The sequence below is a fragment of the Natrinema zhouii genome (assembly GCF_013456555.2).
Classification (GTDB): Archaea; Halobacteriota; Halobacteria; order Halobacteriales; family Natrialbaceae; genus Natrinema; species Natrinema zhouii.
Window position 1 is genome coordinate 1,691,195 of the sequence record NZ_CP059154.1, and the last position, 56,181, is coordinate 1,747,375.

Here is a 56,181-nt window from a genome sequence, read left to right on the forward strand (position 1 = left end):
TCCGCGCGGTCCGATACCGCTATCGGTACACCACGCCCGAGGAGCGTGCCGAGAGCGGTCGGTGGTGGGCTCGCGAGCGCGTCGGGACGTACGTCCAGCCGATCTCGCTCGAGGAGGGACGGGGACGCCGGCGGCGATTGCGGTGATCGGCGGGCAGTATTCGGGACGCAGTTCAGCCGTCGCCGGACTCCCGACGCGCCGGCGGCGTCTTCGAGAGGTATCGCCCCCAGCGGTCGCGGTTGTTCGCGACCCACCGATAGCCGCGCTCACGCAAGCGCTCGTAGTCCTCGAACTGCCGGAGGAACTCGACGATGTTGTCGACGGGGCCGCCGACATCGGTGCGGGTGAGCGCCTCCTCGATCGACGCGCCACAGGAGTACACCGCGTCGTCGGTCACCAGATGCGAGCAGTCCTCGTAGTCGTCGGGGAGTCGCGCGCGCAACTCGTCGGTGAGGTCGCCGAAGCCGACGATGCGGAGGTCCGTCCGCTCGTCGAAGTAGTCGGCCCACCACGTACAGAAGCCGCAGTCGTCGTCGTAGACTAACGTCGCCTCGGTCATATTCGGACGAACGGGCTCGAGATACAAACGCTTGGCTCGAGTGCGAGCGCCGGATGGTCGGTAGCAGACGAGCACCGGGATACTTGGATCGGGACGGCGAAGCGGCCCCTATGGAGCGGTTCGTTCGGCTGATCGTCGCCGGCGGCGTCGTCCTCGTCGGCGCGTGCTGGCTCGTCGCGTTCGCCGACTACGGATCGGTTCCGTGGGCGAGCGGGGTCGTCCTCGCCCTGCTCGGAACGGCAGCCGTCTTCGCTGGAATTCTGGGTGAACTCGAGCCGGGTGCGTTCGCCGTCGAGGAGGAGTGACCCGGTTCGGTCGACCCGTCCGACTATCTGCACGCGCTCCACCCGTCGTTCACCGTCTATTGACGTCCGAACGCAGCCGTGCTCGATTCCGGGACTATCTCGAGCGGCCGGTACTCGTCGAACCCGATTACGGCGATTCGAACCCGTGTCGGTCCCGATGTGCCGCGAGGAACGTCGCATGCGGACGCAGGTCCTCGTCCGCGGGTAGCGTGAGCGACTCGTTCTCGAGGTGTGAGAACTCCTCGTAGCCCTCGAGATCGGGGCGATCGGCGACCAGGATTCGATAGTCGTCGGCCACCGCGAGCCAGCCGGTGTCGAACGCCCAGTGATGGAGCCGACAGAGGGCGAGGCCGTTCCGAACGTTGTCGCGGCCGTTCGCCCGCTTCGGGTAGATGTGGGCGGCCTCGATATCGATCGTACCGGCCGGTGATTCGCGCGAGTTTCCACAGATCGCACACCGGCCGTCGTAGGCGGACGTGACCGTCTTCGGGAACGCGCTCGAGCGGACCCGCCGCTGGACCTCGGTGAATTCCGCTTCGTCGTCGGTGAGCGCCGGTTCGTCGGTCTCGTCGTCCGAGATGTCGTCGGACACTGATTCCGAAAGCGCCTCGAACTCGGCCGGCTCGATCTCGAGTCGGTCCATCGTGAACCGGTAGACCATCCGCTCGTCCAGCGAGACGCGCTCGGCGCCGACGACGTCGACCAGCCCCTCGTATCTGAGTTCGTCGCTGTCCGCTGGCTGGTAGAAGAAGTACACCGGGACCGTCGACCGGTCGGCCTGCTCGAGGAGCGCGCTGTTGGCTCCGGTCAACCGCTGGTCTCCCTTCTCCGGAACGCCCTCGCCGATGTAGGTGAACCGCTCGCCGTCGATCTCGTCGCCGTAGGGCCCGCCCTCGCGGGCTTTCAGGATGATGTACGACAGCGCACCCTCGTCGTCCGTTCGCGGGCTGATCCCCTTGATATACGAGCCGAAACTGGTGTCGAACGCGTCCTCGAGTTCGGTTTGTGCGTAGAATTCGCCCCGCTCGAGCTGCGGGTGCTCGGACGACCGCCGTCGCGCCAGTTTCCGGCCGCTCTCAGTCAGCGAGTTTTCCGGCGCAGTTCGCTCGACGTAGCCGAGGCTCTGCAGCCACCCCCTGTGTTGGGCGGGGCCGGACGCGTCGTTCCAATCGAACTCGGAGTGCTCAGCTTTGATCGCATCTCCCAACTCGTCGTCCGTCTTCGGCCCATCGAGGAGAGCCTCGAGCACCGTGTCGAATCCGTACACGGCGCTCGAGAGCAGTTCGTAGAGGATTTCGGGATTCGTTTCCGACAGCCACTCGATCCCCCGCTGCGTGAGTCGAACCCGATCCGGCTCGAGTTCGAGCAGCCCGATCGACTCGAGAAAGGCGAGTCGGTCGCGGATTCCCTCGTCGCTCGTCGCCCGCGTATTCGCTTTGACCCACTCGAAAGCCCCCGCTTCGGTCGGGTTTTCAGTGAGGACGTACGTGCACAACTGCTCGAGGACGTCAGTGTAGTTCCCCGCACCGCCGAAGAACCGAACCGCGATATTGCGTTTTCCCCCTCCCATCGATGATAGTCAGTACTGCTGACGTTGTGCGGACGCGGGTATAAAACGAGTGGCAAGAGCGCGGCCGGCTCGAGACGACGCGGGCTTCCGTCCGAATCCTCACGTCGTTTTCCTATCCGAATCTTCACGTCGTTCCCGGTCGTAGTATCGTCCATGTCCGAACCAGCGCTCGCCGACCAGGAGTGCGAGGCCTGTACGAGCGAGGACGAGCCCCTCGAGTCCGACGAGTACGCCGACTACCTCGCGGAGATTCGCGACGACGTCTGGGACGTCGTCGACGACCACCACCTCGAGGGAACGTACGCGTTCGAGGACTTCCGGGACGCCCTCGAGTTCACGTACGAGGTAGGCGAGTTGGCGGAGGAAGAGTGGCACCATCCGGATATCCAGCTCGAGTGGGGCGAGGTGACGATCGAGATGTGGACGCACAAGATCGACGGCCTCCACAAGACCGATTTCGTGATGGCCGCGCGGATGGACCGCATCTACGCGGAGTACGAACCCGACGAGGACGCGTAGCGCTGGCGATTGGGGTGGTATCGTCCGGTAACGAGCGCTCACTCGAGTCGAGTTCATCGACGTGAACTCTCCAACCTGTACGCAGACACACCACTGTTTCATGTGAAGACGAGGCTACTATCAGTCGCTCGAGACCCTACGCTGAGCGAACGATTTCGGCCCGAAGCTGCGTCTCTCCCCGCGGAACCGCTCGAATTTCGTACGCGCCGGGGTCCTCGATCGCGACGGTGAACGACGCGTCGGTCTCGACGGTTTCGCGATGGATCGATTCGACGGTGTCGTCGGCGGTGACGACGCGGACGGTGGCGTTTCCCGCCCGTGCGGTGACCTCGAACCTGAGCACGTCCTTCGGTTCGGCATCGACGCTGTAGTTCGACGGAATGGCGATCGTTTCGTCGACGACCGTTTCCGGTTTCCCATCGGTACCGCCGGCACCGGCGTCTGTCTCGTTGCTCGAGCATCCGGCGAGCGTCGCTGTAAATGCGACACCGCTTCCACGGAGTACCATCCGCCTGTTCATGTAAATTAAATCGGACAGGTAGTTGATAAGAGTGTCCACTGAGAGGCGATAGGCTCGAGTTCGACGGCAACTGGGTCCGATTCGACAATCCGATCGACGAGGCGACCGACGGATGTTTCTCGGGTACGGATTGGGGCTGCGAGAGAAGTGGTATGCTGGCAAAGGCACGGCGCGGTGACTTTCAATGTCGCGTCTTGCCTCGCCATCGCGAGCAGGAGCGTAGCACGCGAAATTAAGTGACTTTCAATGTCGCGTCTTGCCCTGCTGTACTTCTGTATACCGGGGTACTGAACATAGTTCTGTTCCCAAATTACATTGGGTCTGACTGAACGAGGGGCTCGATCGGCGTGTTGAGTATCCGTCGAGAGTGGTTCTCTTGCGTGGACTGGTACTCCGAAATCGAAGAGACGCGTTCCGGTATCAGCGCACGGTCACTCCCGTCGCGGAACTTCGTGACGGCCGAAGCCGTACCGGAGTCGGTTCGCGAGTCGCCGCGAGAACCGGCCGTCGTCGGCCCGCGAGCCGAACCGTTCGGAAAGCGCCGTGTAGATGAGCGGGAGGGGAACCTCCTGCTCGAGGCTCTCCTGGACGGTCCAGGTCCCCGTCGATCCGCCCTCGATCCGGTCGGCCACGGTTCCCAGATCGGATCCCTCCTCGCGGAAGGCCTCTTCGCAGAGTTCGAGGAGCCAGGATCGAATTACCGCGCCGTTGTTCCAGACCGATGCGACGTTCTCGAGGTCGAGATCGTATCGGCCCTCGTGGAGCAACTCGAACCCCTCGCCGTAGGTCTGCATCAGCGCGTACTCGACGCCGTTGTGGACCATCTTGACGTAGTGACCCGAGCCCGCGGCTCCCATCCGCTCGTGGCCGTCGGGACCGGTCGCGACGGCGTCGAAGACCGGCTCAAGTTCGTCGTAGGCCCACTGGGGGCCGCCGACCATCAGCGAGAAGCCGAGTTCCGCGCCCGCGGGGCCGCCGGACGTGCCGCAGTCGAGATACGCCGCGGGACAGGACTCGGCGCGGCGGACGGAGTCCTCGAAGGAGGAGTTGCCGCCGTCGACGACGATATCGTCGCCGTCCAGGTGAGGTGTGAGTTCCTCGAGAGTGACGTCGACCGCCTCGCCGGCGGGGACCATCAACCAGATGCGCTTGTCGTCGGCGAGTTGGTCGACGAAGTCGTCGATCGAGTCGGCGGGGTCGGCACCGGCCTCGGCCGCCGCGGCGACTGCGTCCTCGTCCAGGTCGAAGGCGACGACCTCGTGACCCGCCGCGATGGTGCGCTCGACGACGATCTGTCCCATCCGTCCGAGTCCGATCAGGCCCAGTTGCATGGATAGGGGTCGGCCGGCCGGTGTGGTAGTGGTTGCGGTTCGATGGCGGTCGGGTAGTGATTGCAGTTCGTTGCCGTAGCGATTCCCCATCTGAAAAAGTCGAGAGGGTGACCGGTTTCAGGTACTCTCAGTCCACTGGATGGTGCTGGCAGGATATCGGTATAACTACCGACAAGAGCTGCGGAACAGCACCGCACCGCCGGGTGCGTCTACCGGATCGGATCCTCGAGGTGGGCCCATCCGATCGCATCGAGAACGACGATCCGATCGTTGTATCGAACGTAGACACCGTTGTACGAACCGGTGTCTGCGTTGTGGTAGGGCAGCGACTGACGGATGCGATCGACGACCGACCACGCACCGTCGCTCTCGAGCGTAATGTGTTCCCACTCGTCGCGCGCGCCGTTGCGAACCGCTCGGTCCAGCGCTTGCTGCGCGCCGGGGATCTCGCCGAGACGTCGTGCAGACGCATCAACGATCCTCGCATCGTCCGGAACGTCAGCCGGCCCGATGAGACGGGCTCCAAGATCTGCTTTCGACCGCGACGTGCCGGACGCTGTTCGTTCGGAACGGAGGACGTAGCTGGCCACAGCAGCCGTTCCCACAGCGAGGAGCGGAATAGCCATGTCTTTACCCCTGATCATTAGCGAGTACCTTACAGTAACTGACTAAGTATCTTTCGCAAGAACATTCATTTCTGAGATGTTTGCCACCGAAAAACGTCCGTCAGCGCCGCTGGCTAGAGAAGCCGTCCGACGTTCGCCGAAAGCAGGCCGGCGACGACGAGGAGTCCGATGGCCACGACGGCAGCCGCACGGAACACCGGCAGCGCCTCGCGGGCCGGCTCGCGGATCTTCTTTCCGGTGAGCCCGGCCTCGAAGCGCTTCGCCCCGATTTCGACGAGCGCGGTCAGGAGCAACCAGAGCGCGACCATTGCGAGCACCAGCCGCCCGTTAGTCGATCCAAAGAGACTGTCGGCCGTGTAGACCCTCCCTGCCAGGTGACTCCCCGAGAGAAAAAGCACGAGCGAGCTCACCCGCGAGACGGTCGTGAGCTTCCCCGAAATGACCTCGAGCGGATGGGTCGTGTTGAACGCGCCGTCACGTGCCAGCGGGAGGATTACGGCGGCGACGAAGCAGACGCTGCCGGTCCAGAGGGCAGCGAAGACCAGATGCGTCGTTCTGGCGGCGAGCACGTCGACCATACGGGCCGCTCGGCAAGCGGGCGTATCAGCGTTCCGACTTCGGATCGAAAGAGAGTCGCTGGACCTGAACGATCGCCGATGACTGGTTACTCGAGCCAGTCGGGCGTCCACGCGACCAGCCGCCGTCGGCAGAGCGCGTAGACGAGCGAGACGGTCACACCGCCGACGATGACGGCGGTGAACCGACCGTCGAAGACGAGCAGCGCCGGGATCGCGAGCGCAATCGCGAGGGCGGCGTCCTCGGGCGCACCGTCGTAGCGGATCCACCGGCGCGGACGGATCCACCGCCCGCGGACGTGATCGTAGACCGCGCGCTCGCTGCGGTCGTTCCACGGATCCATCTCGGGGCCGCCGCCGATCGAATCGCTGGCGGCGTGGAGCCAGGCCGCGACGGCGAACGCGGCCAGAGCGAGCGTGAGACTCGAGGGGGCGACCGTGGCGAGGACGACCGCGGGGACGGCGACCGCGAGCCCGGCAACGGGAAAGTGCAGCGTCCGCCGGTGCGCGAGGACGAGATCGAAATCGGGGGCGAGCCCGCCGAGGATCGAGCCGATCGCAAGCGTAGCGGCGAACTCCGGGACGAGATATGCGATCGGGGCGACGACCGCGAGTCCGGCAAACACGTGGGTGGTCGCCATCATCGGGGGTTACTCGAGCGTACGCACGGGAGTGGGAAAAACAATACGCGAATCGGCATCCGACGCGTTAATACGCGAACCGGTACCCGGCGAGCGTGATGACTGCTTCGGCGATCGTTACTCGAGGTTTTCGCCCTGGTAACTCCCCTCGTAAACGTCCTCGTGACCCGCTTCGGCGAAGACCAACTGGGCGATCCGGGCCCCGCGCTCGAGTTCGATGTCGTGGTGGACCTGCAACAGCCCCTCACCGCGACCCTCGTAGCCGGCGTCCCAGACCGCCGTATTGAGCATACAGGAGTTGCGCATGAGCGACGACCGCGGATAGACGAAGCCGACGTGACCCTCGGGAATCGCGATCCGTTCACCGTAGCGGACGACGTAGGTCCCCGTCGGCAGGTAGTAGGTGTCGGGAGCCTTCTCCTCGAGTTCCTCGAGCGGGCGGGCGACGCGGTCGCCGATCTGTTTCCCGTCCCGCCCGATGCGGCCCGGTTCCAACTGCTCGAAGACGACGTCGGCGGTGAGATCGACGCCGTTGGGCTGGATCTGCGCGTCGGTCGTCGGCGAGACGTGGTCGGCGACGAATGCACCGGAACGGAACATAGCTGTCATTCTCACGCCGCGGCGACGAGAAAAACGTATCCGTTCGACCCGGCTCACTAGTTCGGTAGCATTCGACACGTGAGTACGCCGTCAGAAGAGATCGAGCCGCCACAGCACGGCCATACAGCGTCTCTTTCACTGCTATCGACGAACGACTACACACATGGCAATACTTACTCGAAAACCTCCGCTTTAGATGCCCACACGGCGATCACTGCTCACAGAAACACGCTGGATTTATCAGGACGGAAAGCCGAGTTCTGGGTGCTATGGGACAGACTCTCACCGAGAAGATTCTCGACGATCACCTCGTCGAGGGCGAACTCGAGACCGGCGAGGAGATCGGTATCGAGATCGACCAGGTGCTTACTCAGGACACGACCGGGACCATGGTTTGGCTCCAGTTCGAAGCGATGGGGCTAGACGAGGTCCAGACCGAAATCGCAGCGCAGTACTGCGACCACCAGACATATCAGTTCGACTTTAAGAATACGGACGACCACCGCTTCCTGCGTTCTGCAGCCGGTACATACGGCGCTCACTTCTCCCGACCCGGTAACGGTATCTGCCACAACGTCCACCGCGAGAACTTCGCGGCCCCCGGCAAGACGCTGCTGGGTTCGGACAGTCACACGCCGACGCCCGGCGGTCTCGGCGAACTCGCCATCGGCTCCGGCGGGATCGACGTCACCGTCGCCATGGGCGGCGCACCGTACTACATCGAGATGCCCGAAGTCGTCAACGTCCGTCTCGAGGGCGAGCTCCCCGAGTGGGCCACCGCGAAGGACGTCATCTTGGAGATGCTCCGCCGGCTGAGCGTCAAGGGCGGCGTCGGCAAGATTCTCGAATACACCGGTCCCGGTGTCGAGACCCTGACCGCACCCGAGCGGATGACGATCACCAACATGGGGACGGAACTCGGCGCAACGACGTCGATCTTCCCGACCGACGAGCAGACGGAGGACTACCTCCAGCGCGTCAACCGCGGCGACGAGTACGTCGAGCTCCAGCCCGACGACGACGCCGACTACGACGACGAGATCGTCGTCGACCTCTCCGACCTCGAGCCGCTGATCGCACAGCCCTCGATGCCTGACAAGGTCGTTCCCGTCAGCGAAGTCGAAGGCGAGTCCGTCGAGCAGGTCATCGTCGGCTCCTGTACGAACGGTGGCTACGAGGACATCCTCCCCGTCGCCAAGATGCTCGAGGGACGCGAGACCTCGATGGAGACCGAGACGATCGTCGCGCCCGGCTCCAAGCAGGCCTCCGAGATGCTCGCCCGCGAGGGCTGGGTCGCGGAGATGATGGCCGCCGGCGTCAACTTCTCCGAGGCGACGTGCGGTGCCTGTATCGGCATCGGCCACGTCCCCTCCTCAGACTCCGTCTCGCTGCGAACCTTCAACCGCAACTTCGAGGGTCGCTCCGGGATCGAAGACGACAACGTCTACCTCTGCTCGCCGGAGGTCGCGGCCGCGGCGTCGCTCAAGGGCGAAATCGTCGATCCGCGCAACCTCGCCGACGAACTCGGCGACCTCGAGGCCCCCGGCGTCGAGCTCCCCGACGAGTACGACGGCTCCAAGACGGACCTCATCAGTCCCGACGAGGCCGTCGACGACGAGCTCATCAAGGGCCCGAACATCGGCGATGTCCCGCTGAAGGACCAGCTCGGCACCGACATTTCGGGTGAGGCGCTCCTGAAGATGGAGGACAACATCACGACCGACCACATCATCCCTGCGACGCAGGACATCCTGATGTACCGGTCGAACGTCCCCAAGCTCTCCGAGTTTACCCTGAGCCGCGTCGACGACACCTTCGCCGACCGCGCGCTCGAGGCCGACGGCGGCTTCCTCGTCGCCGGCGAGAACTACGGACAGGGCTCCTCTCGAGAGCACGCCGCGCTGTGTCCGATGTACCTCGGTATCGAGGGCGTCCTCGCACAGAGCTTCGCACGCATCCACCGCGCGAACCTCTTCAACTTCGGGATCATCCCGCTGACGATCGACGAGGACACCTACGAGAACATCGATCAGGGCGACCAGATCGAGATCGTCGACGACGTCTACGAGGCCGTCACCAGCGGACAGGAAGAGTTCACGGTCCGCGTCGGCGACGAGGAGTACACCGCAACGCTCGACGCCTCCGAACGCGAGCGCGCAATCCTCGCCGCCGGTGGCAAGCTCGCCTGGACGAAAGAGCAGGCCGAAGGCGGCAGCGGTGCCGCGCCCGCTGACGACTGATCGACTCGCTTCGGCGATCGAATTCCCGTTACGATTTTTTACCGTCGCTCGGTTCGCCCCTAGCCGATAGTATTTGTCCGTCGATCCGCCAGTACGGATATGAACGATTCGCCGCGCGATTTCCTCGTCGAACTGCTCGAGACGCCCTCTCCGTCGGGCTACGAAACGCGGGGACAGCGCGTGTGGCTCGACTACGTCGAACAGTTTGCAGACGACGTTCGGACGGACGCCTACGGGAACGCCATCGCCGTCCACGAGGGCGATCCCGACGCACCCGAAGTGGTCCTCACCGGTCACGCCGACGAGATCGGGTTCATCGTCAGATCGATCGACGAGAACGGGTTCGTCAGACCGGGACGCATCGGCGGCAGCGACCCGTCGGTCTCGCGGGGCCAACACGTGACGATCCACGCCGCGGACGGTCCCGTCGAGGGCGTCGTCGGACAGACGGCGATCCACCTCCGCGAGGAGGACGACGACGGCCCCGACGTATCGGACCTCTGGATCGACGTCGGGGCCGAGAGCGAGGAGGAGGCGAGCGAGCGCCTCGAGATCGGAGATCCCATCACGTTCTCGTCGACGGTCTCCTGGCTCTCGGAGACGCGGCTGGCCGCCCGCGGGATCGACAACCGCGTCGGGACGTGGGCCGCCGCCGAGGGATTCCGCGAAGCGGTCGAGGCCGGCACCGAGGCGACCGTCTACGCCGTCTCGACCGTCCAGGAGGAGGTCGGCGTCAAGGGGGCGCAGATGGTCGGCTTCGACCTCGAGCCCGACGCGGTCGTCGTGGTCGACGTCGGCCACGCGGTCGACTATCCCTCGGCGCCGAGCGACAAGACGAGCGGGATGGAACTCGGCGGCGGGCCGGCTCTCGGACGCGGGAGCACGAACCACCCGGTGCTGTTCGAGGCGCTGCGGTTGGTCGCCGACGATCGGGAACTCGACGTGCAACTCGAGGCGCTCGGACTCGGGACGGGGACGGACGCCGACGGCTTCTTCACCGCGGCCGGCGGGATCCCCTCGCAGGTCGTCAGCGTCCCCAACCGGTACATGCACACGCCCGTGGAGGTGATCGATACCGACGATCTCGAGTCCGTGGCGGCGCTGCTCGGCGCGTTCGCGAGTAGTGCACACGAGTTCGCCCCGTTCGCCGTCGATATCTGACTCCCGATCGGGTCGATCGGTGAGGACTACGGCGAGGCGTACCCCGTCCGGACTCGCGAACCGGTATCGACATCCGACCGGAGCCGATAGCTCGACCGAATGCCGACTCGTGGACACGAAAACGCTGGCTACCGACGACTGTTCGACAGCGACGGGCTGACCTTCGGCGCCGGCTTCCCGCTCACGGGGTCGAACCGCTCGCAGCCGAACGTCGCGGACGAACTCCACCTCGCGAAACACGCGGAGGCGGTCGGCTTCGACGGGCTCTGGGCGCGGGACGTCCCCACTTACTGGCCGAAGTTCGGCGACGCGGGCCAGACGTTCGACGCCTGGCCGTGGCTCTCGCACGTCGCAGCCCATACCGACGACATCGCGCTCGGCACCTCGAGCATCGTCCTCACGCTCCGCCATCCCATCCACGTCGCGAAGTCCGCGGCGACCGTCGACCAGCTTTCAGACGGGCGCCTCGTCCTCGGCGTCGCCTCCGGCGACCGCGACCCCGAGTACCCCGCCTTCGGCGTCGACCGCGAGGAGCGAGGCGACTTGTTCCGCGAGTCCGTCGAGGCCCTCCGGACGATCTGGCGCGAGGAGTTCCCCGAACTCGAGGGACGGTGGGGATCGCTCGAGGGGGACCTCGACGTCGTCCCGAAGCCGACGACGGAGACGCTGCCGCTCCTTCCGACCGGCCACGCGCGGCAGTCCCGGGAGTGGATCGCCGAGCACGGCGACGGCTGGTTGTTCTACCACCTCCCCGAGCGCACGCTCGAGGACTACCTCGCGGACTGGCACGAGGCCGCGGGGGAGAAGCCGTTCGCCATCGCGGTCCAGGTCGAGTTGACCGACGACCCGACGGCCGACCCGGAACACCTGCACCTCGGATTCCGGGCCGGCATCGAGTGGTTTCGGGAGTATTTCGGCCGACTCGAGGCGATGGGACTCGATCACGCGATCGTCGGCATCCGGAACGACAACCGCGAGGCGGCGCTGTCGAGGTTCGCCGACGAGATTATCGACGAACTGTAGTCGTCGCTGTCGTAACCGTCGCCGGATCCGTAGCGGTCACCTCGAGCGGGTACACCACAGGTCTGAGAAACGCACAACGGAGTGTTCGTTCACTCCGGTTCTCGGAGCTTTATGCGGGAGTCTCGCGTAGCACATCGTATGAAAGCGATCGAGGTAACCGAGTACGGCGACAGCGATCGGCTCGCGGTCATCGACGCGGATCGACCGGAGCCGGGGCCGGGCGAGGTTCGCATCGACATCGAGGCGGCGGGGATCAACTTCGCGGACATCATGCAACGGCGCGGCCACTATCCGGGCGGTCCCGAGCCGCCCTACGTGCCGGGGATGGAGGCCGCGGGAACGGTCGATACCGTCGGCGACGGCGTCGAGGACGTGTCGGCGGGCGACCGCGTCGTCGCGATGCTCGACACCGGCGGCTACGCCGAATCCACCACCGTCGACGCAGGGCTACTCTTTCCGATCCCCGAGGCGATGAGCTTCGAGGAGGCCGCCGGCTTCCCCGTCCAGTTCCTCACCGCCCACGCCTGTCTCTTCGAGTGGGGCGGCCTCGAGGAAGGCGAATCAGTGCTGATCCAGGCCGCCGCGGGCGGAGTCGGGACGGCCGCCGTCCAGCTGGCGTCGAACGCCGGCGCTGAGGTCTTCGGCACCGCGAGCACCGCGGAGAAGCTCGAGCTCGCCTCGGACCTCGGCTGCGACCATCCGATCAACTACACCGAGACGGACTTCCGCGAGGTAGTCGAGGCGGAAACCGACGGCGAGGGAGTCGATCTGGTCCTCGAGAGCGTCGGCGACGACGTCTTCGAGCGCAGCCTCGACGCGATGAGCCACTTCGGACGGATGGTCACCTACGGCGTCGCCAGCGGCGTCCCCGCTGAAGTCAGTAACCAGCGGCTGCTCTTCGAGAACAAGACCGTCAAAGGGTTCCACCTCGGGCAGGCCTCCATGCACGATCCGGGCAGGGTCATGAAAGCCGTCCCCGAGTTGACCGACGGACTCGCGAGCGGCGACCTCGAGATCATCCTCGGCGAATCGTTCGCACTCGAGGACGCGGCGGCGGCTCACCAGTACATCGAGGACCGGAAGAGTTCGGGGAAGGTCGTGCTGAAGCCATAATTCGGTAATAGAGTCACCGTATCGACTACAACGAAACGTCCCACTCGAGGTCGTGACCGACGAATTCGGCCTCGTCCAGCGGCTTTCCGCCCTCGAACCGAAACTCCCCGACCACCGTTTTCCCCTCGAGCACGCCGGGCAGCCACAGCCGGTCGTCTTCCCACATCTGATCATAGGGGACGTCCGCGACGGAAACCCACTCCGGGTAGGCCTCCTCGGACGAGGTCGGCTGCCCGTCGAACGAGCGCGTGCGGTAGACGTGACAGACGGTGTGGCCCTCGCCGTCGAGTAGAAAGGTGAGTTCGCCCGCCTTCTCGAGGTCCGTGACCTCGAGGCCGACTTCTTCGCGGGTTTCGCGGATGGCGCATGCTCGAGGGGACTCGCCGGGTTCGAACTTCCCGCCGGGGCCGTTGTACCAGCCCTCGCCCAATCCGCGGCGTTTCTCGATCAACAAGACCTCGGGACCGGTTTCGGCACCGCCATCTCGGAGCGGGAAACACAGCGTCGCCTCGATCATATCCGAGCGATTCGTTTGGAGGAGGAAAAGCATGCACTCTCGCAGAGAGAGGTGGCTCTGAAAAATGGCGTTCTGCTATCGCGACAACTAGGGGACCACACCCTCCCCAACCGATTCACTTGCTCGCTCCGCTCGCTCGTTCATCCCTCGCGTGCGTTTGAGCCACAGTTCGCTCACCGCTCACTGTGGCTCAGCACGCGCCACCGCACTTGGCTGACTGGGAACGAGGAGTCCGCTTCACCCGTCGGCATGCGAAAAGACGAACTCCCGAACCAGTTTCGCGGCCAGCGCGGCCGCCTGGCCGTCGTCGCGGTCGTTGACCTCGACTACGTCGAAGCCGTCGGCGTGGGGGGCGACGGTTCGGACGACGTCGCGGAGTTCGCGGGGCTCGAGGCCGAACGGCTCCATCGTCCCCGTTCCGGGCGCGTAGCCGGGATCGGCGGCGTCGATATCGACGCTCAGGTAGACCTCGCGGTCCGTGAGCCGGTCGTCGGGCCCCCACTCCGCTACGTCTTCGGGCGGGACGACGGTCACGTCGTCCGCGGCCGCACGGTCCCACTCGGAATCACTACCGGTGCGGACGCCCAGTAGAATGGCCTCCTCGACGGAGTCGACGTCCTCGAGGATCCGCCTCGTCACGGCGGCGTGCGAGAGCGGATTGTCGTCGTAGGCGTCGTACAGATCGAGATGCGCATCGAGACAGACGAACACCTCGGGTTCCACCGCGCGTGCACCGGCGAGCGAGACGGTGTGTTCGCCCCCCAGCGTCAGGGGGACGGCGTCGTTCCAGACGGACTCTCGCAGGCTGCTCGTGAGATACTCGAGGTACGCTTCGACGTCGTTCCACGCGCGAACGTCGCCGCGGTCGACGACGCCGAGCTCCGAAAACCGCCGGTCCGTCCGGTGGTCGTAATCGTCGAACGGTGTCGCAAAAGATCGGATCCGCTGGGGCCCGAATCGGGTCCCCGGCTGAAAGGTCGTCGTTGCGTCCAGGGGCGCACCGACGACCGCGAAGTTCGCGCCGACACGGTCGGGCTTGGGCCCTTGCGCGTCGGTATCACCGTCACGATCGGATCGATCCGCCGTGTCGGTCGCCTCGCGTTCGTCGGTCGCCCCGGGAAACATCAGACGATCTTTCGCTGGTCTTCCATCTCGAGGTATTCGATGTTCTCGTCGGGGGAGACGTCCTGATCCTCGGGAACGCGCATGGTGATGGTCTCGTAGGTCTCGAGGTCCATGATCTGCATGTCGTCGCCGTCGACCGAGACGACCTGTCCCTGTTTGCGCTCGATGATCGGCACCCAGATCTTCGCGTCGACCGGCTGTGAGAGCGACCGTTTTCGGCCGTCGAAGACGCCGACGGCCTCGACGCGGGCCTTGGCGCTCCCGTGTTTGCCTGGTTTCGCAGTCGAGTAAGCGTTGATCTTACACGGCACGTCGTCGATCATGACGTAGCTCCCTTCCTGGAGTTCGCGAACTTCGGTCTGCTGTTTCGCCATGTCCCGGCGTAATCAACCGACGGCCATAAACCGTTTGGAATGGCCGCTGGGGGGCGTTCGGTGTGCTGTACTGCCGAATGGCAGTCGATATCACGGTTTGTCGGACCGGTCACAGCGAATCGCACGAGCAGGGACCGCCGGCAGGAGTACAGGGCCGATTCGTCTCACTCGTCACGCAGCGCACCGCAGTGAGCACATCGAGCCGTTCGATCGAGGTGTCAGAAGAGAGTCTCCTCGAGCGGCGGTTACGGGAATCCCGCCGCCTGATAGCGAAAATCAATATGTTTTCATAGGAGTGTCCGCAACCGGAAGGATGTCCGGGTGAAAAAACTCACATCCAGGCTGGACCGCGGAACTCACATCCATCCAGTCCAACCCGGACTTCTTCGATTCGTCAGACATCCTGAAAGTTCTACTGGCCACTGACAGTAGGTTCCGACGGAATACCGAAGTCAGTCCATCCGAGCCGTTCGTCTGGACAGCGTCGATTCGAGTCCCGCTGCGTTCACCGTCACGGGTCGATTCCTACCTGAATCCGAGCGGATCGGTTGCCGGCTCGAGCGGGCTCCAGGGCAACTCGTTCCCGACCGCGGGATCGTTGTACGCCCGCGGGGCGACGTCGTTGGGACCGTCGGGGTAGCAAAGCGACGCCAGCAGCTGAATCTGCTCGCGGCCGACGCCGAGTTCGAACTGCCCGCCGCCGTACAGCCGGATATCGCGTTCCTCGCAGTAGGCGATCGTTTCACACAGCGACTCGAGCGAGCCGAAACGGGAGGGTTTGATGTTCAACCAACTGGGCTCCCACGGGAGGGCCTCGATATCCGCGAGGCCGTGAATCGGCGCGTCCCAGGAGATGCGGGATCGAACGGCGGAATTTTCGAACAGCGGTTGCGTCTCGTCGGTCAGTGCGGGATCCTCGATGACGGCGTCGGGGAACGCCTCGAGGACGCGTTTGTACAGTTCGAGATCCGCCGGGGAGTCGACGGTGGTCCCCTCGTAGTGGCCCTTCAGATCGAGAATACGGACCGCGTCGGTGCCGACCGTCTCCTCGATGGCCGCGACGAGGCCGGCGTCCCACGCCGCGGTGGGATCGAGCTTGAACTCGAGGTCGGGAACCCGCTCGCGCAGCGCTTCGAGCCGATCGGTTGTCGGCGGCTCGCCGAGGCGAGTGCTGGCGACGAACCGGACGGGATCGGCGCTGCAATCCAGCACGCTCCCGAGATCCGTCTCCGCGCGCCGGAGCGCGAGGTCCAGCGCGGCGCTCTCGAGACCCCACCGCCGGTAGTTCCGAAAGACTTCGCGGTCGGGTTCGCCGCCCGGGAAGAGATCGAGGGCCGCGAGTCGCTCGGAGAACGACCCGACGGTGTAGTCGCCGGTGAGGTCCGGAAGCCCCGTCTCCGCCAGCCGATCGTGGTCTTCGGTTTCGTAGGTGACGTCCTCGCCGCGACCCGTGATCGTGCCACCGTCGCCCGATGCTGGCCCCGAGAGCGAGAATTCGGTCGTCACGCGAGTAAATTCGCTCGAGGTCTCCCGCTCGAGTCGCTCGCTCGCGACCGACTCGATCGTCAGCGGCAGGTCGGCGATCCGATCGTAGTCCATACGGGCTGTTCGGTCCGCTGCGGAAAGAAGGTTGGCCGCTGTGGCAGCTTCGGCGAACGGGATGGGGCGGTGAGTTAGTGGCTGCGGTGGCTCAACGACTTGGTGGCTGCAGTGGTCCGGCGGCTGCAGTGGCTGTGACGGCTCGAGGGAGGAGGGAGCGACGTCATGCTACGGCGTGCAGCGTCACGCCGGCCGATCACTCACACCGATTCGATATCGGACCGCGGCGCTGTCGCGCGATCGGAAACCGACACGGTCCGGCTGTGCGGCGCGGGCTCGAGGTCGTCCGATCGCAGGACGCGGTCGCGCCAGATGGCGTAGCCGGCCAGGTTCCACGCGAGTCCGGCGGAGCGGTCGACGATCTCACCGGGAATGTCCGGCGCGAACTCGGGGACGTCATAGCGGTCGAAGATCGATGCGAGGGGGCCAGACGACAGGAATCGGTCGGCCGGGAAGTTGCCGTTGCCCTTCGGTTTGCTCTGGTCGTAATCGGGATACCACTCGCCGAGCAGACGCTTCGGGACGTGCTTTGGCTCGCCGTCGTGGACGTACCGGTCCGGCGAGTCGAGCCCGAGCGCGAGTTCGGCGACCGCCTTGCCCGCAAACGGCGTGTACATCTCGTGGCCGCGGGCGAACCCGGCCTGCCGCCAGACGGTGACGGCGTCCTCGCAGAAGAAGTCGACCCATTGGCCGACGTGGGCGTGACGAGCGTAGCTGTCGCCGGTCGCGTCGGAAACGCGATCCATCGCATAGGTGTAGCGCTCCCGTTGCCGACGTGCGTACTCCCGGTGACCGAGCGCATCGACGGCCGATGGGCGGTTCGTGTACAGCGCGAAGCGTAGCGCCTGTCCGTCGGGGTCCGAGGGATGCCGCGTGAGTTTCTCGAGTTCGGATCGGTGCCGCTGAAGTTTCTCAAAGACCGGGGGCGCGTACCGGAGGTGACGGGTCCGCCACACCGTTCGGGCGACGTCGAGCTGGCCGCTCAGCCCGAAGACAGCGTCCGCGACCTGACCGCTGACGAGTGTATCGCTTCCGTCGTATTCGCGATAAATACCATCGAACGTCGGTGTCTGGAGCTGGTGGGGCGGCATCCCGAGCGCGTCGACGGCCGCCTCGAGCCGTTCGAGGTAGGACGATTCGGACATCTCGACGATCTCACGGTCGGTCTCGACGAGAGCGGCGGCGCGGTCGGCGTACTCCCGTTCGAACTCCAGTTCGGGCGTGTCGAACGAGCCGGTGACGCTCTCGGTCGGGTCCGCCATGTAGGGCGCGAGGACGGTCGAATCGATGCCGCCGGAGAGCATGAGCGATCCCTCCTCGGCGACCGGCGCACAGACCGCCGACAGCACCTCGTCCAGCCGTTCGTGTGCGCTCGTTGGTGACAGTCCCCGTTCGGGCTCGAGCGTCTCCGTCAGTTCCGTTCGCGGCGTCGTTTCCCCCGGGGACCAGGTGAGCGTCTCGCCGTGACCGAGCCGGTGAATACGCTCGATGTAGGACTCCATCGGGACGGTTCGGTAGAGCAGGTGTGCGGCTTTCGCGCGCTCCGGCACCGTCCGATCGGCGGGCTCGAGACGGGCGAGCGCGTTCCGGAACAGGTCGGTCAGGACGGGCTCGCCGCCCGAATCGAGACAGTAGAACACCTCGTAGGCGGACGTGATCCCGCGGTGGGCCCGTATCGTCGGTTCGTCCGCACGCGTCGAGAGGGCGATGATCGTTCCTTCACCGGGCAGCGAATCGTGTCGTGCTTTGACGTCCCGAAAGTCGGCTCCGTCTTCGATCTCCGACCGAAGCGCACGCCGATGTGTTCCACAGAGGATCCAGCGTCGCCCGTCACAGCTAACGACCTCGGCGTTCGGATTCGCGAGCAGTACTGTCGCCATTATCGTCCCAGACCGGATACACAGCTATTGTTATGGAAGGAATACTCCGCTCGAGTGGATCATCAATCGGCGATGAACATCTGGTTACGTTCGGCGATGAACGTCGTGACTACTCCTCGCCGCGACGCTGGCGCAGGTTCTGTCGCGTGAACTGGGGCTGGGTACCGATCGATGTGGGCGAGCGAAACGACCGGTAGAGCTGGATCGCTACGAACACCGAGAAGACCGCGGCGACGACCGATCCCCTGGGAGCCTCGAGGGCGTACAGCACGCCCATCGAGAACAGCGACATCGTGAGCAACATGCCGTAGACCAGCCGCTTTGCGAGCCGGTCGAAGACGTTCTCTTTGTCCTCGACGCCGATTCGGACGAGGAGATCGTCGCGGTCGAGCCGATCGAGCGCCCGCTCGGCCTTGGGCGCGAGCCGCGTGAGCGACTCGCCTGACCGGCGGAGTTGCCGGCCCGTTTCGTCGAGATACTGCCGAATGGACTCCTCGCGATACCCCTGCTCGGTCAGGTAGTCGGTCGCGGTCGAGATGAAGTCGAAATTCTCGTCGAGGGTGACGCAGACCCCTTCGACGACGGTCGCGACCCGCAACACGAGCGCGAGGTTCTTCGGCAGACGGAAGGGGAACACGTAGATCGAGTCCTCGATCTGTCCGACGATCTGGTTGACCCGGTACTGCTCGACGTCCTCCCCGCGGGCGTCCTGAATGGCGATCTCCATCACTTCGGCCATCACGCCCCGGTCGGCGTCGGGCGAGAGCGTCCCGATCTCGATCAGTGCGTCGAGGATCGCGTCGATGTCCTGGTTGGCGACGGCGACGTAGAACTCAATGATCTTCTCCTGGACGAACGGATCGACTCGCCCCGACATCCCGAAGTCGTAGAAGACGATCCGGCCGTCGTCGGTCACCGCGAGATTTCCCGGATGCGGATCGGCGTGGAAGACCCCGTCGTCCATGATCATCTGCAGGTACGCTCGCTCCAGGTTCTCCGCGACTGCCGTCCGATCGATCCCCTTTCGCTCGAGTTCCGCGAGGTCGTTGATCTTCGTCCCTTCGATGTACTCCATCGTGAGCACGCGCGGGCCGGAGTGGCTCTCGATCACGTCGGGGATGAGAAACCGGTCGTCGCCCGCGAAATTGGATCGGATCTCGGCGAGCATCTCCGCCTCGCGCTCGTAGTCCATCTCCTCGCGGATCGTCTTCGAGAACTCCTCGGCGAGGTTCTCGAGCGAGAACGAACGAGCGTCGTCGACGAAGTACAGCAGGATCGGCAGCGACCACTTGATGACTCGCAGATCGGCCCGGACGAGGGCCTCGATCTCCGGGCGGCGGACCTTCACCGCCACGTCGCGGCCGACGTCCGCGTTCGTCTCCGCCCGTCTGCTCTCGGCCCGTCCGCGCTCGGTCTCGGGGTCGAGACGCGCTCGGTAGACCTGCCCCAGGCTCGCACCGCTGATCGGCTCGGTGTCGAACTCCGCGAAGCGCTCGTCGATGGGCCCGAGTTCGTCCTCGAGCACCCGTTTCGCCCCGGGCCAGGGTGCCGGCGGCACGTCGTCCTGGAGCGACGCGAGGGTGTCGATGTACGCCGGCGGGAGCACGTCGGGGCGGGTCGACAGCAACTGGCCGAGTTTGATGAACGTCGGCCCGAGGGTCAGCAGCGACTCGAGCAACCGCTCGGCCCGACGGCGGTGCGTCTCGGGGTCGACCCGCCGGGGGCGACCGAACAGGAGGAAGCGCCGTCGGTCACGGGCGTAGGCGAGCAAGAGCGGGAGAAACTGCCAGGCGACGATGACGAATCGCTTGTATGCGCGGAGGGAAACCAGCCTCGGTCACCCCGCGTTAGACGTCCTCGTCGACGATGTCGATCGTCGTCTCGCCACTCGCGCCGCGTTTCGGGAGCGTCAACTCGAGGACGCCGCGGTTGACCGTCGCCTCGGCACCGGCGTCGGACGCGTCGTCGGGCAGCGGGAGGTCGACGTCGAGGAAGAGCGACCGGTTCTCCTCGACGTACTGGTAGTCACCGGTCGGCTCTTTCTCCCGGTGGGCGTCGATGGAGATCCGACCGTCCTCGATCGCGAGGTCGAGCGACTCGGCGGACACTCCGGGGACGTCGAGTACGAGCAGGTAGGCGTCCTCGCTCTCGAGCAGATCAAAGAAGACGTCCTCTGGGAGGTCCCGCAACGCGTCGCGGAGCGCAGACATGGACACAGGTTCGAACGCCGATACGAAAAACCCCGCGGTCGCGGCGAGACGTCGGTCGGGCGGTTCGGTCCTCGAGGCCGCAACTCGCACTGTTTGTTCCCCGAAGCTCAGTTCTACGTGTTTTTATCGTTGAGTGATAGAAACACGTCGTATGATCGCGCTATCCGTCGCCGGCTCGATGTTCTCATCGCGCTCGCGTCTGGCCTGCTCGGGATTGCCCTCACGGTCGTCTACTTCAGCGAACGAATGGGGGTGTTCGTCCTGATGATTTCGTTTTTCGTCGCGACGGCGATCGGCGTCTCGGCCCTGTGGTATGCAGAGGGATAAGGTGCGCAGTTTCTGAAGTTTGGTAAACGGGTATTCCAATGACGGTGACGCACGAAGTGCCCTGCTACCGTGGCAACAGGGCTTGGCCACGCCCTCCCCAGCCGATTCGCTCACATACGTTCGCTCATCCCTCGCACGGTGTTCGTGGGCGGCCTCGCTGGCGCTCGACCGCCCACCAGCGCGCGCCACCGCACGGCGGTTAATCTACCCCTGGAGTAACACGGCCTCCTCCGTTACAAACCAGTCATCAGCGAGCCAACCGCTCGAGCCGCGGGTCCCCCACGCTTTTGGCGTCCCGCGACCCGAGTCACCGTATGGAAGGTGCCGACCGCGAGCGCACGGAGGCCGGGTTCAAGGTCCGAACGCCGGTCGACGAGGCGCGTCGGATTCTGCAGGAGGCAGTCGAGGGGAGCGGGGACGGCGATTCGGACGTGCCCTGCGGGACCGAGACCGTCGACGTCGACCGCGCGGACGGCCGCGTCCTCGCCGCACCGGTCACGGCCGCTCGAGATGTCCCACACTACCGGCGGGCGGCGATGGACGGCTACGCGGTCCGCGCCGCGAACACGTTCGGGGCCAGCGATCGGTCGCCAGAAGTGCTGCGGATCGCCGAGCCCGCTTCGGGTTCCGACGACGGCGACGAGCACGCCACCGCCGACCAAATTGAACCGGGAACGGCCGCGCGGGTCCACACCGGCAGCGCGCTCCCCGAGGGAGCCGACGCCGTCGTCATGATCGAGCGGGTGACCGAACTCGAGTCGGCCGGCGAACTCGAGGTCGGAGACGCCGTTGCGGAGGGCGAAAACGTCGCGCCGGTCGGCGAGGACGTCGAGGAAGGACAGCACCTGTACGATGCCGGCCACCGGCTCCGACCGTCTGACCTGGGACTCCTGCGATCGGCGGGCTACGGCCGGGTCACGGTGGCCCAGCAACCCACAGTCGGCGTCGTACCGACGGGCGAGGAACTCGTTTCGGGTGATCCCGACCCCGGCGAGGTCGTCGAAACCAACGGGCTCACCGTCTCGCGGCTGGCCCAGCGCTGGGGCGCTCGAGCCACCTATCGCGACGTGGTCACCGACGATCCCGAGTCGCTGCGCGTGGCGATCCAGCGGGATCTGACGAAGGACGTGATCGTCACGACCGGCGGTTCCTCGGTCGGCGAGCGCGACCTCTTACCCGAGGTGATCGACGACCTCGGCGAGGTGCTCGTCCACGGCGTCGGGCTCAAACCCGGCCACCCCGTCTGTCTCGGAATCGTCGAGGACACCCCCGTTCTCGCGCTGCCGGGCTACCCCGTCGCCTGCATCGTCAACGCCGTCCAGTTCCTCCGACCGACCCTGCGCTGGCTCGAGGGGACGACGCCCGATCCCCACCCGACGACGCGGGCGACCCTCGAGCGCAAGATTCCGAGCGAACCCGGGACCCGGACGTTCGCGCGGGTTCGGCTCGAGGCGCGCGACGAGGATGAGGGTGAGACTGACCGGGAGCGTGACGAGCCCGAGTACACGGCGATTCCGACGCGGGCGAGCGGGTCGGGCGTCCTCTCGAGCGTCGCGCTGGCGGACGGCTGGGTGGTCGTCGACGACGATCGCGAGGGCATTCCGGCGGGCGAGACGGTCGCCGTGGAGAACTGGGAACCGAACGCCTGACTGCGAGTCCCACGAAAACCAGCCGTACACGATCGCAGGACGTCTGTGCGAACGGTGTATGAACGACTTCAGTTGTTCCGATAGGTGCCTCGTTCTCGTCGTCGGTACTGTGTAACGACCAGGAGTCCCATCACGAGGGCGACGGCAACGACCACTGCAGTGAGAACCGGCCGATCGGCGGCGACGGAGCCGGCGGCTTCGAACAGGGACTGCTGTCTGCCGTAGTAAACGACCGCGCCGACGGCCGCGTAGAACAGGACGGTGCCGGCCGCCGTGTAGACGCCGAACCGGGTCGGCGACATGTCGGCGAGCGCCGCCGGGATGGTGACGACGGAACGCAGCGCCGGCAGGAACCGTCCCCAGAAGACCGACGACGTTCCCCAGCGGCGGAACCACCGGCGGCCGCGCTCGGTCGCGTCCTCGGAGACGTCGATCCGCTTCCGGAGGCGGCCGAGTCCGCGTGAGCCGGGTCCGCGAAACGCGTAAAAGAGGACGAACGCGCCGAGCGTGCCACCGATGGTCGCCGCCCCGACGAAGACGACGAAGGAGATGGGGTCGACGATCAGCAGTGCGGCCGCGGCCGGAACGACGACCTCGCTCGGAAAGAACGGAAAGAGCATCGAGGTCTCGAGAAAGGTAAAGAGCAACAACGCGAGCGGGCCGTACAGCTGAATGAATCGCAGTGCGGCCGTCCCGAGATCCGCCATACGCGGTCTAGGGAGCAGTGACGTATTACTGTTCGGACAGCGGACTCGAGGCACTCCTCAGAGACGGACGCGGAGCGATGACGGCGTTCGAGTGCGATCCACGCGGGCGGAGGTTGTATGTTCCGACCGAGCACTTAGTGAGTCGGAACCGATAGTACAGGGAACTGACGCATGCGTGAACTCCAGATCGAGGGACTGCACCCGTCGGATCTGACGCGACGACAGCGTCTGGTGCTCGTCTACGCGGTCAGTATCGTTTCGATCGTCGTCCTCTACGCGGTGCTCTACAACGTGGGAATGCGGCGGCTCGAGGGGCGGCCCCAGTCGATCTTCCGCTCGCTACAGACGGTCACCGAGACGATGACGACGACGGGGTTCGGCGCAGGGGCGCCGTGGTCGACGCCGGCGATGAACCTGCTGATGATAACGATTCAGGTGACCGGTATTTTGATCGGATTCGTCGCCCTCCGAATCCTCGTCATCCCGCTGTTCGAGCGGACGCCGCTCAACCTCGACGACCGGCTCACCGTGAAGGACGATCACGTCGTCGTCGCCGAGTACCAGCGCGACACAGAGGTCCTGCTCGACGAACTCGAGGAGCTCGACGCGGAGTACGTCCTCCTCGAGTCCGACGAGGACGAGGCCAAACGGCTCTCGGACGACGGCTATCAGGCCATCCACGGCGATCCCGAGGACAGGTCGGACCTCGATCGAGCGATGATCGACTGCGCCTCGCTGCTGATCACCGACGCCGGCGATAGCACCGCGAGCATCGTCCTGACGGCACTGGAGGCCAACGAGGACCTGCGGACGATCAGCTTCACCGAATCGACGCGCCACGACGAGGCGTTCGACGAAATCGGTGTCGACCGGAGCGTCGCGCCGCACGCGCTCATCGGCCGTCGACTCGCCGAGAAGGCGACGACACCGGTCACGGTCGACGACCCCGCCGAGGGGGACGAGGAGTCGATCGCCGTCCGAGAGGTTCTCGTCCGACGGGAGAGCGCGCTCCACGGCGTTCGCGTGGGGGAGTCGTCGATCGCGACCAGTCCGGACCTGACGCTGGTCGGCGGCTGGTTCGACGGGACCCTCCGCCTGTCGCCGCCGGGCGACGTTCGACTCACGCCGAACACCGTGCTGGTCGTCGCCGGCCCCGAGCGGGCGATCGACGACGTCTCGAGCGAGGTATCGGGCGTCCGAGCGCCGCGGACGTCGGTGGACGACGATATCGTCGTCGCGGGCGTCGGCGAAGGCGGTGCAACCGCCACCGAGACGCTCTCGGCGGACGCCTCGATCACGACGATCGACCAGTCCGTGGCGGCGGACCCCGACGTCGTCGGCGACGTCAGCGAACCGGGGACGCTGCGGGAGAGCGGTATCGAGGACGCCGACGCGCTGATCGTCACCGTCGACGACGACGCGACCGCGCTGTTGACCGTGGCGACGGCCCGGTCGCTCTCGGACGACGTGGAGATACTCGCCCGCGTGACCGACACCGAGAAGGCGACGCCGGCGTTCAAGGCCGGTGCCGACTACGTCCTCTCCATTCAGCGGGCGACCGCGCGGCTGGTCGCGGCCGAAGTCCACGGCGAGCGAGTCATCGATCCGACGAGCCAGATCCGCCTCGTTCGCACCGGTTCGCAACCGTTCGCCGACGACTCGCTGATAGACGTCCGCCGCGACACCGAACGCGGCTGGACCGTGGTCGGCATCGTGCGGGAGGGAGCGATCGTCACCGACGAGCGAGCGGTGATCGACGCCGACGACGAGGTGATCGTCGCCGGCAGCGACGAGACGATTCGGGAGTTCGAGCAAACGATCGCCACCTGACGGCGATCGACCGCCCGCAACGAACGATCGGCTGACTCACCGAAGCGCCTGCCGAACCGCGTCCGCGAGCGCATTCACTCGAGCGACGTGTTCGTAGGAGCCCTCGCGAACGCCGTTCGTCACGTACGAGAAGCCGATCTGTTCCTCGGGGTCGGCCCAGCCGACGCTGCTCCCCAGCCCGGCGTGGCCGAACGCGTGCTCGGGGGAGAGCGAGCCGTACGGCGCGACCGTGGTCCCGCCGTTCCAGAAGCCGAGCGAGAATCGCGCTTCCCGGCCGATCGTGCCGTCCGCGTCCGTCTCGGCCTCGAGGCGCGTCATCCGATCGACGGTTTCGGGCTCGAGGAGCCGCGTGCCCTCGAGTTCGCCGCCGTTCGCGAGACAGGCGTAGAATCGAGCCATATCGCCGGCGGTGCCGATGCCGTTGGCGGCGGGGATCACGGCTCGGTGGATCGCTTCGTCGTTGAACGGGGCCGCGACCTCGGCGTTGTCCCCGAGCCCCTCGCCGGGATCGCGACAGCGGTCGAACGCCTCGAAGCCGACCAGCGTCGCCACGTCGTCATCCTCGTCGTCCCGCAGGCCGATCCCGGTGTCGTCCATCCCGAGCGGATCGAAGACGCGTTCGGCGGCGGCGCGTTCGATCGGCGTGTCGGAGACCCGGCGGACGAGTTCGCCGACGAGCCAGCCGAAAGTGAGCGCGTGGTAGGCGGGCACCTCGCCCGGCGGGAAGTTCGGCTCCATCGCCTCGAGTCGCTCCACTACGGCGTCCCAGTCGCCCCAGAGATCGGGCCGATCGTCGATCTCGCCTCGATTGAGCCCCGCCGTATGGCTGAGCACCTGTCGGACGGTGATTTCGGCCTTTTCCGTGCCCTCGTCGGCGAACTCGGGCCAGTGCTCGACCACCCGGTCGTCGTACTCGAGTTTCCCCTCCTCGACGAGGGAGTGCAACGTGACGGCCGCGTAGGGCTTCGTACTCGAGAAGAGGATGTGACGTGTCTCGCGGGTCTCTTCCGGGTCGTCCGGTCCCGTGACGCCGCCCGCGAGGTCGATCACCGGTTCGCCGTCCACGTAGACGGCTAGCTGCGCCCCGTGGTGGAGCCCGACCTCGAGGTGGCGATCGAAGAGGGCTGCGATGCGCTCGCGGTCCGATTGACCAAGTCGTGACATACCACAATCATCCAGTGGCGGGGTTGTAACCGTTCCCCTCGGCGATCCGACTACGGCGGGAGGAGCCGTGTGACGTTCCCGGCCGAGACGAACGCACCCCCGTCCGTCTCGAGGGGGCGATTACTAATCGCCGGGCGACGATTCGGGGCGATACGATCGACTGATGGCCTTCCAGTGGCCGGTCGAAAACCGGTAGTACGTGACGACGGCGGGAACGAGCGTCTCGAGGATCAACGCGGCGTAGAGCGCGCCGATTCCCAGCGGCGTGACGGCCTCGAGGAACGGGAGCGGAACCGAGACCGCACCGAGGAAGGCGACGGGGAGCGCAGCGCCGTACAGACCGAGCACCTGCCCGTAGAACGGCCAGCGGGTGTCGCCGCTGGCGCGAAGCGGCCCGGTCGCACCGCCGCTGATGCCTCGGAAGACGACGCTGAGACAGGCGACCGCGATGAAGACGGTCACGAGCGGCAGGATCGACGGGTCGGCGACGAAGATGCGACCGACCTGTTCGGCGAAGACGAGGACGATCGTCGCGCTGACGACGTAGACGCCGGTCCCGAACCAGAGGACCTCGTGACCGTACGTGTCGGCGTCCCGTTCGTCACCGGTGCCCAGTTCCTGCCCGACGAGACTGCTCGAGGCGAGCGAGAAGCCCCAGCCCGGCGTATCCATCAGATCCCGGACGCGGCGAGCGACGACGTAGGCGGCGAGCACGTTCGGCCCGAAGAGGGCGACGATCGCGAGCATCGGAAACTGCGCCGCTCGCCGCGCGATATTCGTGAAGACGAGCGGCGTCCCGATATCCAGAACGGTCCGGAGTTCGCCGATCGTCGGACGCGGCAACGCCACGTCGATGGTGACGGGGAACTCGCCGACCAGCGGGAGCCGGCCGGTGGTGAACCCGGTGGCGAACGCGGCCAGCACGAGGACGTTCGCGACGACGGTCCCGATGGCCGCGCCGACGACGCCCAGCTCGAGGCCGAATATCAACACCGCGTTGATGGTCACGTTGACCACCGCACCGCCCGCTCGGAGCACCATCGGCGTCCACGCGTCGTCGGCACCGACGAGCGCGCGACTGCCGATGAGATTCAGCCCCGCGAACGGGACTCCGATCGCGACGACCCGGAGGTAGTCCGCGCCGTAGGCGATCGATGCGGAGTCGTTACCGACGAGCGCGATCAATCGTTCGGGAACCGTTCCGTACAGTGCGGCGAGCGGAAGCAGCAGTGTGACGACGATGACGCCGCTCGCCGTGACCGCCAGCGTGACGCCCTTCGCCGTCCCGCCGCTGTAGCGCTGGGAGACCAGGCTGATCGTCGCACCGGCGATTCCGCCACCGATCGCGAACGCGATCCCCCAGTAGGGAGTCGCGAGTCCGACGCCGGCGATGGCCGCCGGGCCGAGGGCGATCCCGACCATCGCGATGTCCGCCGCGGACTTCGACATCCGGGCGATCCCCGTGACGATCCGCGGCCAGGCGAGGTCGGTCGTCCGCTCGACGCGTCGGGGATCGATGACCCCGAGCCGTGCGAGCAGGTAGCCGATCGCCAGCAGGAACCACCGGAAGGGATTCGGGACGGCACTCCATCGGAAAGACACGGATACCGGTCCGGGATCCGGCGCTAAAACTCTTCATATTCCGACATTTATAATTAAAAATCGGCCCATTTAGCAGTATCACTCCTCTCGGGTCGGACATTTCGTTACGATCGTGTAGTATTGTATTTCAGGCGACAAACAACGTGGTGAGAACCATACCTGCCGGAAGGAATCATCAATCTGTGAAATCATCGAGCCGCTAGAATCACCGAGTCGGCATCGAGCCGGTAGGACCGCGGGCTCGTTCGACCGACGTTTTTACCCTCGGCACGCGAAGTGTCGCTATGAACCGCAAGGAGTTTCGCGATCTCGCCTCCCCCGACGAGGCCCGCGAGGCGATCGACTCGCTCTCGCTCGAGGGCGGCATCGAGCGCGTCCCGCTCGAGGACGCGCGGGGACGAGTGCTCGTGGCGCGACTCGACGCCGAACTCGACGTGCCGGGGTTCGACCGGGCGAGCCTTGACGGCTACGCGCTGCGAGCGCGGGACACGTTCGGCGCGGACGAGGCCGATCCCGCTCGACTCGAGGTGGTCGGCGAGGTCCACGCGGGTGCGAAACCGGAGGTGGCGCTCGAGTCGGGACAGGCGGCGGAGATTTCGACCGGCGCGGTGATGCCCGACGGAGCCGACGCAATGGTTCCAGTGGAGCGAACTGATACAGACGGCGACGAGGTGCTGGTCCGCACGTCGGTCGCACCCGGCGACAACGTCATGTTCGCGGGGGCGGACGTCGCCGCGGGCGAACGCGCGCTCGGTCCCGGGACCACGATCACGCCGCGCGATATCGGTCTCCTGTCCGCGCTGGGGATCGACGAGGTGCCGGTCCGGGCGAAGCCGCGCGTCGGCATCGTCTCGACGGGCGACGAACTCGTCCGGCCGGGCGAGGAACTGCACAGCGAGCGCGGGGAGATCTACGACGTCAACAGCTACACGATCGCCGCGGGGGTCGAAGACGCGGGCGGTGAGGCGGTCCTCTACCCCCACGCCGGCGACGAACAGGACGAGATGGAGGAGATCCTGCGGAGCGCGGCCGAGGAGTGCGACCTCGTGCTCTCGTCGGGATCGACCAGCGCGAGCGCGGTCGACGTCATCTACCGGGTCATCGAGGAGCAGGGCGAGTTGCTGCTCCACGGCGTGAGCATCAAGCCGGGGAAGCCGATGTTGATCGGGCGGCTAGATCATTCCGCCTACGTTGGACTGCCCGGCTATCCCGTCTCCGCGATGATGGTCTTCCGGACGTTCGTCGCGCCGGCGATCCGCGAGGCGGCCGGTATCCCGGAGCCCGAATCCGCGACGGTTTCCGGCCGGCTCGCCCGGCAAGAGCGGTACGAGGAGGGTCGTCATCGGCTCATGCCCGTCGGATTGGTTACCGACGGTGCAGGCGAGACGCTCGTCTACCCCGTCGACAAGGGCAGCGGCGCGACGACCAGCCTCACCCACGCCGACGGCGTCGTGGAAGTCGGTCCAGAAACCGACTACCTCGAGAAGGGCGAACCCGTCACGGTCACGTTGTTCTCGCCGGAGGTCCGGCCGCCGACGTTGTTCGGCGTCGGCGAGGGCGATCCGACGGTCGCTCGGCTGCTCGACGGGCTCGAGAACCCGCGCTATCTCTCGGTCGGCACCCGACCCGGCCTGCGGCGGCTCCGCGAAGGGGTCCCTGACGTAGCCGTGGCCGCGGGGCCGCTCGAGCGAGAGACGGAAACGGCCGAACTCGGCCAGTGGGACCGCGAGTGGGGACTGGTCGTCCGGGCCGGAAATCCCACCGAAATCGAGGGGCTCGAAGACCTGGTCGATCGCGACCTCCGGTTCGTCAATCGGACGACGGACTCCGGGTTGCGCTCGAGTCTGGACGCTGCAATCGCCAGCCTCGCCGAAAATGGGGGAGCGGATCGCCACGAAATCGTCGACTCGATCGACGGCTTCGATCTCGGATTGCGCGCCCACGAGAGCCCCGCTCGCAAGGTCATCGCAGGGGACGCCGACGCCGGCCTCGGTCTGCGCGAAACGGCCGACCGGCTCGACCTCGGGTTCGTCTCACTCGGCCAGCAACCAGTTCGCGTCCTCGCGAATCCCGATCGGACGGCGAAGGATGGGGTTCGGGAACTCGAGGCGGCGCTTTCGGACGTGTCGTCGTCAGACCAGTAGACGCAACACCGAGTGGGAGACCGTTTCGGTCGAACGCGGGCGTCCCTCCCGGTCGACACAGCGAGCAGTCCACTTTCGTAACCCCTCGCAAGCGCGTACTGCGAGAACGGGTGGCGGCCTGCGAACCGTCACATTCGCTGTGCGAAGCAACGAGTTTCGATGGGCGCGACGCTCCGATTCGCACGACTCGAGATTTCGCCACTCGAAGGCGGCGAAGGCGGACGGTAATCCGGCCGGCGGGTGTCGTTAGACGGCCAACATTCATACTCCGAATCGTTGCAATCGGGAGTATGTCGCCGCCCTCGACGACCGAGAGGGACGAGGGGAGAAACTGGGGTCAGTCCCTGGCGGGTGTTCCGATCGAACTGTATCCGATCGCTCTCCTCGCGGCCGCGCTTCGGCTCTTCCGGCTGGAGTCCGAGAGTTACTGGGTCGACGAAGTCGTCTCGGTGACCACCGTAACGTCCAACACGGCGTCCGAACTCCTGCTCAGCGTGCCGGGGAACGATCCTCACCCGCCGTTGTACTATCTCCTCCTCTCCGGCTGGACGGCGGTCTTCGGAACGACCGAACTGGCCACGCGACTGCTATCGGCCCTCGTCGGAATCGGCACGGTAGTCGTCCTCTACGGGGTCGGTCGGCGACTCTTCGACCGAGAGGTCGGGGCGATCGCAGCGGTGCTCGTCGCCGTCTCACCGTTTCACGTCTGGTACTCGCAGGAGGTACGGATGTACAACCTGCTCGCACTGCTGACCGCGTTCTCGTTCTACTGGTTCGTACGGATGCAGACGGAGGGACCGGCCGATGAGGCCGGTGTTCGGAACGATATCGGATACGTCGTTTCCGCGGTCCTCCTCGGCTATACGCACGTCTTCGGGCTGTTCGCGATACTCGCCCAGAACGCGTACGTCTTCTCTCGGTACTTCGTCCGGATCGTCCCCCGGTCGCGGCTGACCGTCCGCCGCTGGATCGCCCTCCAGGGGGTCACTACTCTCCTGCTCGTCCCCTGGTTGGTTCGGTTGGTCCGCCGGACGATGGCGGCGAGCGGCGGCGAAACGAGTAACGTCTCGTGGATTCCGCTGCCGACGGCCGAGACCGTCAGGGAGACGTTCGCCGCCTACCTCGGCGGCTACCTGTTCGGTGAGTCGTTCCCACTGCTCGTCACGCTCGTCGCCGTGAGCTGTCTGGTCCTCGCGCTCTCGAGCGACCGCGAGACGGCGTCGGAGACCGACCCCCAGGACGAACCGATAAACGCCGTGTACGTGGTCGTCCTCTGGTTCGCCGTGCCGATACTCGTCCCGATCGCCCTCTCGCACGTCGTCACGCCGATCTTCGTAGATCGGTACTCGATCGGGGCGTCGCTGGCGTTTTTCCTCTTGATCGCGAAAGGGGTGCGGACGTTCTCGCGCCCGTCGCTTCGGTACGTCGTCGTCGGGATGCTCCTCGTCGGTCTCCTGTTGCCGCTCCCGGCGTACTATCAGAACGACCAGAAAGAACAGTGGCGCGAGGCCGCCGCCGACGTCGAGTCGAACGTCGATGGCGACGACGTCGTCCTCGTGAGCAGGCCGTTCACGGAGCGGACGATCAGTTACTACTTGGATGCGGACGTCTCCACCGTTCGGATCGCGCCCGACGCGTCGACCGACGAAATACGGGGGTCCGTCGAGGGACGTGACGAGGTCTGGGTCGTACTCTCGTACTCCGATCCCTCGACCAACCGACGGATTCTACGGACGGTACAAAACCGCTCCGCGTACCGCGGCCCGGTGGAAGAGAAACGGTACAACGGAATCGCGGTGTTTCGATTCGAGCGGCTGTCGGGCAACGAGTGAAATCGCTGCCGGCGTCTTCTTCGTCGGCCGACAGCCGCTCGAGGGCCGCCGAAGCGGGTCGCGTTCGGTGCCGACCGACCGTTGCCGGCGGGCTCACACGCCACGCGATCGCCGCCATCGGCGTCGACGGGGAGAACAAGTCGAGGCAGTTCATGCCACCTGCACCTGAGCGTGAGTTCCGCTCCTCTCGCGCTCGTACTCGTTCTCGAGAGCCGCCGCTACGAACGAGCGAGCACGCACGGTCTGCGAAGGGCGAGTGTCACAACGAGGTGCTCGAGGAACGTTCCGGGAGCGATGTCGAGTCGCTGGCGACGCCGAACCGCTAGCCCCGATCGGTCCGATCCGGCCACCCGTCGCACGTCCGTCTGTCCAGTCGGTCGTCGGTCATCGCGACCCACCGCACCTCGTTCCAGCTCAATCGGTAGTGACAGGTCTCCGGTTTCAGCTGCTCCCAGTAGATCGTCTGCATCGACGGAACGTCTCCGTCGGCCGGCGTTATCGGCAACGGATCTGCCTCCGGCTCGGCCTCCTGGTGCATCGCGCGGAGCGTCGACTGCGGGGCCGGCGAGCCGAAGTGCCAGACCAGTCCCGAGAGAACGAGCACCGCGACGACGGCGACGACGGCCGTCCATCGACGTCGGGTGGCCCGATTCGCGTCGTCACCGCGGTGCTCCGCCGTCGCCGACCACCGCGTCGTCACGCGCTCGACGGTGACGGCCACGCCGAGTGCGACGAAGGCGAGCCACGGGAGCGCGTCCGTCGAGCCGTCCAGGTCAACGAACAGTACCTGAAGGGCGAGTAACACGCCGCCCGCCGTTATCCACCACCGCTCCCGACGGTCGCGGACGGCGGCGTGCGCCCAGCCGTAGAGCGCCACCGGGAGGAGTAGCGACCCGTAGCCGAATACGAGCAGTAGCGAGTAGACGCGCTCAGCCAGGGTGTACGACGATCCGGCGGACAACGTCGCGACCACCGTTTCGACGAACATGGGGACGAGCGCGCCCGCAGCCGCGAACACGAGGACGACGACGCCGGTCACGACGCCGCCGCCCGCGATGGTCCAGAGCGCGTCCCTTCGTCCGCTTCGCTGGTAGGCCATACCGACGACCAGCAGCGCGAAGACGCCTCCCGATTGCCACGAACCGGCGCTCAGTGCCGCCATGGCCCCGGCGAGGAAGGGGCGGTCGCGAAGGGCGAGTGCGAGCGCGAGGACGCCGAAAAACAGCGCGTAGAACTGGGCTCGCACCCCCTCCGGAGAGAGGAGAAAGAGTTCCGGGACGACGAGCATCGTCAGGCCGGCGGCGACCGCCGCCGCGTCTTCTCCGGTCACGAGGTACGCTACCCACCCGACGAGCAGGACGGTCGCAGCGGCGACGAGCGTCGTAAGCGCCGAGCTGAGACCGTGCAGGACGAGCATATCCCCACCGGAGAGGAGGGAGAGAACGGCCGTGATTCCGAACGGAACGGGCGGGTTCACGTCCCAGACATCGATATACGGAACGCCGCCGTTGAGGACGTACCAGCCCGTATGCTGGAAGAACGCGGGATCGGTCGCGATCGTCGGCCAGTCGACGAGCACGTATCTGACGAAGCCGGCGACGAACAGGGCGGCGACGAACGGCCCGAGGACGGCGAGCCACCCGGAGTGACTCGCGACGCGTGAACGCACGGACATTTCAGATCCGCTGCGAAATCTTCTTCGCAACGGCGAGGGCGCCCTGATCCCACGCGACGCGGTGGTCGAGGCCGGTCTCGTCGGCCGTCTCGTCGGCCTCGTAGTTCTCGAGGTACCACTCGTACGTCTCCACGAGCGCCTCCTGGTTGGAGTACTCGGGTTCCCAGCCGAGGTCTTTCAGTTTCTCGACGGAGACGTAGGAATCCTCGTGGGCCGTCTCGTAGACCCACGGATACAGCGGGGAGAGGTTCAGCGTATCCAGTACGCGGAGGACCGCGACCGTGAGGAAGGCGGGCGTCCCGATGGTTCGCTTGCCCGTCCCCGCGTAGTCGATGGGGGCCTGGAAGTCCGCTTTCATCGTGGCGAACTCGTCGGTGCCGACGTTGAACGTGTCGTTCACCGCCTCCTCGTCGCCGGTGAGCAGCAGTTCGATGGCGGTGACGAGGTCGTGGACGTGCAGCAACTGGTAGCGGTTGTTTCCCCAACCGACGAGCGGAACGTTCGCGCCGTCCTCGATCCAGTCGAACAGCACCTGAAACACGCCGAGGCGCTGCGGACCGATGAACGTTTTCGGCCGGAGGATGGGGACGCACAGTCCCATGCGGCGAAAGTCCTGACAGACCTTTTCGGCCTGGATCTTGGCCTCGCCGTAGGGTCCGACTCCGTCAAGAGCCGATTCCTCGGTGATCGGATGTGCGTCGTGGGTTCCGTAAACCGCAGTCGAGGAGATGTAACAGACCCGCTCGACGCCGTGTTCTTTCGCCGCCCAGAGCACGTTTCGCGTCCCGTCGATGGTCGTCTCGCGGATGCGGTCGGCGTCCCACAGCGGGAGTGCAGCCGCCGTGTGTACCACCGCGGTGGCGCCGCTCTCCTCGAGCGCATCGGCCACGGCCCCCTCGTTCCGGACGTCCCCTTCGACGAAGGCGATTCCGTCCGTGTCGTCTTCCTCCTCGAACGGCTTCAGGTCGAACGCGGTGACGTCCCACCCCTGGTCGCGGAAGTACTGGCACGTGTGAAGGCCGAGGAATCCGGTGCCACCCGTAACGAGAACCGAGCCACTCGAGTCGTCGCTGGCGCGCTCACTATCGCTCATCGTGATATCACGCGGGACGTCAATACCGCGCCTCAATAGTGTATCGGCGTTTACCGAGTCTTATGCTGACCTAAGGATTCTTACGTCTGTGGAACCGAGGGACGGGAGCGCGACAGGGCTGATGTCGAGCGTGCGGTGAGTGGTCAGTTTCCATCGTGAAACCGAAGCGTTCGCCCGCGAGCTGAGCAGTGGTTCACCCTGCAACGATCTGCCGGTTCACTTCCGCTCGCGACAACGATAGTAGTCACTGAAAATCACTGCACACCTGATCGCATGACGGCGATGCAATCAGCGTGTAAATCGTTTCAGTGACTACTATAGGCTGTTGCTCGGTCGAGCGACCCCCGTTCGTCGCGCACGCTAGCTGACATCGTATTTGAAGGAGGGGTATCGGACTCCGGTCTCTCGGTTTTCTCATCGAACGCTGCAACGGTGTGACTCATACTACTATCCCCGATTTAACCAAACGTCTCTCCGTCGCCCATCACCGTTTAAGACCGGCCTATCGCCGCAAATCAGTACAAGCAAGCCGGGCCTTTTTCTCGGCCTGTGTGGCAGGAGAGACAAACAGATGGCCCGCGCCTATGCTAACCAGAGCCGGTTCGTTGGAACCGTCTCGGGCTTGGTAAAGGAGATGCGCCCCTGGCAGTGGTACAAGCAGAGCATTCTGCTCTTGGGGATCGTCTTCTCCGAGAATTTGTTCGATCCGGTCGCCGTCACGAACGTCACCGTCGGGATCGTCGCCTTCTGTGCCATCACGGGCACGACGTACATCGGCAACGACATCCTCGATATCGAGGAGGACCGCAACCACCCGCGGAAGAAACACCGTCCCATCGCCAGCGGTCAGGTCTCGATCCCCGTCGCAGTATCGTTCGCGTTCCTACTCTTCGTCGTCGGACTCTCCCTCTCCTGGTACCTCGGCCCGCTGTTCCTCCTCGTCGTTTGCACGTATCTCGCCCAGAACGCGCTTTACTCCTCGTTTCTGAAGGATATTGTCATCGTCGACGTGATGGTCATCGCCGTCGGGTTCGTCCTGCGGGCCATCGCGGGCGTCGTCGCCATCGACGTCTACCTGAGTCCCTGGCTCGTCGTCTGTACGTTTCTCGGGGCGCTAATGCTCGCGCTCGGCAAACGCCGCCACGAGATGGTCGTCAACGATGATCCGGCCGCGGCGCGCGCGACCCTCGCCGAGTACACCGAGGAGACGCTCGACCAGTTGCTCGTCGTCGTCCTCGCGGCGCTGGTCGTCTCCTACTCGCTCTACACGTTCTACCGCGGCGGGATGTGGATGATGGCCACGCTCCCGTTCGCCGTCTTCGCGGCCTTCCGTTACCACTTCCTCGCCCACACGCAGGATCTGGGCGGCGACCCGAAGTTCCTCTTCGGTGACCGCCCGTTTCTCGTCAATCTCGTCGTCTGGGGGCTTCTCGTTATCGCAGTCCTTTACGAGGTTCCACCCCGACTCATCGAGATGATCACGTGACCATCTCACTCCACTTCGCACCGAGACCACCATGACACGACGATACGATCTTCAGGTACACACGAACGCTTCGCCCTGCTCGAGCACTCCTCCCGAGCGCGTGGCCGAAGCAGCGGTCGACGCCGGACTCGACGGCATCGCCGTCACCGACCACGACACGCTCGCCAACGTCGACGCCGTTCGGGACGCCGCGCCGGACGACCTCGAAGTGATCCCCGCGGTCGAAGTGACGACGACCGAGGGTCACCTCCTGGCGCTCGACGTCGCGGAGGCACCGCCGCAGACTGATCCGCTGGCGGTGGTCGACCACGTCCACGAGCAGGGCGGCGTCGCCGTCCTCTCGCATCCGTTCGACACGTTGCGGCAGTATTACGAGACCGACCTCGGAGCACTCGCGGACGCCGTTGACGGGGTCGAAACGGTGAATTCGCGCTGCGTCCGCCGTCGGTTCAACGAGCGCGCAGCGGCGTACGCGGCCGCCCGCGACCTGCCGGCGACCGGCGGAAGCGACGCTCACTTCCCGATGGAAATCGGCCGCGCGTACACCAGCGTCGAAGACGACGGCTCGCTCGTAGACGCCGTCCGCGACGGGCGCGTTCGAGCGAGCGGTCGCGGACGGTACCTCTCGGGACACGTCGCGACGAAACTCCACCAGCTCCGCACCGCCTCCGGTCGCGCCGTCGGGACGCTCACGTCGGGGGGATTCCTGCGGCGATGAGCGACTACGGTGAGACCGTCGTCGACTACGGCCGGGCGGTCGTCCGCGACCACGGCATCTGGCTGACGGCACTCCTCTCGGTCGTCGTCTTCCTCGGCCTCGCCGCCTACGCGAACGTCGGCGACGTGACGAGCGCCCTCGCCACCCTGAACTGGGGGACGTTCGCGGCCGTTATCGGCCTGACGACCGTCGGGTACGGCTTCCGGTTCGCCAAGTGGCACTACTACCTCCGGCGGCTCGAGGTGGAGATCCCGCTCGAGGCGAGCGCCGTCACCTTCTTCAGCGGCCTGATGATGGTCGTCACGCCGGGGAAGGCCGGCGAGGTCTGGAAGGCGTGGTTCCTCCGAGAGGAGCGCGGCGTCCCCGTGAGCAAGACCACCTCTGTCGTCGGCGCCGAGCGCGTCACGGACCTCATCGCGCTGAGTGCGATGGCCGCGCTCGGACTGCTGGTCTACAGCCGCTCGTCGCTCCCCGTCGTCATCGTCCTCGGCGCCATCGCGGCCGGTATCGGCCTGCTCCAGTGGCGACGGGCCAGCCTGACGATCCTCGGTCGTCTCGAGTCGGTCCCAGTCGTCGGCGACTACGCGACCGAACTGGAGCGGTTCTACGAGAGCGCCTACCAGCTGTTTCAGTTTCGCCCGCTGGTCGTCTCGACGCTGTGCAGCCTCGCGGCGTGGGGTCTGGAGGGCGTCGCCCTCTGGCTGGTCCTCGAGGGGTTCGGCCTCGAGACCAGCGTCGTGATCGGCCTGTTCGTCTTCGGCCTCGGATCGGTCGTCGGCGCGGTGTCGATGCTCCCGGGGGGCCTCGCGGCGGCGGAGGCGTCCATGGTCGGCGTGCTGCTCACGTTCGGCTACCCCGAAGCCGTCGCGGCCGCCGCCACGATCGTCATCCGCGTGGGGACGCTGTGGTACGCCGCGGCGCTCGGGACGGCGGTGTTTCTCACGTACAAGGCAACCCGGTGAGCGGTCCGTATCCAGCGACCGGCGACACCGAGACACTCGAGAGACGTTGACCGGGACCGACGGGGCCGCAACGGCCGGCGAGGCCGGACCCGATCACTGACGGGCTCTGATCCGCCGCCAGCCGAAGACGACCCCCTCCGCACAGAGCCAGAGCGCCCCGAGGGCGATGCCGGCGACGTGCAGCACCTGCGGGAGGTGCATCCACGTCGGGAGGACGTACTGGGCCATGGCCGCCCCCTTCCGAATCGCCGACTCGACGGGGCCGGGCTCGTCGTCGACCGCGGTCAGTTCGGTCCCCGGTGGAACGTCGGACCGCTCGTCGACGCCGATCCGGTCGGCCTCGTACGCCAGCGGTATCACCTCGCCGGCGCGATCGTCGAACTGCCAGACGATCTCGCCGGCGGGGTCGACCTCGAGCACGCGGTTGTTCCGGGAGTCGGTGATGAGCGTGTTGCCGTTGGGTAGCCGGTCGGCGTCCCGAGGCCACTGGAGGGGCTCGCTCGCGGGGCCGGTGTAGCGCCAGACGCGCGCTTCAGACTCGACGTCGAGTTCGACGATGCGCCCGTTCTCGCTGTCGGCGACGACCATCGTCCCCTGGTCTTCGATGCGGTGCGGATTGTGCTGTTTGTCCAGTACGTCGTGGTTCCCGGGCTCGCCGATGACGTCGACGACCTCGTCGGTCTCCGGATCGACCTCGATGATCGCGTCGAAGTTGCGGATGCTCATCTGGAAGTTGCCGTTCTCCAGTCGGTCGATGTCGTTCGCGTGCGTCCAGTCGTCGTGTTCCCCTTCCTTCTCGGGACCGCCGTACTCCTCGTAGAACGGCGTGCCCGGCGTCAAGTGGTCCTCGGCGTGCCACTCCCAGGTGATCTCGCCGTCACGGTCGACGGTGAACGCGCGATCATTCCCCATGTCGACGATCGCCGTCTCGCCGTTCTCGAGGCGCTCGAAGTCGTGGACTTCGTGGTCGGCGATGAACTCGTCGTACCAGTCGTACTCCCAGACGACCTCGTTCGAGTCCGTATCGATTTCGACGACGCGATTGTGGACGCACTGGTGGTCTGTCTCCTCGTACTCGAGGTACTCCTCGGGGCAGTCTTCGGCGGGCGTCCTGACGGCGACGGCCGCCAGCACCGTTCCCTCGTCGAGTTGTTCGACGCCGAACACGCGCGAGTCCGGCACCGACCACTCCCAGACGACCTCGCCGTCGGGCGCCAGTTCGACGACCCGCCCGTCGTCGTTGTACGAATGGACGCCGACGAGCGTGTTCCCGGGGTACCTGCCGTCGTCGGTTACGACTCTCGGCTCGCGATCGATAACGACCGCTTGGACGCCGAGTGACGCGAGCAGGAGGACGATGACAGCGGCGGCGACGGCGACGCGGGTTCGCTGGTTCATGTGGGCACTAACAGGGGAGGCCGATTCGAGGAACGAGCCTGTCGCAGAGCCGGGTCAATCATACGGAGTACGGACCTGTCCAGGGAGGGCTACACCACGGAATTAGATGAAACTAGGGCTCGTGAGCGGACAGCGACGATGTGGCGGTGAACTGTCTCGGGATGAAGTGGTTCGAGACGCCGCTGGCGTCTCGTCACTAAGCGGGAGCTTCGTTCCCGCGAGATCGTCGGCGCTTCGCGCCGACCGCTGACGGTTCTTTCGGAAGCGCCCTGTCCGCGAATCCGAAAAATTCGCTCGATCCCGAGAACCTCAGGTTCTCGGACAACTCGATGCATTCGGCCTGCGACATCTGTAGAGCCGACTTCCCGTTCCCTCATCGAGGCCTCCGTTTTTGGTCGCCCGCACCCTACGAGCAGCCATGCGAATCGTCACGACGCTCCCCTCGGCGACCGAGATGGTGGCCGCGCTCGGCTGCGAGCCAGTCGGCGTCTCCCACGAGTGCGATTACCCACCGGACGCCGCGGCCGCGCCCGCCGTCACCCGCTCGCGGATCGATACCGCGGGCTCGAGCGGCGAGATCGATCAGCAGGTGCTCGAGACCGCCGATACCGAGGGTGGCGTCTACGACGTCGAGGTCGAGACGCTCGACGACCTCGAACCGGACGTGATCGTCACGCAGGGGATGTGCGACGTCTGTGCGGTCGACGCGGCGGTCGTCGAGGATGCAGTGGACCGAATCGACGCCGACCCCGAGATCGTCCCGACCGATCCCCACAGCGTCGGCGACGTGCTGGACGACCTCGAGCGAATCGGCCGCGCGGTCGATCGCGAGGAGCGTGCTCGCGACGTTCGGCGGGATCTCGAGTCGCGGATAGAGACGGTTCGGAATCGAACCGCCGGTATCGCGGCCGAAGACCGTCCGCGCGTGGCGATCTTCGACTGGACGGATCCCGCGATGATCGCGGGCCACTGGACAGCCGAACTCGTCGAGTGGGCCGGCGGCGAGTACGGGCTGGCCGACGTCGGCGAGCGCTCGAGTCCGCGCGAGTGGACGGACATCCGCGCGTACGATCCCGAAGTCGTGATCGTCGCACCCTGTGGCTTCGACCTCGAGCAAATCGCCCGGAACAGAACCGATCTCACCGAACGCGAGGGGTGGGGAGAGCTGACGGCGGTCCGGGAGGGGCGCGTCTGGGCGATGGACGGCGACCACTATCTCAATCGGCCCGGACCGCGGCTGGTGGACACGCTCGAGGCGCTCGCACCGATCGTCCAGCCGGAGCTGTTCGACGGACCGACTGCGGACATCGCGGTTCCGTTCGCGGAACTCGAGGGGCTCGAGACGGGGACCGGAACAACTGATTCCGAGTCGAGAGCCGAAATCGACTCGAGCCCGTGATCGTCCTCCCGACCGCCGTCCGCGAGGCGATTCTCGAGCGCGCCCGTGAGGGGAAACCCGGGGAGATCTGTGGCGTCCTCGGGGGCACGTACGAGCCCGCCGGACAGAGTCGCGTTCGGTCGCAGTATCCGGCCGAAAACGTCGCCGATACGCCTCGGACGCGGTACGAGATCGATCCCGAGGAACAGCTGGCGATCTTCGATCGACTCGAGGACCGCGGCGAGGAAATAGTCGGCTTCTACCACTCCCATCCCCGCGGCCCGCCGCGACCGAGCGCGACCGACGCCGCGCAGGCGACGTGGCCCGATCGGTCCTATCTGATCGTCTCGCTCGAGCCGTGCGAGATCGGCTCGTGGCGCTGGCGGACCGGCGAGAGCGAGACGGCGGAAAGCGAGACAGCTACCGAGAGATTCGAACGGGAACAAGTAGTCGTCGGCTGATCGTCGAGCGGTTCTCAGTCGTCCGCGTCGTTCTCGAGTTCGTCGGCCCGTTTGCGCGCCTCCGCCGCCTGCTGCCGAAATTCCTCGATTCGCTGGCTCAGTTTCTTTCCGGCGGTGTATTTGAACTCGTCGGGCATCATCCCGTACTCGATATCGAGGGTGATCATCGTGTCACAGCCCTCGACGATTTCCGGTGCCCAACTTCCCTGTGCCAGCTTCGACTCGTCGGCGACCACCGCCTCGCCGTCCTCGACGTCGATGAACGCGCTCACGATGTTCCAGATGTTCGGATCGCTCGAGCTCACCTCGTCGAACAACCCCTCGAGTCGCGAGTCCTTGAGCTCCTCGTCGCGCAGTTCCGCGAGCAGGTCCTCGAGCGCGTCGGCGATTTCCTCGTATTCGGCGGCTTCCTCGCGGAGTTCGGCCGGTGACTCGCTCGAGTCGTCTCGCGTTCCCGTCATCGGATACCCCCCGTCTCGTCGCTGTCGGCGATCATATCGGAAGGTATCGGCTTCGGAACCGTAAACGTACGCTTCCGTTCCGTGATGAGCTGCGGAAACGGGTGGTCGGAGTTTGGTTGCTGTTTCTCCTGTCGAGACGAGCGTCCTGCTCGCGCGACAACACGGGATTTCCACACCCTCCCCAACCGATTCGTTCGCGCCTCGCGGCGCTCACTCATCCCTCGCGCAGTGTTATCTCGCGATTCACTTCGTTCATCGCTCGACAGCGCGCGCCACCGCATAGTCGTCATCGAGTGCGGTCTAGGACGCGTTCTCGAGCACGTCCGTCACCCAGACGCGGTTCGGGTCCGCCGTCTCCTCCATCCAGTCGGCCAGTCGATCCCGCATCTCTCGTCGCGCGTCCTCGTATTCGGGGTGGTCGATCAGGTTTCGGAGCTCCGCTGGGTCCGCCTCGAGATCGTACAGTTCGTCGATATCGGGGCCGTTGTAGACGTACTTGTAGCGCTCCGTGCGGACCATTCGCTGGCTGTAGAGTCCGAACTCGTCGCCGTGGTACTGGGCAAACGTCGAGACCCGCCAGTCGTGGCCCTCGGGGAGATCGCTCCCGTTCTCGAGCAGCGGAACCAGACTCCGCGAGTCGAAGCTGTCGGGAACCTGCACGTCCGCGATATCGAGGAAGGTCGCCGCGAGATCGTGCAGATGGACCGGGACCTCGCAACTCGAGCCGTCGTCGGCCACGCCCGGCCAGCGGATCTGCAGCGGGATGCGATAGGTGTCGTCGTACATCAGCGGCCCCTTGTTGAACTGGCGGTGGCTCCCGGCGAAATCGCCGTGGTCCGAGGCGTGGACCACGACCGTGTCGTCGGCCAGTCCCCGACTCTCGAGCGTCTCGAGGATCCGCTCGAACTGGTGGTCGATCAGCGTGATGAAGCCCCAGTACTTCGCGATGGCTTCGGCCCAGATGTCCCAATCGAAACCGGTCACGCCGCGGTAGGCGAGGTAGTTCTCGTGGACCTGCGGCTTCCCGTCGTACGTTTCGGCGTAGCTCTCGGGCGGCTCGATCTCGTCGGGATCGTACAGTGAGGCGTAGGGCTCCGGAACGACGTAGGGGTGGTGCGGGCCGTAGAAGTCCGCCCGGTGGAAGAACGGGCCGTCTCGATCGCCGTCCGCATGCGATTCGATCGCGTCGATCGTCCGCTCGGCGAGGAAATAGGCTCGCGTGTCCTCGACGTCGACGGACGTTTTTGCGGCGACGAACGTCCCTTCGGAGCTCTCTCTCGGCTCCTCGCCGGTGTAGATCTCCTCCTCGAGATCGGCCTCGCCGACCGGGACGCCTTGCTCCTCGCGGTACTCGCGGAACGCCTCGTCGATGTCGTCGTGATGTTCGTCGCTGCCCCCGAGATACGAGAAGCCGAAATCGGCGGGCGTCTGGTCGCGGCCAGCGTGCCACTTCCCGGTATAAGTGAGATCGTAGCCGGCCGCGACGAGTTCCTCCGAGAACGTCGGCAGGTCCGCGGGCAGGTTCGCCCGGATCGCGTCCGGCTCGTGGCAGTTGTTCAGCATTCCGTGACCGTGGGGAAACTGACCGGTCAGGAGCGACGCGCGAGCACTCGAGCAGATGCTGATCGGCGTAAACGCCTGCTCGAAGCGGATCCCTTCGCTCGAGAGCCGATCGATCGCCGGCGTGTCGACCGGGGGGCCCTCGGGTGCGCTGGCGTCGTATCGCTCCTGGTCGGTGAGCACGAACAGGACGTTCGGGCGGGTGTCGGCGTCAGCGTCAGCCATCGGGCGAGGTACGTCGCCGCCGCAGTTAACGATGGGACCTGCAGCCGTGATCTCGCTCGACCGCGGGTACGTACGATACCCCGATGTGAACCCCATAGTTCATTAGCGACCCGTTCGACGGACCACGCGTGCAGGGGGCGTACTGTGGTGAGTGTGAGTGGCAGCACCGAGTCGACGGGGACGATCCGAACGAGCTTAGCCGCGCGATGATCGAGCACTTCGTCGAGACGGGGCACTCGGTCGAGCGATGCGACGCTGAGAAGCGCCTCGAGAATCGCGCCGACGCTGACGGTCAGCCGTCAGAGAAACAGTCGGAACAGCCGCCAGCGTCGGTGTCGGAACGGGATTCGAACCCGCGGCCCGAGTGACTCAGTCGAGGTCCTCGAACGTCGGTCGCTCGAGGTCGCCGGGGAACTCCTCGACCGGAACCTGCGTCTGATCGCCCGACGCCATGTCCTTGATCGTCACCTCGTCGTTCGCGAGGTCCTGTTCGCCGACGATGACGACGGTTTCGGCATTGATCGAGTCGGCGTAATCGAGCTGTGCCCCGAAGGAGCGCCCGGCGACGTCGGTCTCGACGACGTGACCGCGATCGCGCAGCTCGCGGGAGATTCGCGCCGCCTCCGAGCGAGTATCGCCGACCTGCAGGACGTAGTAGTCCGTCGTGACTTCCTCCTCGGGCCAGACGCCCGCGCGCTGTAACAGGAGCGGCAGCGTCGCGTGACCGGGCGCGACGCCGACCGCAGGCGTCGGCTGGCCACCGAAGCCCTCGATGAGGTCGTCGTAGCGGCCGCCGCCGAAGATCGACCGGGAGACCTCGCCGGCGGAGTCGAAACACTCGAAGACGACGCCGGTGTAGTAGTCCAGTCCGCGGGCCGTCTCGAGCGAGACGGTGCAGTACTCGCGCGCGCCGAAGTCCTCGGCGGCCGCGAGCACGTTCTGCAGGTTCTCGACGGCAGCCGTCACGCGCTCGGTGTCGGCGAACGCTTCGACCGCCTCGAGGTCGCCGTCGGCGATGAGGTCGTCGAATTCGGCGGCCTGGTCCGCCGAGAGGCCGGCGTCGATCAGGAGGTCGTGGTACTCGACCTCTGAAATCTTACCGGACTTATCGACCGCGCGGATCGCCGCCTCGGTGTCGACGTCGGCGCCGTAGCTCTCGAGGACGCCGCCGAGGATGTCCCGGTGAGAGATCCGAAACTCGAAGTGGTCGCCGGTGAGTCCCAGCCCGGTGAGGGCGTCGGCGGCCCACGCGAGGATCTCGGCGTCGGCTTCGGGTGCGGACGAGCCAAAGATGTCGACGTTGGTCTGATAGAACTCCCGCTGGCGACCCTGCTGGACCTGTTCGTAGCGCCAGAACGGCCGCGTGGAGACCCACTTGATCGGCTTCGACAGCTCCTGTTGCTTGGCGACGACCATCCGGGCGACGGTCGGTGTCAGTTCGGGCGTCATCGCGACGTGGCGACCGCCCTGATCCTCGAAGGAGTAGAGTTCGTCGACGATCTCGTCGCCGCTCTTGTCGGTCCAGAGTTCGGCGCGCTCGAGCGCCGGCGTTCCGATCTCGCGGAAGCCGTACTCGCGGGCGGTCTCCTCCAGTACATCGATAGTCGCCCGCCTGGCGAACATCTCGCCGGGGTAGAAGTCACGAAAGCCCTTGATCCGGTCGTACATGCGAATTCGTTCGGGGACGGCGAACTTCTATCCTTTCGTTCCGCCGTGGCCGCCGCGACCGTCGGCAGTCCCGGCGAGCGGGCGACAGACGTTTTGGTTTAATGCTAATTTCTGTTAGTTCTACCATCACCACCCTGAGACCGTCCCGTACATTGATAGCGACCTGCGTCAAGGGGTCACTGTGCAACGCGTGGCCGACGACGATTGGATCGCGGAGATCGGCGAGCGACTGCCGATTTCCCCGCTCTCGGCGCTGGGACTGTTCCTCGCGGCGATTATCGGCATTCGCATCCCTCTCGAGCAGGTGGCGACCAGAGCGCTCCTCGAGAGCGTCTTCCCACTGCTCGCAGCGACCGCCGTCGTCTTCGCCGACCGCTGGCTGGTATCGAAGGATGTCTCGGCTCGAGACCGGCTCACCGTCTTCGGCTACGGACTCGGCGGCTTCCTCGCTGCCGTCCTCGTGACGGCGCTGCATCTCTACGTGCTATACCTCGAGGGGACCGGCGCGCAAGCGCCGCTGTACTTGCTCCTGATGGGCGGGACGGTCGGTGTCGGCGCGGGCACTGTCGCCGGCGTCTACGAGATCCAACAGCGGACCGCCGTTCGCGAGGCCGAACGACAGAGCGCGCGCCTGGAGGAGTTCGCGAGCGTCGTCAGTCACGATCTCCGGAACCCGCTCAGCGTCGCTCAGGGCCGGCTCCACGCGGCGTTTACGACCGGCGATCCGGAACACTTGCAGGAGGTCGACGCGGCGCTCTCCCGGATGGACGAGCTGATCGAGGAGACGCTGTCGGTGGCCCGCAGCGGCACCCAGGTCGAAGACCCCTACGACGTCCCGCTAGTCGAACTCGCGAGCGACGCGTGGACGGCCGTCGAGACGAACGAAGCCACCTACGAGACGGTCGGCGATCGAACGCTGCAGGTCGATCCCCTTCGGGCGAAACAGCTCTTCGAGAACCTCTATCGGAACGCGATCGAACACGGCCGCGAGGACGTCCACATCCGCGTCGGCCCCTGTGACGGCGGCTTCTTCATCGCCGATGACGGTCCCGGTATCCCTGAAAACAAGCGAGCGGAAGTGCTCGAACAGGGGTACTCGACATCCGCGGAGGGGTCGGGGCTCGGCCTCGCGATCGTCCGCGCGATCGCCGACGCCCACGGCTGGCAGGTCGCGATCACCGACAGCGAGGCCGGCGGGGCCCGGTTCGAGTTCACTCGCGGCGGCTGAGAACAGAGAATCGACCGGTCGAGCTCACCGCACCTTGGTCACGTACGTCTGATCGTGATCGGGGAAACACTCCGCGATCGCCGCTGGACCGTCTTCCTCCGCAATGAGCGCGCGGAGCTCCGCCTCGTAATCGGCCCTGTCGATCTCCTCGCTCGGCCCGACGGTCACGTCCAGGCGCGCCTCGACGAGTCGATCGACGGCCGACCGGCCGAAGCCCGACAGCGGCGCGATGTAATCGACGTCGTGTCGGTCCTCGAGGCTCTGGGCCTGCGCACGCGAGACCGTCGGGACGCGGTCATCGCGTCGGGTCCCGTCGGCGATCGCATCGAATTCGTGAGCAGCCAACTGCTCCAGGGCGTGCTGGTGGACCAGCTGGATGCCGTTTCGCGGGAAGCCATCCTCGCGGATCCGATCGGCGGCCTCGCGGGCGACGTCCGGATCGCACTCGAGACGTTCGAAGGCGAACCCGGCCGTATCGGCCGTCTCGCGGGCGTGTTTCCAGTCGTCACTGATTCCGAAGTGCGCCGTCAGCAGCGTCACGTCGTAGAACCCCTCGAGCAAGAGCGCCGCGAGCGTCGAGTCCTTGCCGCCGCTGTAGAGCAGTCCGAGCTCCATTACCGGCGCTGGATGTCGAAGCTCTGCGAGTCCGGCTTGAGCTCCTTGAGGAGCTGTTTCATCTTGTCATCGTCGATCTTCCCCTGGAGGCGGCCGCTCCGGGAGAGACTGACGACCTGCTGTTCGACCTGCTCGCCGAACTGGGGCTTGCTCATCTTGACCGTGTTGAGCCGCTTGCGAGCCTCGTCGGTCAGGTGCTGGCGCAGTACGGCTTTCTTCTGGGCGTCGGCCTGTTGCTTGGCCGCCTCCTGATTGCCCTCGCCCTGGGAATCGGCGCGGTCCTGTAGCTGCTCCATTTTCTTCTGTCGGAGCTCCTCGAGTTTTTCCTCGTCCGGTGAGCCACTCATAGTTGTCTCGTACTTCTCCGGCACGCCGGAAAATGATTACGGACGACGGTAGCGATGGCTCTGGGCGGGAAAACCGACGCGAAAACGAGGTCCTGAAATTACGCGTAGCGCTCGAGTTCCGGACGGTCGAGGTCCTCGAGAACCTGGCCGGCGGTGTCGTCGAGCAGGCTCTGTCCCGCGGCGGTGATTCGGCGACCTTCACCCTCGGCGGTCTCGACGAGGTCCTCCTCCTCGAGTTGCTGGAGGATCGTTCGAATGAGGTTCTTCGAGCCGTCGGTGCGCTTGTCGGGTGCGACCTGATAGCGGTTCGAGCCGTTCTTCGCGCCGCCGTATTCCGTCGAGAGTCGTTCGACGCCGACGGGACCGCGGTCGGCGACCTTGCGCAGGAGACTCGCGGCGCGGGTCGCCCAGAAGTCGTCCTGTTCGGGTGGAAGGTCTCGGTCGACACCGCTCTTGGCGAACTTGCCCCAGTCGGGTTCCTCGAGTCGTTCCGCGAGATCGTCGGCGAGCGCCTCGATGAGGTCGTCCGCCGGAACGTCGTACATCGTAGCCATTGGCGTGTGATTCCCGGCGGCGGCATTTAAGGCCATCGTATCCGAGCAGTCCCGCGTCGGCCCGGACTGCTTTTCGCCCTCGAGTCGAAACGGGGGGGTATGGACGAACGCGCCGCCCTGGGTCTCCTGTCGGACGAACTCGACGCGGCCGGCGACGATGCGGCAGTCGTCGACGGGCTGGTCGTGACGACGGACATGCTCCACGAGCGGACGGACTTTCCGCGCGGAACGACCCGCTACACGGCCGGCTGGCGCGCCGTCGGCGCGTCCCTCTCTGACGTAGCGGCGATGGGTGCCGACGCCACGGCCGCCGTCGCCGCCTACGCCGCCCCCGAATTCGACCGCGACGAACTGCTCGACTTCGTTCGCGGCGCGAGCGACGTCTGCGAGCGCGTCGGCACCGAGTACGTCGGAGGCGATCTGGACGGCCACGACGAGTTCACCGTCGCGACGACCGCGATCGGTCGAACCGACGAGCCCGTTCTCCGAAGCGGCGCTCGGCCCGGCGACGCCGTCTGCGTGACCGGTACGCTGGGACGGAGCGCGGCCGGGCTCGAGTACTTCGAGCGCGCGGCCGACGGCGGTCACGCCGACCTGCGCGAGCGCGCGAACGACCTCTTTCAGTTCGAGCCACGGATCGCGGCCGGCCGGGCGCTGGCCCCCCACGCGAGCGCGATGATGGACTCGAGCGACGGGCTGGCCCGTTCGCTCCACCAGCTCGCCGAGGCCAGCGACTGCGGGTTCGCGATCGAGTCCGATCGGCTCCCGATCGACGACAGCGTCCGCGACGTGACGGACGGCGACGACGAGGCGCTCGAGCTCGCGACGACGTTCGGCGAGGACTTCGAACTCGTCGCGACGCTCCCCAAGGCGATGATTCCGGCGGTGAGGGAGTCGATCAACGTTTCGGTGTCGGTGATCGGCACGGTGCTCGAGGCCGACGGCGGAATTACAATGGACGGCGAGCCGCTCGCGGACCGCGGCTACACGCACGGCTGAGCGAGAGTGAGGTCGGTCAGGAGAGGCCAGAATAATTTGGACTGGGCGACTGCCCAGTTAGCCGACGATCTCGACCGGGACCGGCATGAAACAGAGCGCTCCGAGTCCGAACGTGACGACGCCGAGGAGGAACCTGCCGCGGCCGAGCGGCTCGTCGCGGATCGGTGTGGCCGGCCCACGCGAGGCGAGCAGCGCCGTTAACAGCCCCCAGATGATCCAGACGAAGACCGTGTTCAGGTTGTGGCCGTCGACGTAGTAGAGGTACGCAGCGAGTGCGAACAGCACGCCCGGGACCAGCGCCGCGATCGTCTCCTGTAACTCGCCGACCATCGCCCGGAGGATGTGGCCACCGTCGAGCTGGCCGACCGGAATCAGGTTGAGAAAGGTGACGAGCATCCCGACCCACGCGCCGATGACGACCGGGTTCACCCCAGTCGTCGGGTCGTTCCGGTACAGCGGCTGGTCGAACCCCGCCGCAAGCAACTCGAGCAGCGGCGGATACCCCAGTTCGATCCGAATCGCGTCGGGGTTTTGGAGTAACGCGGGGTCGACTGAAACCGGCGGCAGGTGAAGACCGATCACGGTCGCGACGACTGTCGCGACCAGCCCGGCCAGCGGGCCGGCAGCGCCGATATCGAACAGCGCCTTTCGGTCCGGCATCCGACCTTTCAGGGTGATGACCGCTCCCATCGTCCCAATGAGCGTTGGCACCGGAATAAAGTAGGGTAACGAGGCGTCGACCTGATGGTACCGGCTCATCACGTAGTGACCCATTTCGTGGACGCTAAGAACCCCCAGAATGGCCACCGTGAACGGCCATGCCTGCCAGATCACGGCCGGATCGGAGATCGGATCGAGCTGATACCAGAACGAGCCCGCGAACAGCGTCGACCCGATCGTCAGCAGGAACAGCACGATGTTCGTCCAGGGGATCCCGTCGATCCCGACGCTGGTGGGCTCGGCGACGAGGACGTACTCGCCGTGACGCGTCTCGAGATCGACGTCGTACCCGCGTTCGTGAAAGACAGGCCAGAGTTCCCGAAGCACCCGCTCCGGGTGGGTCAACGGATCACCGTAGTACACTAGCTGTCCGTCTTTGCGGCTCGCCTCGTATACCGAAAACACCGACTCGATCCGGTCGATCGGCGGCCCATCCTCGAGCGAGCGACCGCCCCGTCTCGCTGTCCCGAATCCGGACCGGTCGACATCGTCCATCACACGTGATTCACTATGGCCGGGTATAAATCGACTGCCGTCGGCAGGGCCGTCCGTTTCTTCCGGTCGCAGACGGTGGTCGTCGTGACGGTGTGCTCTCGAGAGACTGTTGTACAGAAACAACGTGGACCCGCTCGTAGCGCGTCGGAGATAGAAACGATCGTGTGAGTAACGCGCCAGCAGGCATCGAAGCGTCAGCGGAGTGGCCAGCAATTCAGGTGGGGATCGCGCTGGATCGCGTCGGTGATACAGCGCGGAGTGGAGAACGCGGAGACTGTTCGTGCGAGTCGGTCAGGGTGACCGGAGTTACACAGGGGCGACGCGCCACGTGGTCGCGCTCGTGTAGGACCACTTCTCAATCTCGAGGTCGGGAACGGTGTCCGATAGCTTGACCATCAGCGCACCGATTTCCTTGGGTGACATGCCGACATCGTCCGCGATGAACTTGCCTTTGAAGTATAGTTCACCGTCTTCGGCGCGGTCGCGGAGGTAGGACGTGAGGCGGTGTTCCTTGCTTTCCGTGGGGGGTTGGGCTGTCGTGCTCATGGACAGTTACTCCTTGTGGGGGATATCTGTTATAAATAGCAGATGGTTAGCGGCGTTTCGATTGTGTTCAGCGATCTGGGGGGTAATAGACCTTTTATCCTCACTTACGAGACTATTAATGAGTAGACGGGAGGATACGAGACGTTTTAAAACAGCAGCTAACGTATTATTTCTGTTTTCACTGTCCCGATACATGTAATATCATCTTTCTCGACCGTTTCACAACTTTAGTCCGACTCGTGAACGAATATAACGGTCAGGATCGATCGTGGACCCAGAACTCGTCCTCGATGGTCACTTCCTTCTTGAAGAGTGGTACCTCGTCTTTCAACCGATTGATCCCGTCTTCGACGGCCCGAAACGCCTCCTCGCGGTGGCCAGCGAGGACCACGACAAAGACGATATCCTCGCCGTCCTCAACGACGCCCGTTCGGTGGTAGAGTTCGACGTCTAAGACGCCGTCTCGAGCCTCGAGATCCGATTCGAGGGCCGCCATCCGCTCGTCGGCGACTCCCTCGTACTTCTCGAACTCGAGGTGCCGGGTGCGCGCGTCGTCCGCGCCGTCTTTCGCGCGGACTCGGCCGGTGAAGGTCGCGATCGCGCCCGCCCGGTCGGCCCGCGGCGATCGTTTGATGCGGGTCACCAGCGACTCGAGGGTCTCATGGGGTTCGGCCGACTCGACGGCCGCCACCACGGCGTCGAGCTCGAGGGCGGCGGGGCCGTCGACGGTTGCGATGACCTCACCGGTCGGCTCGCGTTCGGCACCGGCCGATCCGACGACGATCGAGGGATATCGCAACGTCGGTGTGCCGACGATAACTGCATACTCGCAGTCGGTCGCCAGACTATCGAGCGCGTCACCGACGGACATCCCCGTCCCTGAAGCGAGCCAGTCGCCGTCGACCCCGAGGTCGTAGGTGACGTCTCCGCCGAAGGTGATGGATTCGCGCGCGTACGCTCCGTCGGCGATCGTCGAATCGTACCTGACGACGCCGACGCGACCTCGCTCGGAGAGGCGATCGACGGTCCGATCGACGACCGCCTCGAGCGCGTCACCATCGGCACCCCCGTCGTGAACACCCAGTACGTGCATATCCGAATGATTGGGTGCTCGGGCTTTGTAGCTGTCGCCAGAAAGCCCGCGCTGGGCGTGCGGCGCCTGCCCAGCGCGCCCCTTTCAGTCCCACCCGGCAAAGCCGAGCCCACGTGGGTACCGTGCGACGGAACGCAGGTCGAGAACCAGTGGCCTGGGATTTTGGGCGTGCACCGCGAACGTTCGATATGCCCCTTCGAATCGGCTTCACGGGCGACGTGATGCTCGGTCGGCTTGTCGACGACCGTCAACGCAGTCGATCCGTCGATGCGGTCTGGGGGAACGCCCTCGAGCGCCTTCGCGAACTGGACGGGCTCGTGATCAACCTCGAGTGCGTGCTCTCGACGCGCGGCCGGGAGTGGCAGCGTACCCGCCGTCCGTTTCACTTCCGAGCCGATCCCGAGTGGGCGATTCCGGCCCTCGAGCGCGCGGGCGTCGATATCTGTGCGCTGGCGAACAACCACGTCCTCGACTACGAGGAGATTGCGCTGCGGGACACTATCGCGGCGCTCGATGAGGCCGGCATCGGTCACGCGGGTGCCGGCGAGACGATCGACGAGGCGCTCGAGCCCGCGATTCGGACGGTCGGCGGCTCCAGCGCGGGCGACGATGAGTCGAACGCGGGCAGCGACAGCGGACTCGACGTAGCGGTCGTCTCGTTCACTGACAACACACCGGAGTACGCGGCCGACGAGGACTCACCGGGGACGGCCCGGGTCGAGATAGATATCGACGATTCGGACTCGCGGCGACTCGTATCGGACGCGCTCGAGCGCGCACGCGAGACGAATCCGGACCTGCTGGTCGCCTCGCTGCACTGGGGGCCGAACATGGTCACGGAGCCGCCCGAATCGTTCCGGGAGTTCGGCCGCTGGCTGGTCGAAGAAGGCGTCGATATCGTTCACGGTCACAGCGCGCACGTCTTTCAGGGGATCGAAGTCCACGAGGGCCGGCCGATCGTCTACGACGCGGGGGATTTCGTCGACGACTACCGAGTCGACGACGAGTTGCGCAACGATCGGAGCTTTCTGTTCGTCCTCGCGGTAACGCCCGACGGCCGGCTGACCGAACTCCGATTGCAGCCGACTGAGATCCACGACTGCGCGGTCCGCGAGGCGAACTCAGAGGCTGCTGCGTGGTCCCGCGAGCGGATGCGCGAACTCTCGGAGCCGTTTGGAACCGAGTTCGACCGGGACGGCGACGGGCTCGTGCTGTCACTCGAGGCGTAGGTCGACTCGCGCCGGTCGAGGGTCGGCCGAGCACCGACTCGAGGGGTGTGCCACCACGCCGTCCGGGCAGTTGGCAACCCTTAAGATAGCAACTCCGCTACACCGGTGTAGTATGAAAGTGGTCGTCTCTATCGGCGGGAGCGTCCTCGTTCCCGAACCCGGCGGGGATCGGGTCGCCGAACACGCTGCCGTCATCGAAGAGCTCATTTCGGAGGGCTGTCGGATCGGTGCCGTCGTCGGGGGCGGCGGTGTCGCCCGCGAGTACATCTCGGCCGCTCGAGAGCTCGGGGCGAACGAGATCGAACTCGATCAGCTGGGGATCGACGTCACCCGACTCAATGCTCGGTTGCTCATCGCGGCGCTGAGCGAGGAGTCCGTGACCGCGCCGGCTCTCGATTACGAGGAGGCCAGCGAGGCGCTCCGCCGGGACGACATCTGTATCATGGGCGGTGTCGCGCCGGCCCAGACCACGGACGCCGTCGGCGCCGCACTCGCGGAGTATATCGACGCCGACCTGCTCGTCTACGCGACGAGCGTCCCCGGCGTCTACAGCGACGACCCCAACGAGAACGACGACGCGACCAAGTACGATCACCTCTCCGCCACGGAGCTGGTCGACGTCATCGCGGGCCTCGAGATGAACGCCGGCGCGTCCGCGCCCGTCGACCTGCTGGCGGCGAAGATCATCGAGCGCTCGGGGATGCGCACCATCGTCCTCGACGGCACGGATCCCGACCGGATCGCCCGCGCGGTTCGCCACGGCGATCACGAGGGGACGGACGTCATCCCCGACGGTGCCGGCGAAGAACCGACCTACTGGGCGAACGACGAGCAATGAGTTCCGACGGCGACGCTGACGGAGACGCGATCGACGTGCCGGAATCCGACGCGATCAGTCCCTATACGCTCCAGCGCGAGGAAGCGAGCGAAACGCGACACGCCTTCTGGGCGGATACAGTTGCGGATCGGGTAGAAAAGCGGAATCCGAACGAACCGATCGTCGTCAAGGGCGGCATCTCGCCCTCCGGCGTCCCCCACCTCGGCAACGTCAACGAAATCATGCGCGGCTACTTCGTCGCCGAGGTGCTGCGCGACCGGGGCCACGAGGTCCGGCAGGTCTTCACCGCCGACGACCGCGACCCCCTCAGAAAGCTCCCGCGGACCCTCTGTGACCTCGAGGGTAACCTCGTCGATCTCGGCGAAGTCGACGCCGGTGCGCTCGGCCGTAACCTCGGCGCGCCCTACACCGATATCCCCGATCCCTTCGGCTGCTGTGACTCCTACGGCGACCACTTTGCGACGATCATTCAGAACAGCGCCGACGCCGTCGACGTGCCGATCGATCTCGTCTCCAATACAGAACTGTACGAGTCCGGCGAGTTCGAGGCGGTTACGCGGTTCGTCCTCGAGCACCGGGAGCGCGCACGCGATGTCCTCTCGAAGTATCAGGACAAAGTTGACGCGAACGGCGACTACATCCCGTTCAACCCGATCTGCGAGGAGTGTGGCAAGATCACGGAAACGGTGACGAGCGTCGATCTGGACGCGGGAGAGGCTGGTACCGTCGACTATGAGTGTACCGACATGGACGCGGGCAACCAGACCATCGACGGCTGCGGTCACGAGGGCACGGCAACGCTGCGCGAGGGCAAACTCCCCTGGCGCTTCGAGTGGCCCGCCCAGTGGCAGCTCCTCGGCGTCGACTTCGAACCCTTCGGCAAGGACCACGCCGAGGGCTCCTGGCCCAGCGGTCAGGACGTCGCCCGGAACGTTCTCGAGATCGAGCCGCCGGTCCCGATGGTCTACGAGTGGTTCACCCTCGAGGGGGAGCCCTTTTCCTCCTCGGAGGGGAACGTCATCCTCGTCTCCGACGTGCTGGAACTGCTCGAGCCCGAGGTCCTGCGCTACTTCTTCGCGAAGGACCCCGCGAAGGCGCGGGACTTCAGCATCGAACGCCTCGATCAGCTGGTCGACGAGTTCGACCGGCTCGAGGCGATTTACTTCGGCGAGATCGAAGGCAGCGAGGACGAGCGGGCGTTCGCCGAACGCGTCTACCCCTTCGTCGTTGAGGAACCGCGCGAAGAGCGCATTCGGCTCCCCTACACCTTCGCCGCCGTACTCGGGATGACCGACGATCCCGACCTGCGCGAAGAAATCGCGCGTCGCGAAGGACATATTCCCGAGGACGCGCCCGAGTGGGCCGTCGAAGGGGCGCTCGAGCGCGTCGAGCAGGCCCGCAACTGGGCGCGCCGGACGGGCAACGAGTTCGATTACGAACTCAAGCGCAGCGAGATCCCCGACCACGAGTTCGACGCGGACACCGAGGCCGCGCTCGCGGAACTGGCCGACTTCATCGAGGCGGGTCACGACCCCGACGAAATTCAGGGCGAAATTTACGAGACCGCAAGACGCCACGACGTCGACGTCGGTGACTTCTTCGCGGCGGGCTACCGGCTGTTCTTCGACGAGGAGCAGGGACCGAAGCTCGGCTCCTTCCTCGCGAAGGTCGACCGGGAGTTCGTCGTCGGCCGGCTACGCCGAGAGCGGTGAGTCGGCCCAGAGCGTCGGTTGATAGACAAAAGCCATTTGAGAACGCCGCCCAGAGATACTATCGATGGATCACGGTCTCTTCGCCTTCGTTTCGCCCCCCGCAATCTACGGATCGGAACTCCTGACGTGGGTTCTGCTCGGTCTCTTGCTCTACTGGCTCGCGGTCGTCGGACTCCGAAACGGCGGCTATCTCCCCGACTACATCGGCACGCAAGGGCCGATTCTCACCTTCCACACCAAACGCGGCCGAGTGCTCCTCGACCGGCTCGCCCGTCCGAAACGGTTCTGGCGGGCGTGGTCGAACCTCGGCGTCGGCATCGCGCTGGTCGTGATGGTGGCCATGTTCGCGTTCCTCGTTCAGGCGGCGATCTCCTCGCTTTCGACGCCACAGATGGCGAATTCCGCGGTTCGACAGCCGCGCAACGTCCTCGTCATCCCCGGGGTTAACGACTTCCTGCCGCTGGCGGCGACGCCCGGAATCGTCTTCGGGCTGCTCGTCGGACTCGTCGTTCACGAGGGCGGCCACGGACTGCTCTGTCGCGTCGAAGACATCGATATCGACTCGATGGGCGTCGCGATGCTCGCCGTCCTTCCCGTCGGCGCGTTCGTCGAACCCGATCACGAGAGCAGCAAGTCCGCGTCCCGCGGCGGACAGACGCGGATGTTCGCCGCCGGCGTGACGAACAATTTCGCGATTACGATCCTCGCCTTCGCCCTGCTGTTCGGTCCGGTCGTCGGCGCGATCGGCGTCGCACCCGGTGCCGCCGTCGGCGGTGTGGCACAGGACTCCCCCGCGGCCGACGCGGGAATCGAACCGAACGACCGCATCACGGCGATCAACGACACGGCAGTCGAGGGCAACGACGACCTCGCGGACCAACTCGAGGCCGTCGACGGCGAGCGAGTAGCCGTCGAACTCAACGGTGAGGAAACGGTGCCGGTCGACAGGACGCTGATCGTGACCGCGGCGATGGACG

At 65.8% G+C, this 56,181-nt stretch carries 55 protein-coding genes (2 of these 55 only partly in view); 25 read left to right on the top strand and 30 right to left on the bottom strand.

Features of this window, described 5'->3' with window-relative positions; genetic code table 11:
* Nucleotides 1-146 carry the final stretch of a lipase maturation factor family protein gene (locus HYG81_RS27005; RefSeq protein ID WP_180842739.1) on the top strand. Its footprint begins 1,315 nt before the window's first position, so 146 of the gene's 1,461 nt are visible here — the last part of the coding sequence; the start codon falls outside the window, past its left edge; the stop codon is at nt 144-146.
* Between the two features lie 26 nt (nt 147-172).
* Here the strand turns inward: HYG81_RS27005 and HYG81_RS27010 are convergent, their stop codons facing one another.
* Entirely contained in the window at nt 173-559 is a 387-nt protein-coding gene (locus HYG81_RS27010) for a thiol-disulfide oxidoreductase DCC family protein (RefSeq protein WP_180842740.1), read from the bottom strand.
* A gap of 110 nt (nt 560-669) precedes the next feature.
* Between HYG81_RS27010 and HYG81_RS27015 the strand changes: the two genes are divergently transcribed.
* Complete coding sequence (locus tag HYG81_RS27015) at nt 670-864, top strand: hypothetical protein (protein ID WP_180842741.1); 195 nt, start codon at nt 670-672, stop codon at nt 862-864.
* 127 nt (nt 865-991) lie between these two features.
* Here the strand turns inward: HYG81_RS27015 and HYG81_RS27020 are convergent, their stop codons facing one another.
* Nucleotides 992-2,434 carry an HNH endonuclease gene (locus HYG81_RS27020; protein ID WP_180842742.1) on the bottom strand — a complete coding sequence of 481 codons (1,443 nt, stop codon included), beginning with the start codon at nt 2,432-2,434 and terminating at the stop codon, nt 992-994.
* A 153-nt stretch (nt 2,435-2,587) separates the two neighbouring features.
* On the opposite strand from HYG81_RS27020, the gene HYG81_RS27025 reads away from it, so the two are divergent.
* On the top strand, nt 2,588-2,953 hold the full coding sequence (locus HYG81_RS27025) for a 4a-hydroxytetrahydrobiopterin dehydratase (RefSeq protein WP_180842743.1): 366 nt from the start codon (nt 2,588-2,590) through the stop codon (nt 2,951-2,953).
* Nucleotides 2,954-3,089: 136 nt separating this feature from the next.
* On the opposite strand, the gene HYG81_RS27030 is transcribed toward HYG81_RS27025, so the two are convergent.
* The 6 genes from HYG81_RS27030 to HYG81_RS27055 form a co-directional block, all read right to left on the bottom strand.
* Nucleotides 3,090-3,473, bottom strand: a complete 384-nt coding sequence (locus tag HYG81_RS27030; RefSeq protein WP_180842744.1) for a hypothetical protein — start codon at nt 3,471-3,473, stop codon at nt 3,090-3,092.
* A 431-nt stretch (nt 3,474-3,904) separates the two neighbouring features.
* Nucleotides 3,905-4,804, bottom strand: coding sequence for a phosphogluconate dehydrogenase (NAD(+)-dependent, decarboxylating) (gnd, locus tag HYG81_RS27035; RefSeq protein WP_180842745.1), 900 nt, complete (start codon nt 4,802-4,804; stop codon nt 3,905-3,907).
* A 209-nt stretch (nt 4,805-5,013) separates the two neighbouring features.
* Nucleotides 5,014-5,448 carry a hypothetical protein gene (locus tag HYG81_RS27040; RefSeq protein ID WP_180842746.1) on the bottom strand — a complete coding sequence of 145 codons (435 nt, stop codon included), beginning with the start codon at nt 5,446-5,448 and terminating at the stop codon, nt 5,014-5,016.
* Nucleotides 5,449-5,543: 95 nt separating this feature from the next.
* A complete protein-coding gene (locus tag HYG81_RS27045) occupies nt 5,544-6,008 on the bottom strand; it encodes a copper resistance protein CopD (protein WP_180842747.1) in 465 nt (154 codons plus the stop codon).
* Between the two features lie 86 nt (nt 6,009-6,094).
* Entirely contained in the window at nt 6,095-6,649 is a 555-nt protein-coding gene (locus HYG81_RS27050) for a metal-dependent hydrolase (protein WP_180842748.1), read from the bottom strand.
* Nucleotides 6,650-6,763: 114 nt separating this feature from the next.
* Complete coding sequence (locus tag HYG81_RS27055; protein ID WP_180842749.1) at nt 6,764-7,246, bottom strand: deoxyuridine 5'-triphosphate nucleotidohydrolase; 483 nt, start codon at nt 7,244-7,246, stop codon at nt 6,764-6,766.
* 269 nt (nt 7,247-7,515) lie between these two features.
* On the opposite strand from HYG81_RS27055, the gene HYG81_RS27060 reads away from it, so the two are divergent.
* The 4 genes from HYG81_RS27060 (at nt 7,516) to HYG81_RS27075 (ending at nt 12,783) form a co-directional block, all read left to right on the top strand.
* Entirely contained in the window at nt 7,516-9,486 is a 1,971-nt protein-coding gene (locus HYG81_RS27060; RefSeq protein WP_180842750.1) for an aconitate hydratase, read from the top strand.
* 99 nt (nt 9,487-9,585) lie between these two features.
* A complete protein-coding gene (locus tag HYG81_RS27065) occupies nt 9,586-10,647 on the top strand; it encodes a zinc-binding metallopeptidase family protein (RefSeq protein WP_180842751.1) in 1,062 nt (353 codons plus the stop codon).
* A gap of 99 nt (nt 10,648-10,746) precedes the next feature.
* Entirely contained in the window at nt 10,747-11,670 is a 924-nt protein-coding gene (locus tag HYG81_RS27070) for an LLM class oxidoreductase (RefSeq protein WP_180842752.1), read from the top strand.
* Between the two features lie 138 nt (nt 11,671-11,808).
* Nucleotides 11,809-12,783 (top strand): quinone oxidoreductase family protein, encoded by a 975-nt coding sequence (locus tag HYG81_RS27075; protein WP_180842753.1) that lies wholly within the window; start codon nt 11,809-11,811, stop codon nt 12,781-12,783.
* 25 nt (nt 12,784-12,808) lie between these two features.
* Here the strand turns inward: HYG81_RS27075 and HYG81_RS27080 are convergent, their stop codons facing one another.
* The 7 genes from HYG81_RS27080 to HYG81_RS27110 all read right to left on the bottom strand — a co-directional run bounded on the left by HYG81_RS27080 (nt 12,809) and on the right by HYG81_RS27110 (nt 20,488).
* Nucleotides 12,809-13,300 (bottom strand): 8-oxo-dGTP diphosphatase, encoded by a 492-nt coding sequence (locus HYG81_RS27080; RefSeq protein ID WP_180842754.1) that lies wholly within the window; start codon nt 13,298-13,300, stop codon nt 12,809-12,811.
* A 237-nt stretch (nt 13,301-13,537) separates the two neighbouring features.
* Nucleotides 13,538-14,425 carry an agmatinase gene (gene speB, locus HYG81_RS27085; RefSeq protein ID WP_180842755.1) on the bottom strand — a complete coding sequence of 296 codons (888 nt, stop codon included), beginning with the start codon at nt 14,423-14,425 and terminating at the stop codon, nt 13,538-13,540.
* The gene (locus tag HYG81_RS27090) at nt 14,425-14,799 is read right to left on the bottom strand and encodes a translation initiation factor IF-5A (RefSeq protein WP_180842756.1); all 375 of its coding nucleotides are present in this window, start codon (nt 14,797-14,799) and stop codon (nt 14,425-14,427) included. Before HYG81_RS27090 ends, speB begins: the two co-directional genes overlap by 1 nt.
* Before the next feature lie 525 nt (nt 14,800-15,324).
* Complete coding sequence (locus tag HYG81_RS27095; protein WP_180842757.1) at nt 15,325-16,398, bottom strand: enolase-like domain-containing protein; 1,074 nt, start codon at nt 16,396-16,398, stop codon at nt 15,325-15,327.
* 200 nt (nt 16,399-16,598) lie between these two features.
* Nucleotides 16,599-18,278, bottom strand: a complete 1,680-nt coding sequence (locus tag HYG81_RS27100) for an asparagine synthase-related protein (RefSeq protein WP_180842758.1) — start codon at nt 18,276-18,278, stop codon at nt 16,599-16,601.
* 109 nt (nt 18,279-18,387) lie between these two features.
* Nucleotides 18,388-20,049 carry an ABC1 kinase family protein gene (locus tag HYG81_RS27105; RefSeq protein WP_180842759.1) on the bottom strand — a complete coding sequence of 554 codons (1,662 nt, stop codon included), beginning with the start codon at nt 20,047-20,049 and terminating at the stop codon, nt 18,388-18,390.
* A gap of 76 nt (nt 20,050-20,125) precedes the next feature.
* Nucleotides 20,126-20,488, bottom strand: coding sequence for an Hsp20/alpha crystallin family protein (locus tag HYG81_RS27110; protein ID WP_180842760.1), 363 nt, complete (start codon nt 20,486-20,488; stop codon nt 20,126-20,128).
* 129 nt (nt 20,489-20,617) lie between these two features.
* On the opposite strand from HYG81_RS27110, the gene HYG81_RS27115 reads away from it, so the two are divergent.
* Together HYG81_RS27115 and HYG81_RS27120 are read left to right on the top strand one after the other, a co-directional pair.
* Entirely contained in the window at nt 20,618-20,815 is a 198-nt protein-coding gene (locus HYG81_RS27115; protein ID WP_180842761.1) for a hypothetical protein, read from the top strand.
* A gap of 314 nt (nt 20,816-21,129) precedes the next feature.
* A complete protein-coding gene (locus tag HYG81_RS27120) occupies nt 21,130-22,464 on the top strand; it encodes a molybdopterin molybdotransferase MoeA (protein ID WP_180842762.1) in 1,335 nt (444 codons plus the stop codon).
* A gap of 68 nt (nt 22,465-22,532) precedes the next feature.
* Here HYG81_RS27120 and HYG81_RS27125 read toward each other — a convergent pair whose 3' ends face one another.
* The gene (locus HYG81_RS27125) at nt 22,533-23,171 is read right to left on the bottom strand and encodes a DedA family protein (RefSeq protein WP_180842763.1); all 639 of its coding nucleotides are present in this window, start codon (nt 23,169-23,171) and stop codon (nt 22,533-22,535) included.
* Nucleotides 23,172-23,342: 171 nt separating this feature from the next.
* On the opposite strand from HYG81_RS27125, the gene HYG81_RS27130 reads away from it, so the two are divergent.
* The gene (locus HYG81_RS27130; protein ID WP_180842764.1) at nt 23,343-25,001 is read left to right on the top strand and encodes a potassium channel family protein; all 1,659 of its coding nucleotides are present in this window, start codon (nt 23,343-23,345) and stop codon (nt 24,999-25,001) included.
* Between the two features lie 36 nt (nt 25,002-25,037).
* Here the strand turns inward: HYG81_RS27130 and HYG81_RS27135 are convergent, their stop codons facing one another.
* Nucleotides 25,038-26,165 carry a serine hydrolase domain-containing protein gene (locus HYG81_RS27135; RefSeq protein WP_180842765.1) on the bottom strand — a complete coding sequence of 376 codons (1,128 nt, stop codon included), beginning with the start codon at nt 26,163-26,165 and terminating at the stop codon, nt 25,038-25,040.
* 123 nt (nt 26,166-26,288) lie between these two features.
* On the bottom strand, nt 26,289-27,767 hold the full coding sequence (locus HYG81_RS27140; protein WP_180842766.1) for an MATE family efflux transporter: 1,479 nt from the start codon (nt 27,765-27,767) through the stop codon (nt 26,289-26,291).
* 284 nt (nt 27,768-28,051) lie between these two features.
* Here HYG81_RS27140 and HYG81_RS27145 point away from each other — a divergent pair, with 284 nt between their 5' ends.
* The 3 genes from HYG81_RS27145 (at nt 28,052) to HYG81_RS27155 (ending at nt 32,069) form a co-directional block, all read left to right on the top strand.
* Entirely contained in the window at nt 28,052-29,911 is a 1,860-nt protein-coding gene (locus HYG81_RS27145) for a molybdopterin biosynthesis protein (RefSeq protein ID WP_180842767.1), read from the top strand.
* Between the two features lie 290 nt (nt 29,912-30,201).
* Entirely contained in the window at nt 30,202-31,743 is a 1,542-nt protein-coding gene (locus HYG81_RS27150) for a glycosyltransferase family 39 protein (RefSeq protein ID WP_180842768.1), read from the top strand.
* Entirely contained in the window at nt 31,740-32,069 is a 330-nt protein-coding gene (locus tag HYG81_RS27155; protein ID WP_226777534.1) for a hypothetical protein, read from the top strand. Before HYG81_RS27150 ends, HYG81_RS27155 begins: the two co-directional genes overlap by 4 nt.
* Here the strand turns inward: HYG81_RS27155 and HYG81_RS27160 are convergent.
* Complete coding sequence (locus HYG81_RS27160; protein ID WP_180842769.1) at nt 32,066-33,418, bottom strand: DolP-mannose mannosyltransferase; 1,353 nt, start codon at nt 33,416-33,418, stop codon at nt 32,066-32,068. The genes HYG81_RS27155 and HYG81_RS27160 overlap by 4 nt on opposite strands.
* A 1-nt stretch (nt 33,419) precedes the next feature.
* Complete coding sequence (locus HYG81_RS27165) at nt 33,420-34,511, bottom strand: NAD-dependent epimerase/dehydratase family protein (protein ID WP_180842770.1); 1,092 nt, start codon at nt 34,509-34,511, stop codon at nt 33,420-33,422.
* A gap of 571 nt (nt 34,512-35,082) precedes the next feature.
* Here HYG81_RS27165 and HYG81_RS27170 point away from each other — a divergent pair.
* The 3 genes from HYG81_RS27170 to HYG81_RS27180 are packed head-to-tail and all read left to right on the top strand — an operon-like array spanning nt 35,083 to nt 37,677.
* Entirely contained in the window at nt 35,083-35,997 is a 915-nt protein-coding gene (locus tag HYG81_RS27170) for a decaprenyl-phosphate phosphoribosyltransferase (protein ID WP_180842771.1), read from the top strand.
* A gap of 31 nt (nt 35,998-36,028) precedes the next feature.
* Nucleotides 36,029-36,715: a PHP domain-containing protein gene (locus tag HYG81_RS27175; protein ID WP_180842772.1), complete on the top strand. Its 687-nt coding sequence runs from the start codon at nt 36,029-36,031 to the stop codon at nt 36,713-36,715.
* A complete protein-coding gene (locus HYG81_RS27180; protein WP_180842773.1) occupies nt 36,712-37,677 on the top strand; it encodes a lysylphosphatidylglycerol synthase transmembrane domain-containing protein in 966 nt (321 codons plus the stop codon). Before HYG81_RS27175 ends, HYG81_RS27180 begins: the two co-directional genes overlap by 4 nt.
* Before the next feature lie 93 nt (nt 37,678-37,770).
* Here HYG81_RS27180 and HYG81_RS27185 read toward each other — a convergent pair whose 3' ends face one another.
* On the bottom strand, nt 37,771-39,075 hold the full coding sequence (locus HYG81_RS27185; RefSeq protein ID WP_180842774.1) for an aryl-sulfate sulfotransferase: 1,305 nt from the start codon (nt 39,073-39,075) through the stop codon (nt 37,771-37,773).
* A 418-nt stretch (nt 39,076-39,493) separates the two neighbouring features.
* On the opposite strand from HYG81_RS27185, the gene HYG81_RS27190 reads away from it, so the two are divergent.
* On the top strand, nt 39,494-40,474 hold the full coding sequence (locus HYG81_RS27190) for an ABC transporter substrate-binding protein (protein ID WP_180842775.1): 981 nt from the start codon (nt 39,494-39,496) through the stop codon (nt 40,472-40,474).
* Nucleotides 40,471-40,914: a desampylase gene (locus HYG81_RS27195; RefSeq protein WP_180842776.1), complete on the top strand. Its 444-nt coding sequence runs from the start codon at nt 40,471-40,473 to the stop codon at nt 40,912-40,914. Before HYG81_RS27190 ends, HYG81_RS27195 begins: the two co-directional genes overlap by 4 nt.
* A 14-nt stretch (nt 40,915-40,928) precedes the next feature.
* Here the strand turns inward: HYG81_RS27195 and HYG81_RS27200 are convergent, their stop codons facing one another.
* Nucleotides 40,929-41,375, bottom strand: a complete 447-nt coding sequence (locus HYG81_RS27200) for a hypothetical protein (RefSeq protein ID WP_180842777.1) — start codon at nt 41,373-41,375, stop codon at nt 40,929-40,931.
* Nucleotides 41,376-41,675: 300 nt separating this feature from the next.
* Nucleotides 41,676-43,160: a sulfatase family protein gene (locus tag HYG81_RS27205; protein WP_180842778.1), complete on the bottom strand. Its 1,485-nt coding sequence runs from the start codon at nt 43,158-43,160 to the stop codon at nt 41,676-41,678.
* Nucleotides 43,161-43,288: 128 nt separating this feature from the next.
* Here HYG81_RS27205 and HYG81_RS27210 point away from each other — a divergent pair, with 128 nt between their 5' ends.
* Nucleotides 43,289-43,528 carry a hypothetical protein gene (locus HYG81_RS27210; RefSeq protein ID WP_226777535.1) on the top strand — a complete coding sequence of 80 codons (240 nt, stop codon included), beginning with the start codon at nt 43,289-43,291 and terminating at the stop codon, nt 43,526-43,528.
* Nucleotide 43,529: 1 nt separating this feature from the next.
* On the opposite strand, the gene hisS is transcribed toward HYG81_RS27210, so the two are convergent.
* Nucleotides 43,530-44,828 carry a histidine--tRNA ligase gene (hisS, locus tag HYG81_RS27215; RefSeq protein ID WP_180842779.1) on the bottom strand — a complete coding sequence of 433 codons (1,299 nt, stop codon included), beginning with the start codon at nt 44,826-44,828 and terminating at the stop codon, nt 43,530-43,532.
* 181 nt (nt 44,829-45,009) lie between these two features.
* Between hisS and HYG81_RS27220 the strand changes: the two genes are divergently transcribed.
* Nucleotides 45,010-46,056 (top strand): sensor histidine kinase, encoded by a 1,047-nt coding sequence (locus HYG81_RS27220; protein WP_180842780.1) that lies wholly within the window; start codon nt 45,010-45,012, stop codon nt 46,054-46,056.
* A 24-nt stretch (nt 46,057-46,080) separates the two neighbouring features.
* Here HYG81_RS27220 and HYG81_RS27225 read toward each other — a convergent pair whose 3' ends face one another.
* From HYG81_RS27225 to HYG81_RS27235, 3 genes are all read right to left on the bottom strand, one after another.
* On the bottom strand, nt 46,081-46,671 hold the full coding sequence (locus HYG81_RS27225) for a DUF7411 family protein (protein WP_180842781.1): 591 nt from the start codon (nt 46,669-46,671) through the stop codon (nt 46,081-46,083).
* A complete protein-coding gene (locus HYG81_RS27230; protein ID WP_180842782.1) occupies nt 46,671-47,018 on the bottom strand; it encodes a DNA-binding protein in 348 nt (115 codons plus the stop codon). The genes HYG81_RS27225 and HYG81_RS27230 overlap by 1 nt, the downstream gene beginning before the upstream one ends.
* A 98-nt stretch (nt 47,019-47,116) precedes the next feature.
* The gene (locus tag HYG81_RS27235; protein WP_180842783.1) at nt 47,117-47,572 is read right to left on the bottom strand and encodes a 30S ribosomal protein S19e; all 456 of its coding nucleotides are present in this window, start codon (nt 47,570-47,572) and stop codon (nt 47,117-47,119) included.
* Between the two features lie 99 nt (nt 47,573-47,671).
* Between HYG81_RS27235 and thiL the strand changes: the two genes are divergently transcribed.
* Complete coding sequence (thiL, locus tag HYG81_RS27240; RefSeq protein WP_180842784.1) at nt 47,672-48,571, top strand: thiamine-phosphate kinase; 900 nt, start codon at nt 47,672-47,674, stop codon at nt 48,569-48,571.
* Nucleotides 48,572-48,628: 57 nt separating this feature from the next.
* Here thiL and HYG81_RS27245 read toward each other — a convergent pair whose 3' ends face one another.
* The 3 genes from HYG81_RS27245 to HYG81_RS27255 all read right to left on the bottom strand — a co-directional run bounded on the left by HYG81_RS27245 (nt 48,629) and on the right by HYG81_RS27255 (nt 51,425).
* Complete coding sequence (locus HYG81_RS27245; protein WP_180842785.1) at nt 48,629-49,786, bottom strand: site-2 protease family protein; 1,158 nt, start codon at nt 49,784-49,786, stop codon at nt 48,629-48,631.
* A gap of 306 nt (nt 49,787-50,092) precedes the next feature.
* Nucleotides 50,093-50,332 carry a DUF7123 family protein gene (locus HYG81_RS27250; protein ID WP_180842786.1) on the bottom strand — a complete coding sequence of 80 codons (240 nt, stop codon included), beginning with the start codon at nt 50,330-50,332 and terminating at the stop codon, nt 50,093-50,095.
* A 256-nt stretch (nt 50,333-50,588) separates the two neighbouring features.
* Nucleotides 50,589-51,425: a molybdopterin synthase gene (locus HYG81_RS27255; protein ID WP_180842787.1), complete on the bottom strand. Its 837-nt coding sequence runs from the start codon at nt 51,423-51,425 to the stop codon at nt 50,589-50,591.
* Nucleotides 51,426-51,613: 188 nt separating this feature from the next.
* Between HYG81_RS27255 and HYG81_RS27260 the strand changes: the two genes are divergently transcribed.
* The 4 genes from HYG81_RS27260 to HYG81_RS27275 all read left to right on the top strand — a co-directional run.
* Nucleotides 51,614-52,654 (top strand): CapA family protein, encoded by a 1,041-nt coding sequence (locus HYG81_RS27260; protein WP_180842788.1) that lies wholly within the window; start codon nt 51,614-51,616, stop codon nt 52,652-52,654.
* A gap of 112 nt (nt 52,655-52,766) precedes the next feature.
* Nucleotides 52,767-53,492 carry a UMP kinase gene (gene pyrH, locus HYG81_RS27265; RefSeq protein ID WP_180842789.1) on the top strand — a complete coding sequence of 242 codons (726 nt, stop codon included), beginning with the start codon at nt 52,767-52,769 and terminating at the stop codon, nt 53,490-53,492.
* Nucleotides 53,489-55,204, top strand: a complete 1,716-nt coding sequence (lysS, locus tag HYG81_RS27270) for a lysine--tRNA ligase (protein WP_180842790.1) — start codon at nt 53,489-53,491, stop codon at nt 55,202-55,204. Before pyrH ends, lysS begins: the two co-directional genes overlap by 4 nt.
* Before the next feature lie 64 nt (nt 55,205-55,268).
* Nucleotides 55,269-56,181: the beginning of a site-2 protease family protein gene (locus HYG81_RS27275; RefSeq protein WP_180842791.1), read on the top strand. It continues 929 nt past the right edge of the window; the window shows 913 of its 1,842 coding nt (coding positions 1-913); the start codon lies at nt 55,269-55,271; the stop codon falls past the right edge of the window.

Coding starts and splice junctions, on each gene's coding strand:
- HYG81_RS27040 (WP_180842746.1), bottom strand. CDS start 5,448: ATGATCAGGGGTAAAGACATGGCTATTCCGCTCCTCGCTGTGGGAACG.
- HYG81_RS27120 (WP_180842762.1), top strand. CDS start 21,130: ATGGAAGGTGCCGACCGCGAGCGCACGGAGGCCGGGTTCAAGGTCCGA.
- HYG81_RS27060 (WP_180842750.1), top strand. CDS start 7,516: ATGGGACAGACTCTCACCGAGAAGATTCTCGACGATCACCTCGTCGAG.
- HYG81_RS27050 (WP_180842748.1), bottom strand. CDS start 6,649: ATGATGGCGACCACCCACGTGTTTGCCGGACTCGCGGTCGTCGCCCCG.
- HYG81_RS27090 (WP_180842756.1), bottom strand. CDS start 14,799: ATGGCGAAACAGCAGACCGAAGTTCGCGAACTCCAGGAAGGGAGCTAC.
- HYG81_RS27070 (WP_180842752.1), top strand. CDS start 10,747: ATGCCGACTCGTGGACACGAAAACGCTGGCTACCGACGACTGTTCGAC.
- HYG81_RS27200 (WP_180842777.1), bottom strand. CDS start 41,375: ATGACGGGAACGCGAGACGACTCGAGCGAGTCACCGGCCGAACTCCGC.
- HYG81_RS27225 (WP_180842781.1), bottom strand. CDS start 46,671: ATGGAGCTCGGACTGCTCTACAGCGGCGGCAAGGACTCGACGCTCGCG.
- HYG81_RS27190 (WP_180842775.1), top strand. CDS start 39,494: ATGCGAATCGTCACGACGCTCCCCTCGGCGACCGAGATGGTGGCCGCG.
- HYG81_RS27260 (WP_180842788.1), top strand. CDS start 51,614: ATGCCCCTTCGAATCGGCTTCACGGGCGACGTGATGCTCGGTCGGCTT.
- HYG81_RS27125 (WP_180842763.1), bottom strand. CDS start 23,171: ATGGCGGATCTCGGGACGGCCGCACTGCGATTCATTCAGCTGTACGGC.
- HYG81_RS27135 (WP_180842765.1), bottom strand. CDS start 26,165: ATGTCACGACTTGGTCAATCGGACCGCGAGCGCATCGCAGCCCTCTTC.
- HYG81_RS27010 (WP_180842740.1), bottom strand. CDS start 559: ATGACCGAGGCGACGTTAGTCTACGACGACGACTGCGGCTTCTGTACG.
- gnd (WP_180842745.1), bottom strand. CDS start 4,804: ATGCAACTGGGCCTGATCGGACTCGGACGGATGGGACAGATCGTCGTC.
- HYG81_RS27250 (WP_180842786.1), bottom strand. CDS start 50,332: ATGAGCACGACAGCCCAACCCCCCACGGAAAGCAAGGAACACCGCCTC.
- HYG81_RS27130 (WP_180842764.1), top strand. CDS start 23,343: ATGCGTGAACTCCAGATCGAGGGACTGCACCCGTCGGATCTGACGCGA.
- HYG81_RS27230 (WP_180842782.1), bottom strand. CDS start 47,018: ATGAGTGGCTCACCGGACGAGGAAAAACTCGAGGAGCTCCGACAGAAG.
- HYG81_RS27150 (WP_180842768.1), top strand. CDS start 30,202: ATGTCGCCGCCCTCGACGACCGAGAGGGACGAGGGGAGAAACTGGGGT.
- HYG81_RS27145 (WP_180842767.1), top strand. CDS start 28,052: ATGAACCGCAAGGAGTTTCGCGATCTCGCCTCCCCCGACGAGGCCCGC.
- HYG81_RS27160 (WP_180842769.1), bottom strand. CDS start 33,418: ATGTCCGTGCGTTCACGCGTCGCGAGTCACTCCGGGTGGCTCGCCGTC.
- speB (WP_180842755.1), bottom strand. CDS start 14,425: ATGTTTCCCGGGGCGACCGACGAACGCGAGGCGACCGACACGGCGGAT.
- HYG81_RS27045 (WP_180842747.1), bottom strand. CDS start 6,008: ATGGTCGACGTGCTCGCCGCCAGAACGACGCATCTGGTCTTCGCTGCC.
- HYG81_RS27165 (WP_180842770.1), bottom strand. CDS start 34,511: ATGAGCGATAGTGAGCGCGCCAGCGACGACTCGAGTGGCTCGGTTCTC.
- HYG81_RS27180 (WP_180842773.1), top strand. CDS start 36,712: ATGAGCGACTACGGTGAGACCGTCGTCGACTACGGCCGGGCGGTCGTC.
- HYG81_RS27245 (WP_180842785.1), bottom strand. CDS start 49,786: ATGGACGATGTCGACCGGTCCGGATTCGGGACAGCGAGACGGGGCGGT.
- HYG81_RS27065 (WP_180842751.1), top strand. CDS start 9,586: ATGAACGATTCGCCGCGCGATTTCCTCGTCGAACTGCTCGAGACGCCC.
- thiL (WP_180842784.1), top strand. CDS start 47,672: ATGGACGAACGCGCCGCCCTGGGTCTCCTGTCGGACGAACTCGACGCG.
- hisS (WP_180842779.1), bottom strand. CDS start 44,828: ATGTACGACCGGATCAAGGGCTTTCGTGACTTCTACCCCGGCGAGATG.
- HYG81_RS27055 (WP_180842749.1), bottom strand. CDS start 7,246: ATGTTCCGTTCCGGTGCATTCGTCGCCGACCACGTCTCGCCGACGACC.
- HYG81_RS27075 (WP_180842753.1), top strand. CDS start 11,809: ATGAAAGCGATCGAGGTAACCGAGTACGGCGACAGCGATCGGCTCGCG.
- HYG81_RS27205 (WP_180842778.1), bottom strand. CDS start 43,160: ATGGCTGACGCTGACGCCGACACCCGCCCGAACGTCCTGTTCGTGCTC.
- HYG81_RS27170 (WP_180842771.1), top strand. CDS start 35,083: ATGGCCCGCGCCTATGCTAACCAGAGCCGGTTCGTTGGAACCGTCTCG.
- HYG81_RS27185 (WP_180842774.1), bottom strand. CDS start 39,075: ATGAACCAGCGAACCCGCGTCGCCGTCGCCGCCGCTGTCATCGTCCTC.
- HYG81_RS27025 (WP_180842743.1), top strand. CDS start 2,588: ATGTCCGAACCAGCGCTCGCCGACCAGGAGTGCGAGGCCTGTACGAGC.
- HYG81_RS27015 (WP_180842741.1), top strand. CDS start 670: ATGGAGCGGTTCGTTCGGCTGATCGTCGCCGGCGGCGTCGTCCTCGTC.
- pyrH (WP_180842789.1), top strand. CDS start 52,767: ATGAAAGTGGTCGTCTCTATCGGCGGGAGCGTCCTCGTTCCCGAACCC.
- HYG81_RS27080 (WP_180842754.1), bottom strand. CDS start 13,300: ATGATCGAGGCGACGCTGTGTTTCCCGCTCCGAGATGGCGGTGCCGAA.
- HYG81_RS27095 (WP_180842757.1), bottom strand. CDS start 16,398: ATGGACTACGATCGGATCGCCGACCTGCCGCTGACGATCGAGTCGGTC.
- HYG81_RS27110 (WP_180842760.1), bottom strand. CDS start 20,488: ATGTCTGCGCTCCGCGACGCGTTGCGGGACCTCCCAGAGGACGTCTTC.
- lysS (WP_180842790.1), top strand. CDS start 53,489: ATGAGTTCCGACGGCGACGCTGACGGAGACGCGATCGACGTGCCGGAA.
- HYG81_RS27175 (WP_180842772.1), top strand. CDS start 36,029: ATGACACGACGATACGATCTTCAGGTACACACGAACGCTTCGCCCTGC.
- HYG81_RS27100 (WP_180842758.1), bottom strand. CDS start 18,278: ATGGCGACAGTACTGCTCGCGAATCCGAACGCCGAGGTCGTTAGCTGT.
- HYG81_RS27255 (WP_180842787.1), bottom strand. CDS start 51,425: ATGCACGTACTGGGTGTTCACGACGGGGGTGCCGATGGTGACGCGCTC.
- HYG81_RS27030 (WP_180842744.1), bottom strand. CDS start 3,473: ATGAACAGGCGGATGGTACTCCGTGGAAGCGGTGTCGCATTTACAGCG.
- HYG81_RS27020 (WP_180842742.1), bottom strand. CDS start 2,434: ATGGGAGGGGGAAAACGCAATATCGCGGTTCGGTTCTTCGGCGGTGCG.
- HYG81_RS27235 (WP_180842783.1), bottom strand. CDS start 47,572: ATGGCTACGATGTACGACGTTCCGGCGGACGACCTCATCGAGGCGCTC.